Source organism: Arthrobacter glycogeni (assembly GCF_054510815.1).
The window spans coordinates 1-56,690 of record NZ_JBTNDV010000001.1 but is presented as its reverse complement, the minus strand read 5'-3'; the positions used below and the strand labels follow the sequence as shown (position 1 = coordinate 56,690).

Annotated in this window: 53 protein-coding genes (1 of these 53 running past the window's edge); 27 read left to right on the top strand and 26 right to left on the bottom strand. The window is 65.4% G+C overall.

The window, feature by feature from the left end:
• The 3 genes in view from ACX80G_RS00265 to ACX80G_RS00255 are tightly spaced (at most 2 nt apart) and all read left to right on the top strand, a layout consistent with a single transcriptional unit that may run on beyond the window.
• On the top strand, positions 1–175 hold the final stretch of the coding sequence (locus ACX80G_RS00265; protein ID WP_459304972.1) for an AI-2E family transporter. It extends 1,079 nt beyond the left edge of the window; the window shows 175 of its 1,254 coding nt (coding positions 1,080–1,254); its start codon lies off the left edge, out of view; its stop codon occupies positions 173–175.
• Positions 168–1,421: a threonine ammonia-lyase gene (ilvA, locus tag ACX80G_RS00260; RefSeq protein ID WP_459304971.1), complete on the top strand. Its 1,254-nt coding sequence runs from the start codon at positions 168–170 to the stop codon at positions 1,419–1,421. Before ACX80G_RS00265 ends, ilvA begins: the two co-directional genes overlap by 8 nt.
• A 2-nt stretch (positions 1,422–1,423) precedes the next feature.
• Positions 1,424–2,011: a rhomboid family intramembrane serine protease gene (locus ACX80G_RS00255; RefSeq protein WP_459304970.1), complete on the top strand. Its 588-nt coding sequence runs from the start codon at positions 1,424–1,426 to the stop codon at positions 2,009–2,011.
• Between the two features lie 26 nt (positions 2,012–2,037).
• Here the strand turns inward: ACX80G_RS00255 and greA are convergent, their stop codons facing one another.
• The gene (greA, locus tag ACX80G_RS00250; RefSeq protein ID WP_459260120.1) at positions 2,038–2,535 is read right to left on the bottom strand and encodes a transcription elongation factor GreA; all 498 of its coding nucleotides are present in this window, start codon (positions 2,533–2,535) and stop codon (positions 2,038–2,040) included.
• A gap of 255 nt (positions 2,536–2,790) precedes the next feature.
• On the bottom strand, positions 2,791–3,237 hold the full coding sequence (locus ACX80G_RS00245; protein WP_459304969.1) for a DUF4307 domain-containing protein: 447 nt from the start codon (positions 3,235–3,237) through the stop codon (positions 2,791–2,793).
• 67 nt (positions 3,238–3,304) lie between these two features.
• On the opposite strand from ACX80G_RS00245, the gene mca reads away from it, so the two are divergent.
• Entirely contained in the window at positions 3,305–4,234 is a 930-nt protein-coding gene (mca, locus tag ACX80G_RS00240) for a mycothiol conjugate amidase Mca (RefSeq protein ID WP_459304968.1), read from the top strand.
• A 47-nt stretch (positions 4,235–4,281) separates the two neighbouring features.
• Positions 4,282–4,629 carry a hypothetical protein gene (locus tag ACX80G_RS00235; RefSeq protein WP_459304967.1) on the top strand — a complete coding sequence of 116 codons (348 nt, stop codon included), beginning with the start codon at positions 4,282–4,284 and terminating at the stop codon, positions 4,627–4,629.
• A 33-nt stretch (positions 4,630–4,662) separates the two neighbouring features.
• Here ACX80G_RS00235 and ACX80G_RS00230 read toward each other — a convergent pair whose 3' ends face one another.
• The 3 genes from ACX80G_RS00230 to trhA form a co-directional block, all read right to left on the bottom strand.
• A complete protein-coding gene (locus ACX80G_RS00230) occupies positions 4,663–5,169 on the bottom strand; it encodes an SRPBCC family protein (protein WP_459304966.1) in 507 nt (168 codons plus the stop codon).
• Positions 5,166–5,540: an ArsR/SmtB family transcription factor gene (locus ACX80G_RS00225; protein WP_459304965.1), complete on the bottom strand. Its 375-nt coding sequence runs from the start codon at positions 5,538–5,540 to the stop codon at positions 5,166–5,168. The genes ACX80G_RS00230 and ACX80G_RS00225 overlap by 4 nt, the downstream gene beginning before the upstream one ends.
• A gap of 87 nt (positions 5,541–5,627) precedes the next feature.
• Entirely contained in the window at positions 5,628–6,284 is a 657-nt protein-coding gene (gene trhA / locus ACX80G_RS00220; protein ID WP_459304964.1) for a PAQR family membrane homeostasis protein TrhA, read from the bottom strand.
• A 190-nt stretch (positions 6,285–6,474) separates the two neighbouring features.
• Between trhA and ACX80G_RS00215 the strand changes: the two genes are divergently transcribed.
• The gene (locus ACX80G_RS00215; RefSeq protein ID WP_459305335.1) at positions 6,475–7,236 is read left to right on the top strand and encodes an isoprenyl transferase; all 762 of its coding nucleotides are present in this window, start codon (positions 6,475–6,477) and stop codon (positions 7,234–7,236) included.
• Positions 7,237–7,475: 239 nt separating this feature from the next.
• Positions 7,476–8,903 carry an RNA 5'-3' helicase PhoH2 gene (gene phoH2, locus ACX80G_RS00210; protein WP_459304963.1) on the top strand — a complete coding sequence of 476 codons (1,428 nt, stop codon included), beginning with the start codon at positions 7,476–7,478 and terminating at the stop codon, positions 8,901–8,903.
• A 32-nt stretch (positions 8,904–8,935) separates the two neighbouring features.
• Here phoH2 and ACX80G_RS00205 read toward each other — a convergent pair whose 3' ends face one another.
• The gene (locus ACX80G_RS00205; protein WP_459304962.1) at positions 8,936–9,679 is read right to left on the bottom strand and encodes a hypothetical protein; all 744 of its coding nucleotides are present in this window, start codon (positions 9,677–9,679) and stop codon (positions 8,936–8,938) included.
• 58 nt (positions 9,680–9,737) lie between these two features.
• Between ACX80G_RS00205 and ACX80G_RS00200 the strand changes: the two genes are divergently transcribed.
• Entirely contained in the window at positions 9,738–10,250 is a 513-nt protein-coding gene (locus ACX80G_RS00200; protein WP_459304961.1) for a prepilin peptidase, read from the top strand.
• Positions 10,251–10,254: 4 nt separating this feature from the next.
• On the top strand, positions 10,255–10,725 hold the full coding sequence (locus ACX80G_RS00195; RefSeq protein ID WP_459304960.1) for an NUDIX hydrolase: 471 nt from the start codon (positions 10,255–10,257) through the stop codon (positions 10,723–10,725).
• Positions 10,726–10,750: 25 nt separating this feature from the next.
• On the opposite strand, the gene ACX80G_RS00190 is transcribed toward ACX80G_RS00195, so the two are convergent.
• From ACX80G_RS00190 to ACX80G_RS00165, 6 genes are all read right to left on the bottom strand, one after another.
• A complete protein-coding gene (locus tag ACX80G_RS00190) occupies positions 10,751–10,954 on the bottom strand; it encodes a hypothetical protein (protein WP_459304959.1) in 204 nt (67 codons plus the stop codon).
• Between the two features lie 163 nt (positions 10,955–11,117).
• On the bottom strand, positions 11,118–11,825 hold the full coding sequence (locus ACX80G_RS00185; RefSeq protein ID WP_459305334.1) for a cation efflux transmembrane domain-containing protein: 708 nt from the start codon (positions 11,823–11,825) through the stop codon (positions 11,118–11,120).
• Positions 11,825–12,154 carry an ArsR/SmtB family transcription factor gene (locus ACX80G_RS00180; RefSeq protein ID WP_459304958.1) on the bottom strand — a complete coding sequence of 110 codons (330 nt, stop codon included), beginning with the start codon at positions 12,152–12,154 and terminating at the stop codon, positions 11,825–11,827. The genes ACX80G_RS00185 and ACX80G_RS00180 overlap by 1 nt, the downstream gene beginning before the upstream one ends.
• A 209-nt stretch (positions 12,155–12,363) precedes the next feature.
• Positions 12,364–13,791, bottom strand: a complete 1,428-nt coding sequence (locus tag ACX80G_RS00175) for a class II fumarate hydratase (protein ID WP_459304957.1) — start codon at positions 13,789–13,791, stop codon at positions 12,364–12,366.
• 22 nt (positions 13,792–13,813) lie between these two features.
• Positions 13,814–14,428, bottom strand: coding sequence for a carbonic anhydrase (locus tag ACX80G_RS00170; protein WP_459304956.1), 615 nt, complete (start codon positions 14,426–14,428; stop codon positions 13,814–13,816).
• A gap of 38 nt (positions 14,429–14,466) precedes the next feature.
• The gene (locus ACX80G_RS00165) at positions 14,467–15,132 is read right to left on the bottom strand and encodes a DUF4245 domain-containing protein (RefSeq protein WP_459304955.1); all 666 of its coding nucleotides are present in this window, start codon (positions 15,130–15,132) and stop codon (positions 14,467–14,469) included.
• A 144-nt stretch (positions 15,133–15,276) separates the two neighbouring features.
• On the opposite strand from ACX80G_RS00165, the gene glpX reads away from it, so the two are divergent.
• Both glpX and ACX80G_RS00155 read left to right on the top strand, forming a co-directional pair.
• Entirely contained in the window at positions 15,277–16,326 is a 1,050-nt protein-coding gene (glpX, locus tag ACX80G_RS00160; RefSeq protein ID WP_459304954.1) for a class II fructose-bisphosphatase, read from the top strand.
• A 79-nt stretch (positions 16,327–16,405) separates the two neighbouring features.
• Positions 16,406–17,437, top strand: coding sequence for a lipid II:glycine glycyltransferase FemX (locus tag ACX80G_RS00155; RefSeq protein WP_459304953.1), 1,032 nt, complete (start codon positions 16,406–16,408; stop codon positions 17,435–17,437).
• A gap of 1 nt (position 17,438) precedes the next feature.
• Here the strand turns inward: ACX80G_RS00155 and ACX80G_RS00150 are convergent, their stop codons facing one another.
• The 5 genes from ACX80G_RS00150 to ACX80G_RS00130 all read right to left on the bottom strand — a co-directional run bounded on the left by ACX80G_RS00150 (position 17,439) and on the right by ACX80G_RS00130 (position 23,876).
• The gene (locus ACX80G_RS00150) at positions 17,439–19,076 is read right to left on the bottom strand and encodes an ABC-F family ATP-binding cassette domain-containing protein (protein ID WP_459304952.1); all 1,638 of its coding nucleotides are present in this window, start codon (positions 19,074–19,076) and stop codon (positions 17,439–17,441) included.
• Between the two features lie 220 nt (positions 19,077–19,296).
• On the bottom strand, positions 19,297–20,562 hold the full coding sequence (gene manA / locus ACX80G_RS00145; protein ID WP_459304951.1) for a mannose-6-phosphate isomerase, class I: 1,266 nt from the start codon (positions 20,560–20,562) through the stop codon (positions 19,297–19,299).
• Between the two features lie 13 nt (positions 20,563–20,575).
• Positions 20,576–22,171 (bottom strand): LCP family protein, encoded by a 1,596-nt coding sequence (locus ACX80G_RS00140; protein ID WP_459304950.1) that lies wholly within the window; start codon positions 22,169–22,171, stop codon positions 20,576–20,578.
• Positions 22,168–22,671 (bottom strand): 5-(carboxyamino)imidazole ribonucleotide mutase, encoded by a 504-nt coding sequence (purE, locus tag ACX80G_RS00135; protein ID WP_459305333.1) that lies wholly within the window; start codon positions 22,669–22,671, stop codon positions 22,168–22,170. The genes ACX80G_RS00140 and purE overlap by 4 nt, the downstream gene beginning before the upstream one ends.
• 23 nt (positions 22,672–22,694) lie before the next feature.
• A complete protein-coding gene (locus ACX80G_RS00130; protein ID WP_459304949.1) occupies positions 22,695–23,876 on the bottom strand; it encodes a 5-(carboxyamino)imidazole ribonucleotide synthase in 1,182 nt (393 codons plus the stop codon).
• A gap of 193 nt (positions 23,877–24,069) precedes the next feature.
• Between ACX80G_RS00130 and ACX80G_RS00125 the strand changes: the two genes are divergently transcribed.
• Positions 24,070–24,675: a GtrA family protein gene (locus ACX80G_RS00125; RefSeq protein WP_459305332.1), complete on the top strand. Its 606-nt coding sequence runs from the start codon at positions 24,070–24,072 to the stop codon at positions 24,673–24,675.
• Here ACX80G_RS00125 and ACX80G_RS00120 read toward each other — a convergent pair.
• Complete coding sequence (locus ACX80G_RS00120; RefSeq protein ID WP_459304948.1) at positions 24,653–25,381, bottom strand: TIGR03089 family protein; 729 nt, start codon at positions 25,379–25,381, stop codon at positions 24,653–24,655. The two genes, ACX80G_RS00125 and ACX80G_RS00120, sit on opposite strands and share 23 nt — an antisense overlap.
• Positions 25,382–25,710: 329 nt before the next feature.
• Here ACX80G_RS00120 and ACX80G_RS00115 point away from each other — a divergent pair, with 329 nt between their 5' ends.
• Genes ACX80G_RS00115 through ACX80G_RS00105 form a run of 3 tightly spaced genes read left to right on the top strand, consistent with a single transcriptional unit; the run spans position 25,711 to position 31,618 of the window.
• Positions 25,711–26,277: a WhiB family transcriptional regulator gene (locus ACX80G_RS00115; protein ID WP_459304947.1), complete on the top strand. Its 567-nt coding sequence runs from the start codon at positions 25,711–25,713 to the stop codon at positions 26,275–26,277.
• Positions 26,278–26,306: 29 nt separating this feature from the next.
• Positions 26,307–29,963 (top strand): glycosyltransferase, encoded by a 3,657-nt coding sequence (locus ACX80G_RS00110; protein ID WP_459304946.1) that lies wholly within the window; start codon positions 26,307–26,309, stop codon positions 29,961–29,963.
• Entirely contained in the window at positions 29,960–31,618 is a 1,659-nt protein-coding gene (locus tag ACX80G_RS00105; protein ID WP_459304945.1) for a DUF5719 family protein, read from the top strand. The genes ACX80G_RS00110 and ACX80G_RS00105 overlap by 4 nt, the downstream gene beginning before the upstream one ends.
• Before the next feature lie 26 nt (positions 31,619–31,644).
• Here ACX80G_RS00105 and ACX80G_RS00100 read toward each other — a convergent pair whose 3' ends face one another.
• Complete coding sequence (locus ACX80G_RS00100; protein WP_459304944.1) at positions 31,645–31,959, bottom strand: metallopeptidase family protein; 315 nt, start codon at positions 31,957–31,959, stop codon at positions 31,645–31,647.
• Between the two features lie 352 nt (positions 31,960–32,311).
• Here ACX80G_RS00100 and ACX80G_RS00095 point away from each other — a divergent pair, with 352 nt between their 5' ends.
• From ACX80G_RS00095 to ACX80G_RS00080, 4 genes are all read left to right on the top strand, one after another.
• Entirely contained in the window at positions 32,312–32,695 is a 384-nt protein-coding gene (locus tag ACX80G_RS00095; RefSeq protein WP_459304943.1) for a DUF3499 domain-containing protein, read from the top strand.
• A gap of 68 nt (positions 32,696–32,763) precedes the next feature.
• Complete coding sequence (locus ACX80G_RS00090) at positions 32,764–32,988, top strand: Trm112 family protein (protein ID WP_459304942.1); 225 nt, start codon at positions 32,764–32,766, stop codon at positions 32,986–32,988.
• A 39-nt stretch (positions 32,989–33,027) separates the two neighbouring features.
• Positions 33,028–34,518 carry an adenosylhomocysteinase gene (gene ahcY, locus ACX80G_RS00085; RefSeq protein ID WP_459304941.1) on the top strand — a complete coding sequence of 497 codons (1,491 nt, stop codon included), beginning with the start codon at positions 33,028–33,030 and terminating at the stop codon, positions 34,516–34,518.
• Between the two features lie 104 nt (positions 34,519–34,622).
• Positions 34,623–35,891 (top strand): L,D-transpeptidase, encoded by a 1,269-nt coding sequence (locus ACX80G_RS00080; RefSeq protein WP_459304940.1) that lies wholly within the window; start codon positions 34,623–34,625, stop codon positions 35,889–35,891.
• A gap of 50 nt (positions 35,892–35,941) precedes the next feature.
• Here ACX80G_RS00080 and ACX80G_RS00075 read toward each other — a convergent pair whose 3' ends face one another.
• On the bottom strand, positions 35,942–36,745 hold the full coding sequence (locus ACX80G_RS00075) for an RDD family protein (RefSeq protein WP_459304939.1): 804 nt from the start codon (positions 36,743–36,745) through the stop codon (positions 35,942–35,944).
• A 96-nt stretch (positions 36,746–36,841) separates the two neighbouring features.
• On the opposite strand from ACX80G_RS00075, the gene ACX80G_RS00070 reads away from it, so the two are divergent.
• Together ACX80G_RS00070 and ACX80G_RS00065 are read left to right on the top strand one after the other, a co-directional pair.
• Positions 36,842–37,834 carry a stage II sporulation protein M gene (locus ACX80G_RS00070; protein ID WP_459304938.1) on the top strand — a complete coding sequence of 331 codons (993 nt, stop codon included), beginning with the start codon at positions 36,842–36,844 and terminating at the stop codon, positions 37,832–37,834.
• Between the two features lie 139 nt (positions 37,835–37,973).
• Positions 37,974–39,218 (top strand): TIGR01906 family membrane protein, encoded by a 1,245-nt coding sequence (locus tag ACX80G_RS00065; RefSeq protein WP_459304937.1) that lies wholly within the window; start codon positions 37,974–37,976, stop codon positions 39,216–39,218.
• 102 nt (positions 39,219–39,320) lie between these two features.
• Here the strand turns inward: ACX80G_RS00065 and ACX80G_RS00060 are convergent, their stop codons facing one another.
• Positions 39,321–41,150: an AMP-dependent synthetase/ligase gene (locus tag ACX80G_RS00060; protein ID WP_459304936.1), complete on the bottom strand. Its 1,830-nt coding sequence runs from the start codon at positions 41,148–41,150 to the stop codon at positions 39,321–39,323.
• Between the two features lie 47 nt (positions 41,151–41,197).
• Positions 41,198–42,856 carry a dolichyl-phosphate-mannose--protein mannosyltransferase gene (locus ACX80G_RS00055; RefSeq protein WP_459305331.1) on the bottom strand — a complete coding sequence of 553 codons (1,659 nt, stop codon included), beginning with the start codon at positions 42,854–42,856 and terminating at the stop codon, positions 41,198–41,200.
• Positions 42,857–42,982: 126 nt separating this feature from the next.
• Between ACX80G_RS00055 and rsmI the strand changes: the two genes are divergently transcribed.
• Positions 42,983–43,885 (top strand): 16S rRNA (cytidine(1402)-2'-O)-methyltransferase, encoded by a 903-nt coding sequence (gene rsmI, locus ACX80G_RS00050; protein WP_459305330.1) that lies wholly within the window; start codon positions 42,983–42,985, stop codon positions 43,883–43,885.
• A 168-nt stretch (positions 43,886–44,053) separates the two neighbouring features.
• Positions 44,054–45,535 carry an NAD-dependent succinate-semialdehyde dehydrogenase gene (locus ACX80G_RS00045; protein WP_459304935.1) on the top strand — a complete coding sequence of 494 codons (1,482 nt, stop codon included), beginning with the start codon at positions 44,054–44,056 and terminating at the stop codon, positions 45,533–45,535.
• Between the two features lie 12 nt (positions 45,536–45,547).
• Here the strand turns inward: ACX80G_RS00045 and ACX80G_RS00040 are convergent, their stop codons facing one another.
• The 3 genes from ACX80G_RS00040 to ACX80G_RS00030 form a co-directional block, all read right to left on the bottom strand.
• Entirely contained in the window at positions 45,548–47,812 is a 2,265-nt protein-coding gene (locus ACX80G_RS00040; RefSeq protein ID WP_459304934.1) for a transglutaminase TgpA family protein, read from the bottom strand.
• A gap of 104 nt (positions 47,813–47,916) precedes the next feature.
• Positions 47,917–49,362 (bottom strand): DUF58 domain-containing protein, encoded by a 1,446-nt coding sequence (locus ACX80G_RS00035; RefSeq protein ID WP_459304933.1) that lies wholly within the window; start codon positions 49,360–49,362, stop codon positions 47,917–47,919.
• Positions 49,363–49,371: 9 nt separating this feature from the next.
• A complete protein-coding gene (locus ACX80G_RS00030; protein WP_459304932.1) occupies positions 49,372–50,421 on the bottom strand; it encodes an AAA family ATPase in 1,050 nt (349 codons plus the stop codon).
• A 181-nt stretch (positions 50,422–50,602) separates the two neighbouring features.
• Here ACX80G_RS00030 and ACX80G_RS00025 point away from each other — a divergent pair, with 181 nt between their 5' ends.
• The 4 genes from ACX80G_RS00025 (at position 50,603) to ACX80G_RS00010 (ending at position 55,657) form a co-directional block, all read left to right on the top strand.
• Positions 50,603–51,553: a TatD family hydrolase gene (locus tag ACX80G_RS00025; RefSeq protein ID WP_459304931.1), complete on the top strand. Its 951-nt coding sequence runs from the start codon at positions 50,603–50,605 to the stop codon at positions 51,551–51,553.
• A 122-nt stretch (positions 51,554–51,675) separates the two neighbouring features.
• Positions 51,676–52,566, top strand: coding sequence for a 16S rRNA (adenine(1518)-N(6)/adenine(1519)-N(6))-dimethyltransferase RsmA (gene rsmA, locus ACX80G_RS00020; protein ID WP_459304930.1), 891 nt, complete (start codon positions 51,676–51,678; stop codon positions 52,564–52,566).
• A 242-nt stretch (positions 52,567–52,808) separates the two neighbouring features.
• Entirely contained in the window at positions 52,809–53,783 is a 975-nt protein-coding gene (locus ACX80G_RS00015) for a 4-(cytidine 5'-diphospho)-2-C-methyl-D-erythritol kinase (RefSeq protein WP_459304929.1), read from the top strand.
• A 65-nt stretch (positions 53,784–53,848) separates the two neighbouring features.
• Entirely contained in the window at positions 53,849–55,657 is a 1,809-nt protein-coding gene (locus ACX80G_RS00010; protein WP_459304928.1) for an ABC-F family ATP-binding cassette domain-containing protein, read from the top strand.
• 313 nt (positions 55,658–55,970) lie between these two features.
• On the opposite strand, the gene ACX80G_RS00005 is transcribed toward ACX80G_RS00010, so the two are convergent.
• A partial coding sequence (locus ACX80G_RS00005) for an HNH endonuclease signature motif containing protein (protein WP_459304927.1) occupies positions 55,971–56,690 on the bottom strand: 720 nt, incomplete at its 5' end.

Sequence of the window (56,690 nt, the reverse complement as noted above, 5' to 3'; positions counted from 1 at the left end):
CACTGTGGTGCGGTATATCGCCTCCCGCTCCTGGGAAACCGATCCCGCGGTGGGTGGTGTGCCGCCCCCGCCCGATGGAACCCCCGAACCGTCTACCGGCTCACCCCACACCGATCCGTATGACAGTGGGAAACCACTCACAGTAAAGAACCACGAAAGGCCAACCAGTGACTGATCTTCTTGATCTCGCGGTGACACTCGACGATGTCCAGGCTGCACAGAAACTGCTGGACGGCGTCATCGCCCGCACCCCCATCGAAGAGTCGAGGGCCCTGGGGCGGCTCATCGGCGCGAACGTGTCGTTGAAATGCGAAAACCTGCAACGGGCAGGATCATTCAAGATCCGCGGCGCCTATGTCCGCATGGCTCGGCTCTCCGACGCCGAACGAGCCCGGGGCGTGGTTGCCGCGTCCGCCGGTAACCACGCGCAGGGGGTCGCCGTCGCCGCGGCGCGTCTGGGCATCACGGCACGCATCTACATGCCGCTCGGTGTCGCCCTGCCCAAGCTGGCGGCGACCCGCGGCCACGGCGCCGAGGTGGTGCTGCACGGCCACAACGTGGATGAGGCGCTCGCCGAAGCCAAGCGGTACGCCGAGGAGACCGGCACCGTGTTTGTGCACCCCTTCGACAACGTGGACGTGGTGGCCGGACAGGGGACCATCGGCCTGGAAATCCTCGAGCAGGTGCCCGACGTCGACACCATCCTGATGGGGGTGGGCGGCGGTGGACTCCTGGCCGGCGTCGCCGTCGCCGTCAAGGCCAGGGCCCGCGAACTGGGCCGGGAAATCAGGATCATCGGCGTGCAGGCCGAGAACGCTGCGGCCTACCCGCCGTCGCTGGCGGCCGATGCGCTGGTGCCGCTGACCAAAGTGTCCACCATCGCCGATGGTATTGCCGTCGGACGGCCGGGCCAGCTCCCGTTTTCGATCATCAAGGAACTGGTCGACGACGTCGTCACCGTCACCGAGGATTCGCTGGCCCGGGCCTTGATCTTCCTGCTGGAACGCTCGAAGATGGTGGTTGAACCCGCTGGCGCGGTGGGCGTGGCAGCCCTGCTGGACGGCAAGCTGACCGAGAATGGTGCGTCGCCGGGTAACACAGCCGTCATCCTCTCGGGCGGCAACATTGATCCCATGCTGATGCTGAAGGTCATTCAGCGCGGCCTCGCCGCGGCTGGCAGATACCTGGTGGTGCGGATGCTCCTCGACGATCGCCCGGGCTCGCTGGCCACCATCTCCCGCATCATCGCAGAATCCGATGCCAACGTGACCGGCGTCGATCACACCCGGGTGGGTGGGTCGATCAGCATGGGGGATGTCGCCATCACCATCAATATGGAAACCAAAGGCGAGGAACACTGCCACCTCATCCTGAACAACCTGCGGGCCGAAGGCTTCCAGCCCATGGTCATCGAGGGTTGACAATGCTCGCGGCACGGGCCCGCAAAGGATTGTTGCTGGTCGGCGCGTTCACCGCACTGCTCTGGGCCATCCACCTGGTCAATCTGCTGACCGGTGCCCGGCTGATCGGCTGGTTGGGGATCGATCCGCGGGAGCTGTCGGGGCTCGACGGCGTGGTGTTCGCGCCGTTGCTGCACGCGGGATTCGGTCACCTGCTGAGCAACACGCTGCCGCTGCTGGTGCTCGGGTTCCTGACCTTCCTGGAGGGGACCAGACGCTTCGCTGTGGCGGTCGCCGCAAGCTGGCTTGCCTCGGGAATTGGGGTGTGGATCTTCGGCGGGGGACTCACCATCGGTGCCTCGGGCCTGGTCTTCGGCTTGTTCGCCTACCTGATTGTCAGAGGATTCTACAACCGTAGCCTCCGGCAGATCCTGCTGGCTGGCGTGCTGTTCCTGATGTATGGCTCAATTCTCTGGGGGATCCTGCCCAGCGTTGGCTCCAACGTGTCCTGGCAGGCGCACCTGTTCGGAGCGCTGGGGGGAGTCCTCGCCGCCCTGATACTCAGACGGCGGCCCGTCCCGGATGGGACGGACCGCCGTCGACAGTCATAGGCGCGGCAATCGCGCCACAGTGTGTGCTAACCGACGTACGGCGTGGCTGACAGTACCTCGACGTCGATCGACTTGCCGTTCGGGGCGGTATAGGTGACCTTGTCACCCGATTTCTTGCCCTGGATGGCTGCTCCCAGCGGAGACTTCTCGCTGTAGACGTCGATGTCGGTGTCGCCGGCGACCTCCCGGCTGCCGAGTAGGAACGTGGCGTCGTCGCCGGCAATCTTGGCGTGGACCAGCATGCCGGGCTCGACGATCCCGTTGTCTTCGGGGGCTTCACCGACATGGGCGCTTTCGAGAAGAGCTGTCAGTTGGCGGATGCGTGCCTCGGACTTGCCCTGTTCCTCTTTGGCTGCGTGGTAGCCGCCGTTTTCCTTAAGATCGCCCTCGGACCGGGCCTGCTCAATGCGGGCGACAACCTCGGTTCGGCCGGGACCGGACAACTGTTCCAGTTCGGCTTTGAGGCGGTCGTAGGACTCCTGGGTAAGCCATGCGACAGGTGCACTGTTGGTGGACACGGGCATCTCCTTAGCTCTGTCCGAAACCCGTCAACTCAGTGGTTCCGGCATGGTGGCAGCCTGCACAAGGTGCTGTAAGCAGGCTTAGTAACAAATAAAGGCTCCACCCTGGGATGACCACATACACCGCTGATCACCGGTTGGGGGAGCCGAACGTCTTACCCCCAGTGTAGTCGTGATGCCTGACATATCCCAAGGGAGCGCAGGGGGGTAGGGCCCTAAATGTAGTGAAACCGAGACGTTCCGGCCTTGGGGAGGGTCCTAGGACGAGGGGGTCTCCTCGAGCACCCAGCAGGCGTCGACCCCACCGGAGACACCTTGGGACTCGGTGCGAAGCTGCGCCCGGTGCGCGGTGGTCCGTCCGCCATCGGTCCCCTTATCGGTGCCGTTGGGGCCGATCTCCACCACATCCCACCCGACCACAGCGTAGGTCTCGCTGAGTACCTGGACGGCGCATTGCACAGTGCTCTCGGGCGCCTTGGTGACATCGAAGTCCACCGTGGCATTGCCGGGGTCCTGGATGCTGAACCCGACGTCCTTGGCGGTCACGTCGCGGACACCCGTTTGCAGGCTGAACACGGCGGTAGCAACCACAGCGAAGGCCAGGGCGGCCCAGATGATCCGCTTCCTTGTCCGCCCCGGAATTCCCGGCTTGGGGCTGCCGTAGCGATTGGCTACTCTTGATACTGGCGGCTGGTTGGTATCCATCGCACACCATTTTATCCCCGCCGGATTTTATTGCCTAAAGCGACAGCCGAAACCACAGGAGCAGTAGTTGCCCAGCCCGGAAAACACCTCATCATTTAGCGCGTCAACTCTTGGCCAGGGATTCCGGTTGCTGGCGGTCCACGCACACCCGGACGATGAGTCGAGCAAGGGCGCCGCCACCATGGCGCGGTACGCGGCCGACGGTGTCGATGTCCTGGTTGCCACCTGCACCGGCGGCGAACGTGGCGACATTCTCAACGAGAAGATCGCTGGCGAACCGCACGCGCTGCGGGACTTGGCCGGCCTTCGCCGGCGGGAGATGGCGGGCGCCGCGACGGCGCTGGGAGTCCGCCAGCGCTGGCTGGGCTTCACCGACTCCGGTTTGCCGGAGGGGGATCCGCTCCCGCCGCTACCCTTCGGGTGTTTCGCCCTGCAGCCCCTGGAGCGCGCGGCCGCCCCCCTGGTGAAACTGATTCGCGAGTTCCGCCCGCACGTGATCCTCAGCTACGACGAGAACGGCGGCTACCCCCACCCCGACCACATCATGGCGCACAAGGTGGCTGTCGAGGCCTACCACGCGGCGGGCGACGCCGAGCGATACCCGGGGACCGGGGAGCCCTGGGCCCCGGCCAAGCTGTACTACGACCGCGCCTTCAACCCTGAACGGTTCCACGCCCTGCACAACGCGCTGGAGGAAGCCGGGCTGCAATCGCCGTATGCCGCCCGGATTGCTGCCTGGCTGGAAGCCGACTCTGAAGGCCACCAGGCGCCAGCGCCAACCCACGAAACCACCACCCAAATCGAGTGCGGCGCGTTCTTCGAAGACCGCGATCGGGCCCTGCTGTCCCACCGCACCCAGGTGGACCCGGAGGGGTTCTTCTTCGCCGTGTCGGCGGACCTGCAGCGGAAGGTCTGGCCGTGGGAAGACTACTCACTTATTCACGCCCGGGTTGAGGCCACACTGCCCGAGACCGACTTCTTCGCTGGCATAGAATAGGGAGGGTGGGCCACGCTGCCCGCCGTTCCTTTTGAAAGTGGTGCATTGTGTCTTACCTGCTCAACCTGGTGTCCGCCGTGAGCCCCGCCCCCAATCAGGAGGACGGGCTCAGGCCGGGACTGGACCCCAGCCAGGTGACCCCTGGTCTGTGGGGGTTCATCTTCACGCTGGCGATGGTGGTGGCAGTGATCTTCCTGATCCGCGACATGTCGAAGCGGATCCGTCGGGTGCGCTACCAGGGAATGGTGGACGAGGCAGCCGCTGCGGACGCCGCCCAGGGCCAGGCGAACGACGGCGGCGCCCCCAGCCCGCGTCCCAACGCCGGTCGTGTCCCCGCCGATCGCGCGCCCAATGGTTCCGGCAGTGGCCCGGGGTCTCCTCCGGCCAACCACTGACCAGCTGCGGATAGCCCGACTGTAGCCGCAGCGTTACCAACCACTTAGGGCAATACAGCTAGGGGCAATCGAGGAAAGCAACTCTTCAAGCCGTTCGTAGCTCTCGGCCATCCCGCCCTCCATCCCTGAGGCCGCCATGCCGTCCCGTGCCTCCTGGGTGGGGTAGACCGCATGGCCGCTCAGCCTGCACCGGCCGTTGCCCAGGTCCTGGAAGGTGAGGAACTCGATGCTGACCACATCGGGGTACCCGCCGAATTCGAAGGTCTGGATGGCGAAGTCATTCTCCCTGACGGTGTGAAACACGCCGCTGAAGGTGTATGTGGCGCCGTCCGGACCTGTGTGCCTGTACTGGTAGCTTCCGCCGGTGCGGAAGTCGTAGTGATCAACCTCGATGGTGTTCCGGCGCGGTCCGAGCCACTGACCGATCAGGTGGGGCTGGGCGTGGGCCTGAAAAACGAGGTCGACGGGGAAGTCGAAGTCCCGCTCGAAGTCGATGAAGGGGGCGGCGTCCGGGACGGTGAGTGTCAATGCGTTACTCATGATGAATCCTTGGGGCTCTGGTGTTCCTGGTTGCCGCGCTCCGCGGCGGATAAGTGCAGCAGGGCATCGAGGCTGCGGAACTGACCCTCACGGACCAACCGGTACTGGTCAATCCAAGCGGTGAGCGCCTCAAGCCGAGCCGGGTTCAGGTGAACGGGCCGGCGCTGCGCATCGCGGGTACGCGTGACCAGCTGTGCCTGTTCAAGGACCTGGATATGCTTCGAGACCGCCTGCTTGGTGATTGCGAAGGGTTCAGCCAGTTCGTTGACCGTGGCAGGGCCCCGGCTGAGGTGGGCGATGATACGGCGCCGGACCGGGTCGGCGAGAGCCAGGAAGGCTCTGTCAAGAAGCGCATTGTCCGCGGCAGCCATCCTAATCAACTTTTCCTTTGATCAACCAACTGGTTGATTAACAATCTACTGCGTGCTGCGGCACGGGTCAAGGATTTTGAGGGTGGTTCAGGAGAGCGGGTTGAGCACGGCAATCATGATCGCGATGAAGTGAACGGTGAAGGCCGCGATGGTCAGGGTGTGAAAGAGTTCGTGGAAGCCGAACCAGTTCACGCTGAAGTTGGGGCGCTTCAGTGCGTAGAAGACCGCTCCGGCAATGTAAAGGGCGCCGCCAATACAGATCAGGACGGTCGCGGCGGCGCTTGCGGCGAAAAAGTCGGGGAGGTAGAACAGGGCACCCAGGCCAAGGGCCACGTAGACGGGTACATAGAGCCAGCGTGGAGCATTGACCCAAAGCACCCGAAAGAGCACTCCGGCAATCGCACCGGACCAAATCACCCAGAGCAGTACCGCGGCCTTATCGGGTTCCAGGAGTGCCCATGCCAGCGGGGTGTAGCTGCCGGCGATCACCAGCATGATGTTGGTGTGGTCAAGACGCTTCAGGACCACCCTGGTGCGGTCAGTCCAGGTGCCCGTGTGATACACGGCGCTGGTGCCAAAGAGCATCACCCCGGTGAGTGCGTAGATGGCCGAGGTGATTTTGCCGGCGGCGGTGGGCGCGACCGCAATCAGCACGATCCCGGCGGCCAGTGCCAACGGTGTCGCCCCTGCATGAAGCCAGCCGCGCAGCTTCGGTTTCAGGGCGCTTGGCGTGGTCGAGGTCATGCGCCAATTCTAGTCGGTTTTGGGCCCAAGTTACCGCCCGGTAGCGTGGCTCCGGCGGGGATACGGGAGAACCACCCAGACGCCGTCGGCGGAGCAACCGGTCCTTGGCGGTACCTTAGGAGTAGACCTATCCGGCGCCCCAGCTGGTGCAGCCGGAGTACCAGAGGAAGAAGGACAGGTGAATCACCCCGTGAAGTTCCCAGGATTCGCCTACAACTTCTATGAACGCCGGCTCCAGCGGTCCCTGAGCCCTGACCGGATTCCCCACCATATCGGCGTGATGGTCGACGGCAACCGGCGGTGGGCTAAGCTGGCCGGCGCGCCCACCCGGGACGGACATCAGGCTGGCGCCGACAAGATTCACGAATTTTTGGGTTGGTGCGAGGAGCTCGGCGTCGAGGTCGTTACCTTGTACATGCTGTCCACCGACAACATGGGCCGTTCCCCGGAGGAAATTGAGCAGCTCCTCGACATTATCGCCAATACTCTCGACCGGTTGGGGGAAAGCAACCGGGTAAGGGTACAGCCGGTGGGCGCCCTTGAATTGTTGCCCGACAACCTGGCCGACAAGCTGTGTTCCCTTGCCACCCACACCAAGGGGATCGACGGCCTCCACGTGAACGTCGCGGTCGGTTACGGCGGGCGCCGGGAAATCGTTGATGCGGTCAAGGAATTGATGCGCGCAGCGGCGTCGAAAGGCGGTTCCCTCGAGGGCGTCGCCGAAGGGCTCACCGACCAGCAGATCTCCTCCTTCCTGTACACCCGCGGGCAACCGGACCCGGACCTGGTCATTCGTACCTCGGGCGAGCAACGCCTGTCGGGGTTCCTCATGTGGCAGAGCGCGTACAGCGAGTTCTACTTTTGTGAGGCTCTCTGGCCCGATTTCCGCCGGGTGGATTTCCTGCGCGCGCTGCGCGATTACGGACGGCGGCAGCGGCGTTTCGGCGGCTAGAAGTTAACGGCGAATTCTTCTTCGACACGCCGCACCGGGTCCCCTCAACGCGGTCGTCGAGCGTATTCTCGACTCCATCAGGAGGCACCCATGCCGACTGATCGGGAGGCTACCGATGCAGCGAACAGTGCAGACCAGCACCGCGCGACGTCAGGGGAGGCCGTGCCAGGCCTCGCGGCCTCACTGTCTTACCCAACCATCACAAGTCGGGGACGGCACGCCCCGCCAGTGGAGTCCACATGGCCATATCTGACACACCACAGCGTTCATTCGACTCAGGCCACACCCTCCCCCCAACAGCCACCCACGAGGCCCGCACCAGCACGGATGACGACGTGATCCTTGCCGAGGCGGGCCTTTCGTCTGTCGAGAGCCTCGGTAGTCGAAGCTACGTCATCGACACGTCGGTTCTGCTTTCGGATCCGCTCGCCATCACCCGGTTCGCCGAGCATGAGGTGATCCTGCCGATCATCGTGATCAGCGAGTTGGAGGCCAAACGTGACGACCCCGAGTTGGGGTACTTCGCCCGCAAGGCGTTGCGTCTCCTCGACGACCTGCGGGTGCAACACGACGGGCTCAACCGGGCGGTCCCTCTCGGGGAAGAGGGCGGAACGCTGCGGGTCGAGCTGAACCACATTTCGCCGGCGGTGCTACCTCCCGGGTTCAGGGGCGGTGACAACGACTCCCGGATCCTCGCCGTCGCCAAGAATCTTTCGGACGAGGGCCGGAACGTCACGGTGGTCTCAAAGGACCTGCCGATGCGGGTCAAGGCGTCGGCGATGGGCCTGAAGGCTGACGAGTACCGCAACGAACTGGTCAAGGACTCGGGGTGGACCGGCGTCGCCGAACTCGACGTCGCCGAAGACGACGTCAATACGTTGTACGACCACCAACCGGTGTTCCTTCCTGAAGCCGCCGAAATGCCAGCCAACACCGGTCTGGTGATGCATTCCCTCCGGGGGTCGGCACTTGGCCGGGTAGGGGCCGACAAGCAGGTGCGGCTGGTGCGGGGTGACCGGGACGTCTTTGGACTCCATGGCAGGTCCGCCGAGCAGCGGCTGGCGATTGACCTGTTGATGGACCCCGAGGTGGGGATCGTGTCGCTGGGCGGCCGCGCGGGCACCGGGAAGTCGGCGCTGGCGCTGTGCGCCGGGCTGGAGGCCGTCCTGGAACGTCGCGAGCACCGGAAAGTGGTGGTCTTCAGGCCGCTCTACGCAGTCGGCGGCCAGGAACTCGGCTATCTCCCGGGCAGCGAGAGCGAGAAGATGAATCCGTGGGCCCAGGCCGTCTTTGACACACTGGGAGCGCTGGTGTCGCAGGAAGTGGTGGAGGAGGTAATGGATCGCGGGATGCTCGAGGTGATGCCCCTGACCCACATCAGGGGTCGTAGCCTGCACGATTCGTTTGTCATTGTCGACGAGGCCCAGTCGTTGGAGAAGAACGTGCTGCTCACGGTGATGAGCCGGATCGGCCTGAACTCGAAGATCGTGCTCACCCACGATGTTGCCCAGCGCGACAACCTGCGGGTGGGGCGCCACGATGGGATCGCCGCAGTGGTCGAGACACTGAAAGGCCACCCCCTGTTCGGTCACATCACCCTGACCAGGTCAGAGCGGTCTCCCATCGCCGCGCTCGTTACCGAACTTCTGGAGGGCGCCGAAATTTAGGTGCGTCGCGGTTGGGGGCGGTGCGCTGAGGGTCAGGACACATTCCACGGAATGTGGGAGCCGACGTTGGTCGGGTCCATCCCGGAGTCCACGAAATGGTCGTCGACCATATACTCGTCGACCCCCAGGATGCGCACCCAGTGCCCGCCCCCGGCGAACGGCCCGTCCAGGGCAAGGGTGGACACGCAGATGCCCGTACCCACATCCACGGTGACCTCGGTGCGGCCGCGTCCAATCAGGGGATGGCCGGGAGCGAACGGCTTGTAGGAGAGGTTGGGGGTGGCAACCGCGCGGAGGACCGGCCGGCCCTGGAAGGTCTCCTCGACAACATTTTCCAGCTCCACACGGTTGGCGAAAGGGGTCTCAAAGGCGACGGGTGACTCCCCGGCGAACTCGACCGGGTCCAGCATCGCCGCCCACCGCGGGTCCCCGAACGCTGGCTCACCATATGCGGCATCCGGTCGCCGGAGCACGAAGCCGACGTCGTTGTACACCGGGGTGATGAGCCGGGGCGCGAGCAGCCAGGACTTCCGGGTGGCGCTCACATAGAGGGCGTCCCGTGAGCCTGCCGTGCCGGTGGTGCTGTGGAGGAGCACACCGTCGTCGTCCTCAACCCGGAGGGCCGCCGGTCGACGCAGCCAGGCCTTGAGCGGCCGGGTATCTCCCTCGGGGCGGCGCCAGGCCACAGCGAAGCGCAGGGTCTCCCATTTCCAGGGCGAGGACCTGCAGAGCGACCGGAAGGTGGCTGCTGGTGTTCCGCTGTGTGTTGCCGACATATCCACAGTGTAACCGCCGCCATTGGAGCACCAGCGGGGGTCAACTACCGTTGATCCCATGACCGACATCCTCGTCAGGTATCTCGCGGACAGCCCGGTGGCCGCGGTGCTCGTTGTGCTGGCGCTGGCCGCCTTCGGGGTGGCCGGCGTGTGGCTGGGCGTCATTGACATCCGGAGTCACCTGCTGCCGAACCGGATCATCTTCCCGGCCTACCCGGTTGCCGGGCTGCTGCTCGGGGTGGCCGCCCTGCTGGCCGGGGACGGAGCCAGGGTGCTCACTATGATTGGGGGAGCAGTAGTGCTCTGGCTGGCGTACTTCCTGATGCGCGCGCTATATCCCGCGGGGATGGGATTCGGCGACGTGAAGCTCGCCGGCCTGCTGGGGCTCTACCTGGGGTTCGTCGGCTGGAGCCAGCTGCTGTGGGCGACGATTGCCGCGTTCGGGCTTGGTGCGCTCTGGGGGCTCATTCTGATCGGTTCTCGTCGTGGCACGCTCACGTCGGCGATTCCGTTCGGTCCGGTCATGATTGCGGGGGCCGCGCTCGGGATGGCCCTGCCCTCGCTAGGCTGAACCCATGCCCATCCCCGACTTCATTCTGTCCCTCCGCAGGAAAATTGGACACGAGCCGCTCTGGCTTCCCGGCGTCGGCGGTGTGGTGCTCGACGACGACGGCCGGGTGCTGCTGGGGAAGCGCACCGACAACGGGCAATGGACGGTCATCACCGGCATCCTGGAGCCGGGCGAGGAACCGGGGCCCGGCATTGTGCGCGAAATCTTCGAGGAGACCGGCGTGACGGCGCGGGTCGAGCACCTGATCCGGGTGGAGGTGGTGGGGCCGGTCACCTTCCCCAACGGGGACGTGTGCACCTTCCTCAACACCGACTTCAGCTGCCGGTATGTGGCGGGTGTTGCATGCGTGAACGACGACGAATCCACCGACGTCGGCTGGTTCACCCTGGACGAGCTCCCGGAGCTGAACGACAGACACCGGCAGCTCGTCGAGTCTGCGCTCGCCGCCGACGGCGTGCCGCACTTCGTTCGTTAGCTGGCGTGCACGCGTCCGCAATCGATCAGGACTGGACGCTGAGCCTTTGAATAAACTCGTCAGCCTGGGCCAGGTTACGGGCCATCTTGGCCCGTTGGTTCACGGCTCCCTCCAGGAACCCAGCCAACCTGCCACCCATACCTGAGGTGTCAGGTGTTGCCAGGAGGCTGAGTATGTCGGCCATTTCCTCAAGGGAGAATTCCAGAGGCTTCATCTGCTTGATGACCATGAGACGGTCAAAATCCTCTTCCGAGAACACGCCAAATCCACCCTCTGTGAACCCCGGGGCTGCGGGAAGCGCCTGGGTTCACCCCCTGTTTGGCGTGGTCATGCCACGACGCGGGCGAAGGCAGGTGAATTTTCGCAGATCCGCGAGCCGATTGAGGGAGTGATCAGGGGCAGCAGGAGCAGTCAGCTACTGTGACTGTTTCGGGCGTCTCGTCGGTATCGGCGCGGCCCAGTGGGTTAACGCAACAGGCATCACCCTTCCACGCTTCCCGGCCTTCCTTGACCGCCCAGAACGCGATGACCAATGCGGCGATCGGATCCGCCCACGACCAACCAAAAAGGGAATTCAGGAGGAGTCCGGCCAGCAACACCCCGGAAAGGTAGGAGCACAGCAGCGTTTGTCTGGAATCCGCGACCGCTGACTTTGACCCGAGCTCGCGGCCGGCACGGCGTTGAAGGTAGGACAGCAAAGGCATGATCCCCAGGCTCACCGCCGCAAGTGCGATCCCGACAGTTGAGTGGTCAGCTTCCGCCCCGACAGTGAGGGCGCGGACCGCGTCGAACCCAACGAAGAGGGCCATCGCGAAGAAGGAGAATGCGATCACCCGCAGCGCGGTTTTCTCGCGTCTTCCGGGATCCTTGGCGGAGAACTGCCAGGCCACCGCTACGGCGGATGCCACCTCGACAATTGAGTCGAGGCCGAACGCGATCAGGGCCCCGGAGGACGCTGCTGTTCCGGCAGTGATCGCCACCCCGGCTTCAATGACGTTGTAGGTGATCGTTGCGGCAACGAAGAGGCGGATGCGACGCGAAAGCTTTGCCCGACGGGCCGAATTGGGCCAGTTGGCAGCAGGGGGCTCCGGCAGACTAATCAGCAGCACCCTTCAGCGGGGTTGTTCATACAATGCTCCGGATCGGTAGTCAACACCACTGCCAGCAGGGCGGTGAGGGCACTGTCCAGTTTTGAATCCGCCAGCTCATAGCGTGCCCGGCGTCCCTCCGGAACGGCCACCACCAAACCACATCCCCGCAAACAGGCCAGGTGATTGGAGAGACCCTGTCGGCTCACCCCCAGCGTGTCTGCGAGGTCGCTCGGGTAAGCCGGAGCGTCCCGCAGCGCGAGTAGGATCCTGGACCGGGTCGGATCGGACAGCGCATGACCGAACCTGGACAGCACCAAAGAATGTACGGGTAGCTCCATCACCCCATAGTACAGCTTTCAGTGAATCCACAACGGGCTGTACTATACGGGAGCCTGAAAGGGACGTTTACCGGATACATCCGCGGGAGGTGGACCGACGAGCTGGCGACGCGTGGGAAACCAGTAACGCTCGCCGAGCCAGAGTTGGGCCGACCGTCTAACTCTGCACAAGCCTTTCCTGAACCACGGCGGCTACTGCGCCTGGGTACCTACTGTGGCGGGCGGGTCATGGACAGCACGTCGAGGGATTCATCGAGCTGCTGCTCAGTGAGTTCTCCGCGCTCAACGAACCCGAGGGCGACGACTGCTTCCCTGACCGTCAGCCCCTCGGCGACAGCCTTCTTGGCGATCTTCGCCGCATTCTCGTAGCCGATGTACTTGTTCAGCGGGGTGACGATCGAGGGGGAAGCCTCGGCCAGGAACCTCGCCCGCTCCTCGTTGGCGGTAATCCCGTCAATCATCTTGTCGGCCATCACCCGGGTGGAGGTGCTGAGCAGCCGCACTGATTCCAGCACGTTGCGGGCGATGACGGGGATGCCGACGTTCAGCTCGAAGGCACCGTTGGTTCCCGAGATGGCCACGGTGGCGTCATTGCCCATCACCTGGGCGCACACCATGATGACCGCTTCGCAGATGACCGGGTTGACCTTGCCCGGCATGATGGACGAACCCGGCTGCAGATCGGGCAGGGCAATCTCGCCGAGACCGGTGTTGGGGCCGGAACCGAGCCAGCGCAGGTCATTGTTGATTTTGGTCAGGGACACGGCGATGGTGCGCAGCATCCCCGACACCTCGACCAGGCCGTCGCGGTTCGCCTGGGCCTCAAAATGGTCGCGGGCCTCGGTCAGGGGCAGTCCGGTGTCGCTGGCCAGCAACTCGATGACCCGAGCCGGGAACCCTGCCGGCGTGTTGATGCCGGTGCCGACGGCGGTGCCGCCTAACGGCACCTCGGCGACCCGGGGGAGGGAGGCTGTGATGCGTTCGACGCCGTATCGAATCTGGGCGGCGTATCCGCCGAATTCCTGGCCCAGGGTGACCGGTGTGGCATCCATCAGGTGGGTGCGACCTGATTTCACTACACTCTTGAACTCGTCGGCTTTGCGCTCAAGGGACGCCGCCAAATGTTCGAGGGCTGGGATGAGGTCCTTGGTCAGCGCGGACGCCGCAGCGACGTGGACCGACGTCGGGAAGACGTCGTTGGAGGATTGGGAGGCGTTGACGTGATCGTTCGGGTGGACCGAGGTTTCGCTGCCGGCGGCGGTCAGGGCCCGGCTGGCCAGCGTAGCGATGACCTCGTTGATGTTCATGTTCGACGACGTGCCGGAGCCCGTCTGGTAGATGTCGACCGGGAAATCGCCGTCGTACAGTCCCTGCGCCACCTCTTCGGCCGCAGCCTCAATCGCGCGGGCCCGCTCACCGTCGAGCACCCCCAGTTCGGCGTTGGCCGTGGCGGCGGCCTTCTTGATCCGGGCCAGCGCCTCGATGTGCGCCCGCTCCAGACGGGTGCCGGAGATCGGGAAGTTCTCCACTGCGCGCTGCGTCTGCGCCCGGTACAGGGCGTTGACCGGAACCCGGACCTCACCCATCGTGTCGTGTTCGATACGGAAGTCGGCGTCGGATCCAGGCGTGTGAGTCATGCGCCAATTCTTGCTGGTGGGGCTACGAGGCGCCAAATCCGGAGACGATTTCGGCTGTGCCGTCCTGCAGCCGGTAGGTGACGCCTATCACAGCAGTTGAACCCTGCTCGACGGCGTCGGCGATGACCCGCGAGGAATCAACCATGCGCTTGGAGGTCTGCTTGATGTGCTCAACGACGGTGGCGTTGAGGTCGGTGACTCCGTTGCGCCGGGAGGTGAGGACCGACGGAGTGATCCGCTCCACCAGTTCACGCAGGAAGCCTACGGGCATCACTCCGGAGTCGAGCGCGTTGATCGTTGCGGAGACAGCCCCGCAGCGGTCATGTCCAAGCACCACGATCAGCGGGACGTTCAACACGCTGACACTGAATTCAAGGGATCCCAGGACGGCGTCATCGATCACCTGACCCGCGGTGCGCACCACGAACACATCCCCGAGGCCGAGGTCGAAAATGATCTCCGCTGCCAGCCGGGAATCCGAACAACCGAAGATGACGGCGAAGGGGTGCTGGGTGTCGACCAGCGAGGCGCGGTGCAGGGCGTCCTGATTGGGGTGCGACGATTCCCCGGAAACGAACCGCAGGTTTCCTTCGCGGAGTCGCTGCCAGGCCTGGGCAGGAGTCGATTGGTTGTCCACGGGCCCACCTTACGCCGGTTTAGTCCCGTTGCCGGAGCCTATGACGCAGCGAGTTCCTCGAGGATCGCGGTGCCCAGCACATCGAACTCGGCGAGATCGGCTGTCCCGTTGAGGATCAGGGTGAAGTCATCGACCTCAGTGGTCAGGAATGAGTCTCCCGATGAACTATCCAATAACTCCCAGTCAACGGTTTTGATGGTGCGTTGCCCGGAGACCTGGGCGTCGTCGAGCCGCAGGGCCGTCCACGTGGGGTTGGCGCTGTCGGTCTGGGTGAGCTGGATGAACTGCCGTTCAGGGGTGAGGTAGCCTACCTCCCAGAACGGTACGCCGTCGCTGCCCCCAGCGTTCCAGCGAGCGAAGTTTGAGGTCCAGCCCGCCGGAACCTCCGGCGCCAACGGAGTGTACCCGGCAATTTCAGCAGCCTCGGCCGAGACGTTCTGCACGTCGATGTCCCGAGCGTAGGTCTCCGCAGTGTGGGTGGGATTCAGGAGTAGGACCGGCAGGACCAGCCCAAACGTGGCGGCAATCGCGATCAGCATGCCGATGACTGTCGAATTGGCCCGCTTTGCCTGCTTCGGGGTCAGGACCGGCGTCACCTGCGGCTCGGAGCCGGGCTGTTGGCCGGTGTCGCTCTGCTCGCCGGTCGCCGGACGCGGCTCGCCGTCGACGGGTCTTTCTGATGATCCGGGCTGGAGGTTGCTCACCCCTCCATTTTCCACCACACCCGGGGCGCCCACCTAAACGGGCCCCGCCCGCCCACATCGTTCCGTGCATGAGGGCCACTATGATGGGGCGCAGGGGATTAGTCCCACAGCTTTCGCCAGCAATGGCACAGCACCGCTTCGACGATGAGGATTGACGTGTCCAATACCGCCAAATCAGCCCAGTATGCAACGCTCTCCCGCTCACTGGCGGTCGGCGACGACGAGCCGGACCGCAATCTGGCGCTGGAGCTGGTCCGCGTCACCGAGGCCGCAGCCATCGCCGGCGGGCACTGGGTCGGATACGGCGACAAGAACAAGGCCGACGGCGCGGCAGTCGACGCCATGCGCTCGCTGCTGTCGACGGTCCACTTCAACGGCGTCGTGGTCATCGGTGAGGGCGAGAAGGACGAGGCTCCAATGCTGTACAACGGCGAACGGGTCGGTGACGGCAGCGGACCTGAATGCGACGTCGCCGTGGACCCCATTGATGGCACCCGCCTGGCGGCCCTGGGCATCAACAACGCCATCGCAGTCCTCGCCGTCGCCGAGCGCGGAACCATGTTTGATCCGTCGGCTGTCTTTTACATGGAGAAACTCGTGACCGGTCCCGAGGCAGCCGACATGGTTGACCTGCGCCTCCCGGTCAAGCAGAACCTGCACCTGATCGCCAAGGCCAAGGGCAAGTCGGTCAACCAGGTCACGGTGATGATCCTCGACCGCGACCGCCACCGTCCCCTGGTCGACGAGATCCGTGCCGCCGGTGCGCGCACCAAGTTCATCATGGACGGCGACGTCGCCGGGGCCATCGCTGCCGCCCGCGAGGGCACCGACGTAGACGCCCTGATGGGGATCGGTGGCACCCCGGAGGGAATCGTCGCGGCCTGCGCCATCAAATCCCTGGGCGGTGTCATCCAGGGCAGGCTGTGGCCCACCAGCGACGAGGAAAAGCAGAAAGCGATCGACGCCGGCCACGATCTCGACCGGGTGATGTCCACCTCCGACCTGGTCACTAGCGACAACTGCTACTTCGCGGCGACCGGCATCACCGACGGCGACCTGGTCCGCGGGGTGCGTTACAACAAGGGCACCGTGCGCACCCAGTCCATCGTGATGAGGTCCAAGTCCGGGACCATCCGCGTGGTTGACGGCGAGCACCAGGCCCACAAATGGGAAAGCTATGCCCGCCTGAAGTAGCCCGCCTGACATAGCGGTGCACGAAGCGCTGCACAGAGGTCGCCGAAGGTGGCCCGCGATCAACGCTAGGGTTGGGTGCATGACCCTTACTGTTGTGCAGTGCACCGACGAGTCCCGCTGGGACGCCGCCGTCAACGCCTTGCGGGGGCACCCCCAGCAGCTCTGGGGCTGGGGCAAAACCAAGGCCTCCCACGGCTGGAGCGTCGACCGGGTCCTGGTCCAGGACGATGGCGTCCTCGTGGGCTGCGCGCAGGTGCTACTCCGGAAGCTGCCCTTGCCGTTCCGTGCGTTGGCCTACTGTCCGCGCGGTCCCCACACCGCATCCGGGCGCGAGGCCGAGGTGCTGCGGGCGCTTGAGGTTTACGTCCGCCAGGCACACCGCGCGGTGGCGTTGAGCATTGAACCGGACTGGGAAACAACCACCGCCGCGGTGTCGGCGCTCGCCCCCGCCGGGTGGCGCAGCACCGGGAACACCATCCTGATTGGCCGGACCCTCATCCTCGACCTCACCCACACCGAGGACGAGCTGCTGGCCGAGATGAGCAAAAAGCACCGCCAGTACATCAGGAAATCCGGTCGGGAGGACCTCGACTACCGCGAGGTGACCCGTTCCGAGCTGACCCAATGTCTTGGAGTGTACCGGCAGACGGCTGAGCGGGCCGGGTTCGGCATCCACGAGGACCGCTACTACCTGGACATCTTCGACAATCTCGGCGCTGCGTCGCCGGTGTTCGCCGCGTTCAAGGGCGACGACGTCGTCGCGTTCCTGTGGCTGTCGACCAGTGCTCACACGGTCTTCGAGCTCTATGGCGGAATGACCGCCGAGGGCGAACAGCTACGGGCCAACTACGCCTTGAAGTGGCTGGCCGTCCAAGCGATGAAGGAACGCGGCGCAGTGCGCTACGACTTCAATGGGCTACTGAACGACGGCGTCTCGAAGTTCAAGATGGGCTGGGCAAAACACGAAAACCAGTTGGCTGGCACCTGGGATAAACCCCTCTCGCCGCTGTACCCGCTGTATTCCCGCGCCATGCCCCTGGCCCGCGACGGGCTGAGGTTCGCCCAGAACACTGTCGCGAAGCTGAGGTCGAAGGTGCCCGGGCGGTCCTAGGTCAGCTGGCGCTGACCCGTCCACCCTCAACGCTCCAACGCATGTCCAGCCGCACATTTTCGAGCAGACGGCGGTCATGCGAGACCAGGAGCAGGGCGCCGTCGTAGTTCTCCAGCGCCTCTTCCAGCTGCTCAATCGCGGGCAGGTCGAGGTGGTTGGTCGGCTCGTCAAGCACCAGCAGGTTCACTCCCCGGACCTGCAAAAGTGCCAGCGCGGCGCGGGTGCGCTCGCCGGGGGAGAGGCTGCCCACCGGCCCGCTGACCTGATCGGCTTTGAGCCCAAACTTGGCGAGCAATGTGCGGACCTCGGCCCGGTTCAGGCTGGGCACCAGCGCCTCGAATGAATCACCGAGCGGTTCGGTCTCCGCAAACACGCCGCGGGCCTGATCGATTTCCCCGACGGCGACACTTGCGCCGAGCCCCGCCCCGCCGTCGTCGGGCACCAACTGGCCCAGCAGCAGGGCGAGCAGGGTGGACTTCCCCGCGCCGTTAGGTCCGGTAATCCCGATCCGGTCACCTGCGTTGATCTGCAGGGACACCGGGCCGAGCGTGAAAGCGCCCCGCCTGACCGTCGCCCCGTTCAGGGTAGCGACCACCGAACTGGACCTCGGGGCGGCGCCGATGCTGAACTGGAGTTGCCATTCCTTGCGCGGTTCGGCAACCTCATCGAGGCGTGAAATCCGCGACTCCATCTGTCTGACCTTCTGCGCCTGCTTCTCGGAGGATTCCATGCTGGCCCGGCGCCGGATCTTGTCATTGTCGGGAGCCTTTTTCATCGCATTCCTGACACCCTGGGAGCTCCACTCCCGCTGGGTCCGGGCACGGCCGACCAGATCCGCTTTCTTGTCGGCAAACTCCTCGTACGCCTCCCGGGCATGGCGCTTCGCCACAGCCCGCTCCTCGAGGAACGCGTCATACCCGCCGTCGTACACGGCAACGCTGCGCTGCGCCAGATCGAGTTCCACCACCGTAGTGATGCAGCGGGCCAGGAACTCGCGGTCGTGCGACACCAGGACGACGCCGCCGCGCAGGCTCCGCACAAACTCCTCAAGACGGTTCAGACCGGCCAGATCTAGGTCATTGGTGGGCTCATCCAGCAGGACGATCTCGAACCGGCTCAGCAGCAGCGCGGCGAGGGCAACCCTGGCCGCCTGGCCGCCCGACAGCCCGGTCATCGCGGTGTCCAGGCCCAGCGTCAGCCCGAGTTCAGCCAGGACGGGCGGGATACGGTCGACAAGATCGGCTGCCCCGCACGCCATCCAGTGGTCCAGCGCCGTCCCATAGGCGTCGTTGGCGGCGCTGGTGCCTGAGGCCAGCGCTTCGGCTGCGGCCTCCATCGCCGCGGTGGCCGCGGTCGTCCCCGTGTGGCGGCCGAGGTAGCCCTCGATCGTCTCGTCGGGCAGCCGGTCCTGTTCCTGCGGTAGCCAGCCGACAAACGCGTCGGCGGGGGTGGTGGTCACGGAGCCGCCCAGCGGAGTATCGGCGCCGGCGAGGAGCCTGAGCAGGGTCGACTTGCCAGCACCGTTGGCGCCAACGACGCCGACGACGTCGCCCGGCGCCACGGTCAGGTTCAAGCCGGAGAAGAGGGTGCGGTGGGCGTGACCTCCAGAGAGGTCCTTCGCCACGAGGGAAGCAGTCACCCGTCTATCTTAGGGAAACCCGGCGGAGGCACGGACCACCGGTGTGACCCGCCGGTGTGAGGCAAAGCAGTGGCGGGGGTGAGTGTCGGCCGCAGAGTAGTGGCCAAGGTGGAAACACTTGGTTGGGCAACCACTCATTTGCGGGCCAGCTACTTTTCTGGGCCGGGACGCCGGAGGGCCGGGACGCCGGAACGCCGGGCCGGGGCGTGCCGCCGGGGGGTCAGCCGGCGAGGGTTACCGCGAACGCGAGGGCGCCGTCGTCGTCCTGGTCGGACTCGGGGCCGGTACCGGCGGCAAGCTTGACCATGACTGGAGCCTCATTGGCTGGAACGAAGGCGCTGCAGCCGCGCGGCACCAGGAGGTCGCCGCGGGGAGAGTCGAGGACGATGCTGCCGGCGACGGCAAGGACTAGGACCGGCCCGTTCTGGGCCAACGGTACGTCGGACGACGCCATCGACCCCGATCCGGAGCGCAGCTCGAGGCGCTGCAGGGCGAACTCGTCGAAGGGCGGGCAGTACAGTTCCTGGCCTAGCCCGGTGTGGCGTGCCGCGACCGCCGGCACTGTCACCGCCTCGAAAGTCACCGTATTCACCAGTTCCGGCACGTCGATGTGCTTGGGTGTGAGCCCGCCACGCAGCACATTGTCCGACGACGCCATCACCTCAATCCCCAGACCACTCAGATAGGCGTGGATGATCCCGGCGGGCAGGTAGATGGCCTGGCCCGGACTCAACGACACCCGGTTCAACAACAGGGACACCAGCACCCCGGGATCGGCGGGGTAATGCTCGGTCAACTCGCGGACCGTCGCCGCCTCTGGACCGGGTGCGGTCGCGAGGGTTGCGGCAACCAGCTCCGCCGCCTGCGCCGCAGCTTCCCCACCGGTCAGCAGGCGGGTGAAGGCGCCACGCAGTGCCGCGCGCGGGTCTGAATCACGGAGGTCAGCCACGACGTCGGTCAGCAGTTGGGGGACACTGGCTCCCGAGGCCTGGACAGCCGCTACCAGCTGCTCAAACACCGCCGCCGCTTCGGGTGCCGGCCGGAACCCGCACAACGCTTCGAACGTGGTGAGCGCGAAGATCATTTCCGGCTTGTGGGACCCGTCACGGTAATTCCGGTGGGGAGCATCAGCGGGAAGCCCGGCAGCGTTTTCGGCGTCGAACCCTGCCCTTGCCTGGGAGCTGCTCGGATGCACCTGCAGGGACAGCGGCGCTGCGGCAGCGAGTACCTTCAGCAGGAACGGCAGCCGTGCACCGAAGTGCTGTACCGCTGAGGCACCGAGCGTCCGCACCGGATCGGAGGCGATCAGGTGGTCGAGGTTTACGCGGGTGCCGTCGTCGAGCACGGCCCGCGACGGGGAGTCCGGGTGGGCGCCCATCCACAGTTCTGCTTCGGGGCCGCCGGACGGAACCCGGCCGAGAAGTTCGGCAATCGCGGTTTCGGATCCCCAGGCGTAGGGCCGCAGGGTGTTCTCCAGCAGATACATGGGACTCGTTTCCTTAGGCGGGACTGCATTCACCGTTGTTATCCAACACGGTGCTCAACGTTGCGATGTCTCCGATGGTAGCCAACTGCTGAAGGTACTCTTCGGTGATCTCAGGCTCGGTCACCTGCCCTGGGACGGTGCCGGGTAGCGGCGTCGGCTGGAAAACCTGCACCATGGCTGGCTCGTCCAAAACAGCGGAAGCTGGCGCTGCAGCGGCGGATTCAGGGCCGGTGGTTTCGGCGAGCGTCTGCCGCACCTTGGCGTGGATCTCCTCGAACACCGGATAGGTGACGAAGTTGTCGGCGGGAGTGCCGAAATCGGGTGGACCGATGGTCAGGCGACGGGTTTCGTGATCCTTGGCTTTCAACGCAAGATCCACGAAACTTCCCAGCTGGTCCAGCGGAATATCAGTTTCGACGATATCGGCGCCAGCGCTGGCCAGGTCCTGGAACCGGGTCAGCACGGTGGCGGGGTCCAGCTGGGCGATCATTGCCTGCTGCACGCACTGCTGTCGGGCAATCCGGTGGTAGTCGGTAACGAACTCGCGGGACCGTGCGTACCAGAGCGCCTGGTAGCCGTCGAGTGTCTGGACCCCGGGGGCGATCCATCCGGACGGTGGATAGTGTCGGATGGGGTCGGTCCCAGGAATCTCTGCGGCGGTGATGGGAACCCACCCACCGGCGTCGATAGTGATCCCACCCATGGCGTCGATCACCTGGGAAAAGCCTTCCATGTCCACGAGGATGTAGGCCTGAACTTCAAGACCCAGGATGCCGCCCGCGGCGTCCATCATGGCCTCCGCCCCCGGGTCATCCGAGTCCGGGTAGAGGTCGGGATGGTCCTGGGCGACGACCGGGTAGAGACTGTTCACGATGCATTCGTCGCCGCAGTTGTACCCCTCAGGGTAGACCTCCCATAGGGGTGAATCTTCGGTGAACGGTGCGTTCTGGAAGTTCCGCGGAATGCTGAACGTCACAGCCGCGCCGGTTGCCGCGTCGACGCTGATCACCGAGATGCTGTCGGGTCGTCGCCCGGTGCGGTCTTCCCCGGCGTCGCCGCCCATGAGCAGGAAGTTGTACCGCCCATCCACGGGTTCAAACGCTGGGCCGGTCTGGAAGATCGAGCCGAAGGTGCCGCGGCTGACGTTGAGCAGATAGGCGCCGTAGGCGAGGGACCCGCTGGTGACCACCATGAGGGTGACCAGCGCCCCGGCGACCACCGGGCGCATTGACCGCTCCAGCAGGGGCGGTTTGATGATGCGCAGGGTGTTAAGGAACAGAAGGGCCCAGGACGCGGCGAGCACCAACAGCACAATAATGAGCACCAGCGACCACCACTGGTGGGTCACCAGACCCACCAGCACGCTGCGGTTGGTGAAGGCGACGACGGCGGCTACCGCAATGGCCAGCCAGGCGCTGAACGTCACGAGCAGAGCGCGGCGGCCCAGGCGGCGATCGCCGGCAACAATCTGCGCCGAGCCGGGCAGCACTAGGGTCAGCAGCAGGAGGACGAAGGCGCGCTTGGTGCGGATCTTTGGGGTAGCCGACTGCGGGTAACGAACCGGGTCAGTCAACAACCACTGCCCCTCTGGGCGGGGGATATGGCTCATACGCTGCTCCCCCCGGGGGTGGCCGCTTGGGCACGAAGAGAGGCGCCCTTCTGCACAGCGCTTTCCCGCAGACTCACAGCGAAGTCGAGGAGGTCACCGTGAAGGCGTTCGGCGAGGGTGCCCTCGCCGGCAGCGAGCATCCGCACCGCGAGGAGCCCCGCGTTGCGTGCGCCTCCAATGGAGACTGCGGCGACCGGAACGCCGGCGGGCATCTGGACGATGGACAGCAGGGAGTCCATGCCATCGAGGTAATTTAGCGGCACCGGTACGCCGATGACGGGCAGGGTAGTGACGGAGGCCAGCATTCCGGGGAGGTGCGCGGCTCCGCCGGCACCCGCGATGATGACGCGTAGCCCCCGCGCCTGGGCCTGCTGGCCATATTCGATCATCTCGGTGGGCATCCGGTGCGCTGAGACGACGTCGGCTTCGAAGGGGACCCCAAACTCCGTCAGCGCCTGGGCCGCTGCTTCCATGACGGGCCAGTCCGAGTCGGACCCCATCACTAGTCCTACCAGTGGGTGGTTCACGCGTTGTCCTTCCGGAGCTCTGTGCCGTTGTGCCCATCACGAAGGATGGCAGCAGTTCGTTCCGCCCGGTCACGGACGGTGTCAAGATTTTCGCCGGTCAGGGCTACGGCGGTGACGTGCCCAATTTTGCGGCCCGGACGCACATCCTTGCCGTAGGCGTGGATCTTCGCTTCGGGTTCGGCGGCCAGCGCCGTCGGATAGGCACTAAAAAGGTCGGCGTTGGCGCCGCCAAGATAGTTCTTCATCACTGTCACTGTCCCGAGCATGGCGGTGCTGCCTAGCGGCAGGTCGAGGATTGCGCGCAGGTGCTGCTCGAACTGGCCCGTCACCGAGCCGTCCATGGTCCAGTGACCTGAATTGTGGGGCCGCATGGCCAACTCGTTGATCAGGTAGCCTGGCTCGGTGTCGGGCGTCTGGAACAGTTCGACGGCCATCACGCCGGTGACCCCGAGCTGGTCGGCGATCCTGAGTGCGGCGTTGCCAATCGACGCCGCAAGCTCCGTGGGGAGGTCAGCGGCGGGCGCGATCACCTCGTCGCACACCCCGTCAACTTGGATGGAGTGCACCACCGGCCAGGCGCGGGTGGCGCCTGACGGGGTGCGAGCCACCAGGGCTGAAAGTTCGCGGCTAAATCGAACTTTAGCCTCGGCGAGCAGGGGGCTGCCCTGGAACCAGGGGGCGGCGCGTGCCGCGTCGGCTTGAGTCTCGAGCATCATCACTCCCTTACCGTCGTATCCGCCGCGGGGGGTCTTCAACACGATCGGCCAGCCGATCCTGTTGCCAAACGCGCGCAGTTCCCCGATCGTCGAGACCTCAGCCCATTCCGGGTTCGGCAGGCCCAGCCGATCAATGGCGCGGCGCATGACAATCTTGTCCTGCGCGTGTGCCAGTGCCTCTGGAGGTGGCTGCACATTGACGCCGTCCGCCTGCAGCGCCCTGAGGAGGTCGCCGGGCACGTGCTCGTGGTCGAAGGTCAGCACATCAACGCCTCGGGCAAACGCGCGCAGGTCGTCCAGGTTGCGGTAGTCGCCCACCGTTGACGAGGCAACAGCCGCCACCGCCGACACCTTGGGGCCTTCGGCGAGGACGCGGAGGGTGAAGCCGAGCTGGACAGCGGGGGAGGCCATCATGCGAGCCAGTTGGCCGCCGCCAATCACACCGATTACAGGAAAAGTCACGTACTCAGGGTACCTACTGCCCGGCGGTGCGCTGGCATGCTGTGCCTGCGCCGGGCGGTTTCTAGGAAACTCCCATGCTGGGCAGCTAAAATGTCTCACTGGTCGTTATGCACGGAGCATGGTGGCACTACATTCGGCGTCGCACGTCCGCAATCACGGTGAATTCGGACAGGCAACCGGACCGCGGAGGGTCATGTTTTCCACGATGGCAGAGCGCATCAGAGGCCTGGCCTCCCTGTTTTGGCGCGAGGTCGCCAAGTTCGGTGCCGTCGGCGGTGTCGCCTTCGTCATCGACAACGGGTTGTTCTGGTATCTGATCCACGGGCCCATGTCTGACAGCGAGGTGAAGGCGAGATTCGTCTCGGCGTCGGTAGCGACGGTTTTCGCCTGGATAGCCAACCGCTACTGGACTTTCAGGCGCCGTCGGCAGCCGAACCCGGTCCGCGAACTTGGCATGTTCGTGCTCATCAACCTCATCGGAATGGGGATCGCCGCAGGGTGCGTGTGGATCGCCAAATATCCAATGGACATCACTGACCGGCCCACACTGTTTTTCGCTGGAATCGTCGGCACGGTGCTCGCGACGGTCCTACGTTTCGTCGCCTACCGGTTCTGGGTGTTCAATGCCGAGCTGGACGAGGATCCGGCGTTCAGCCACGACCGGGAACTGTTCGGCCACCCCGACTCCCGAGCCGACGAGGGCCCAGTCACCGCGTCAACTGGAGCGCAGGCAGGACCCAGGCTGGCCGGCTCGCTGGACCCCGCTACGACCGAACCTACGCTCCCACGCGATCAGTAACCCGTTCGCTGGCCACCAGCTGCGCTGATAAGGCAACACTCGGGTGGGCGACAATCAGGGTCCCCCCGGTGTTCCAGGCATGCACTGCCGCCGCGAGGGTGGTCTCAAGCGCCAGCTCCGCAGAAACCAGCAGCACGCCGCCCGCAGTCCACCCGCAGGCGGCGGCGCGGTCAAAAAGCACCGCCATGCTGAGGTCTCCACTTTCTTGCTCCACCGCCGGACGGGAAGCATCGGCTGGCGGTAGGTCGAAGAACTCATCCCCATAGCTACGCACCTCCGCGGCGTAATCAACTGCACCGGCGGGGAGGATGCCCGACCATTTGAGGTCGAGCGCGCCCAGAGCCACCAACACCATAAGTTGGGACGGGTCAGCAGCGGTCGCGGTAGCCGCTGAGCTGACCACAATGTCCGCTGTCCGGCCGGATCCCGACGCACCATCAACCGGGACTGCCCCAACCTGCCAGCAAGCCAACGCCCACACCAGGGTCTTCCAATGACCGGGCAGTTCCAGCGCAACCCGGGTGCCCGGTCTCGCATCCAGTTCCTCGACCAGCAGGTTGGAGGTCTTGGCAACCCAGTTGTCGAGGACGCGGCCGGACAGTTCAATCCGCTCGCTCTCCGGCCCGTACCAGATCAGGCGGGGTTCCGATGGGCTCAGGGTGCGGAGCTGATTCATGAGTTGAGGGACTGCGGTTAATGGATCCATGACCGGTTGATGCCTTCCAGATGACTTTAATTTGCTGCCGATTTTGGTGAAGAATCCCGATGCAGGGGATTCGCCCGCGTCACAGGGGACACGCCGCCGCCGTGGTGAGAAACTCTCAGCGTGGCGTGAACGGGTTCCCTGGAAATTACTCTATAAGATTCCCCCCAGCGCTTGACTGAACACGTATTACACGCGTGTAATTAGGTATCGGAAAGTTCCAGCACACCGGATACTTAGGCCGCATTGCCTCTCGCAAACATCTTTTGCTCAGCAGTCGTGCCTGAATCCACCACAGCAGCTGCTGGAGCGGCAACACCGGGAGGGCTGACATGGGACAGGTAAAGAAGGTCCACGACCGCACAACCATCGAGGCACAGGCGTCTGCCCGCTACGGATCACGCGGCGTTCCGAGCGACTGGTTCGTTGATCCGGCTGACCCGGACGCCGCCGAACGGTACCGGCAGAGCACCGAAAGCTCGTTAGAGGAACAAGCCACCGCTTTCCTCACTACCCATGAGGCACTGGCCGACCTCCCCGCGGAGGCAGTCGAGTCGACTCCTTCCGCACTATTGACGCCCGAGCGCGTTTCGTCGCCGGCCAGGCAAGCGCCCGGGCGCAGCGATCAGACGGTGTGGATTGGTCTGCCTGGTATCGGCCAGGACTTCGACGACGAAGGTGAGCTCGGCTGGCAGGCCGATTCGCTCTGCGCGCAGACCGACCCCGAAGCGTTCTTCCCTGAGAAGGGCGGTTCAACCCGCGACGCCAAGAAGGTCTGCGGCGCCTGCAATGTGCGCTCGCAGTGCCTTGAGTATGCCCTCGCCAACGACGAGCGTTTCGGCATCTGGGGCGGGCTGTCCGAGCGCGAGCGGCGCCGGCTACGAAAGCGAGCGGTCTAATTCTCCAGCACCCCCGGGTCACGGCCGTTGTGGTAGCCCACAACGGCTCTGCTTTTCTTTCAGCAACTCTCGCCGCGCTCCGCGCCCAGCAGCACCAGCCCAACCTGATGATTGGTGTCGACGCCGGGTCCACTGACGACTCAGCGTCGATCCTGCAGTTGGAGCTACCCGTCGGCAGTCCAGTGGTCGGGTCTGCCTCACGCGCCGGGTTCGGCGCAGCAGCGCGTGTGGGCCTCGCCGAAATTCCCGCACGAAACCGGCCCACCGGGGAGGACACCGCCCACGAGTGGATCTGGTTGCTCCACGATGATTCGGCGCCCGAACCCAACGCCCTCGACGAACTCCTCCTCGCCGTCGAACGCGCTCCCTCCGTCACCGTCGCCGGGTCAAAGCAGGTGGAGTGGGATAACCGCCGAAAGGTGGTCGACGTCGGCCTGTCCATCAGCCGATGGGCCGAACGGCTAACGCTCATCGACGTCGACGAACTCGATCAGGGCCAGTACGACTCGCGCAGCGACGTCTTCGCCGTCAACTCCGCGGGCATGCTGATCCGCCGCGACGTGTGGGACGCCCTCGAGGGATTCGATCCTGCGCTTCCCGGCACCGGTGACGACGTCGACTTCTGCTGGCGCAACCGGCTGGCCGGGCACCGCGTCGTGGTGGTGCCGAGTGCCGTCGTGCGGCACGCTGGCCCACGCACACGCCCCACGGCTGCCCAGCGCGCCGCCCGGAAGGCCGAGGTTTACCTTCGGCTGAAACACGCGACGCTGTGGAAGGTGCCCTTCCTGGCCGTGGGCGCAGTGATCGGCGGCTTTGGCCGACTCGTGCTGGGGCTGCTCGCCAAGGACCCCGGCTACGGCTTTAGCCAGCTCGTTGCCAGCATCGACGCAGTACTGCGTCCGGTGGACCTGTTCAAGTCCCGGCGCCGGGCCGTCGCCACCAGGAAACGTCCACGCAGCGTAGTCCGCGCGCTGCGGACGCCGCGCCGCGAGGTCTGGTCCCACCGGCGGTCGGTGCTTGACGCGTTCTCCGCTGAGGGCCACCTCAGCGACTCGGCGATTGCCGATGAGCAGAGCGCCTATATCCCATCCGGCGACGCCGCCGAAGATTTCAGTTCCCTCGCCGCGCCATCGCGCACCTGGGTGGGACTCGGTGCTGTGGCGGGGGGTCTGGCCCTCACCGCAGTCTCACTGATCGGGCTTTACCGGTTTGTTGGAGCGCCAGCCCTGGCCGGTGGGTCGCTGCTACCGGTGTCCGCGAGCATGGTGGACATCTGGGCCAACGCGTCAACCTGGTGGATCACCCTCGGGTCGGGGATGCCCGGCCACGGTGATCCGTTCGGGTACGTACTCTGGCTACTGGCCGCGCTCGGGCTGGGCAACGGCAACGCGGTACTGGTTACCCTTACCATCCTCGCGCTGCCCCTGGCCGGACTGTCCGCGTGGTTCGCCGCCGGGGCGCTGACCCGGAGCCGGGGACTACGGTTCTGGAGTGCCTTCTTCTGGGCCGCAGTGCCGACCCTTCAGGTAGCCCTGGGCAGCGGCCGACTCGGCGCCCTCCTTGCCCACGTGCTACTACCGCTGGCAGGCCTGGCCCTGCTGCGTGCGGTTGGCGCGGCGAGGGCGCCCCAGCTGGGACCCCAGCGTCAGGCCGGCGCCAGCGCATTCCCGGCGGACGTGTCCATGCCTTCCGGCGAGCACCACCACGACGAGGCGCATCACCGCCGTCGACCTGTCGACCTGATGCTCAAGCCAGGAATCAACGGTGTACCGAGCTGGACCGCCGCCGCAACGGCGGGTCTTCTGCTCGCAGTGATTACTGCTGGAGCGCCGTCTCTGCTTCCCCTGCTTGTGGTGGCAGTGCTCGGCGCGATGTTGCTCCTCCGCCGCCGGGCCAAAACGTTGTGGTGGTCACTCCTTCCCCCGCTGGCCCTGTTTATTCCCTTTATCGGCTCGACTGCCGATCGGCTACGCGCCGTCCTTGCGGACCCTGGCGTCCCGGTCCCCTTCGTGGGCGCCGAACTGTGGCAGCAGATGCTGGGCTATCCGGTAGCCTTCGATCCGATGGCGCCCCTCGCTGCCCTCCCGTTCCTTCCCGACGGTCCGTGGGCCTTGGCTGCCGCGGTGCTGGTGGGTGGGCCCGCCATTCTTCTGGCCGCCGCTGCCCTGTTCATCCCGGGCCGAGGCACCGCGATGGCCCGAGGACTGTGGCTACTGGGCCTCACCGCGCTGCTGCTTGCCACAGCGTTGTCCTTCGTAACGGTTGCGGTGGGATCCTCAGCGCTGATCACACCGTTCACCGGACCCCTGGTGTCAGTGCTCATGCTGGCGATCGCCGGCGCAGCAGTCATTGGTGGCGACAAGGCCCTTGCCGTCCACCGTGCACGCGCCGCAGATCAGGCCCGCACCGCTACCCGCGCACTGACTGACGGCTCCGCTTCTCGACGGCGGAGCCGCCCCGCCCTGGTGGCTGCCGCCGTCGTCCTGGGGATCGGTCCGGCCGTCAGCCTTGGTCTGTGGGCGGTACCCTCTCCCGCCGATATCGCGGGCCCGCCGGCCGCAACCGCCGCAGCAACGGATCCGGCCGCAGCGCAGATTCCCGGCACCCGGTTCGGCACCGACCTCCTCCTCGCGCCGAGCGCCGAACGCACCCTCCCCGCCACCGCCGCCGACCGCGGAAACAGCCCGGAACGCACCAAATCGCTGGTCATGAACGTCGACGGTGACAACAATGTCAGTGCTGCCCTGATGCGCAACGGCGGAACGACGCTCGACCAGCTGTCGCAGATCTACTCAGCCAGTGGCCTTTACGGTCCGCTGGGTTCGGCTGAGGTGCGTAACGATGACGAAGCTACCGCAGCTATCCGCAGCACCGTCGCAGTGATCGTCGCCGGCACGGGTTACGACCCGCGGGAGGAACTGGGACAGCTGGGCGTCGGATTCGTTGTACTGCAGCAATCCGACTCTGCCGCCGAGGTCCTCGCGGCACAGATCGACGCGGTGCCAGGGCTCGTGGCGGTAGGCAACACCACGTCAGGATGGCTGTGGCGAGTCGTCCCGACCACCACCACGGAGGGCGCTGCCAACGCCGACGACGACGCGGGTACTGTCGACGCTGCCGCCGAAGGTATTGCGGCGGGCGCCCGCGCTCGGATTGTCGATCCTGACGGGACCACTGCCACGGTGCTCGAATCCGAGTCGATCAATGTTGGCGCAGACCTTCCGGCCGGGACTGCCGAACGCAGCCTCGTTCTCGCCGAACGGGCCGACGCCGGCTGGCAGGCTACGCTTGACGGGCGTGCCCTGGAGCCCGCGCCATCCGGCTGGTCCCAGGCCTTCGTCCTGCCACCCGATGGCGGTAGCCTCGAGGTCCGTTACATGACGGCCTGGGAGCCCTGGGCGGCGATTGGTTCGGCCATCATCATTGGACTCACTGTCATGCTGGCCATCCCCATGCCATCGCGGGCCCGTTTCGTGAGGGCCTATCCCGGTCGCCGCGGTCAGCCAGCAGTGCTGATTCCACCGCCCACTGTCGAAACAGTCGGAACAAACGAGACGGACAGCCCGGCGGACATCGTCAGCGACCGTCCACCTCACCCATCTCCGGCTGACCCCTCTCCGGTGAACCCACCAACCGACCTGACACCACCCAACGAATCGATCCTCGGTGGAAGGGGCAGATCATGACTGAACCACAAGTTGAAGAAACGCCCACCGCGCGGCCCAGAACCAAACGACGGCCGGCCTCAGCGCTCCGTCGGGTAGTGGGCATCGGAGCCGGGGTTTTCCTGATTGGTGCCAGCGGCACCGTCGTGACGGGCACCGCCCTTCTGAAGCCGACGGAAGCGTCAGCGCAGTTCCCCATTCCGGTGGCCGGGGTGCCAGCGGGCGACTACACCGCCGTGTGTCCGGCCGCGCCACGCCTGCTGGAGAGCGACGCAGCCCTCGCCGACCCAGAATTCAGTCCAGTGTCCGAGACCGCGAGCACCACGGTCAGTGCCATGGTGCTCGGTAGCCTTGGTGGCACGTTGCCTGGCAGTGCGTTGACCCCCCTCGGTGGCGCCGAGCCGCTGGCCACCATCGCCACAGATGAAGCGACAGACGAAGCCGGCGACGACCCGGCTCCCGAATCGGTGAGCAACGAGGATGGCCTGACCACCCGGGCTGCCGGGGTGCTTGAGGACCAGTCAATCGATGGGTCAAGCGTCTTTTCAGCCCAGCCCGTGGGTGGCCTGCCTGCCACCTCCGGCGCGGTTTTCAGCTACAGCGCCACCGACGGCGATCTGGGCGGTCTTGCTGTCGGCCACTGCACCGCGCCGGGCAGCGACTTCTGGATCCTCGGGGCGTCCACCACGGTGGGAGCGACAGCGGTCCTCAACCTCTCCAACCCGTCAGGAACGCCAGCCACCGTAGACCTTGAGCTGCACGGGACCAACGGACCCATCGAAGCCGGCGGAACCAGAGGATTGCTGATCGCGCCCGGCGGCACGGAGTCGATTGTGCTGGCAGGTCTCGCCACCGATCAGGACCAGCTGGCCGTTCGGGTGTTGAGCGACGGCGGGCGGGTCACCGGGAGTATCCAGCAGAGTGTGCTGCGCGAACTCACACCCGGGGGTGTGGAGCTCCTCCAACCAGCCGCACCCGCATCGAGCACCCAGGTCATTCCCGGAGTGCGGGTCCAGGACAAGGACATTGCCGACGAGGTCAGCGCCCAGGATGGCTACGAGACGGCCGTTCCAGCCGTCCAGGTAGTGGTGCCGGGCAGCACTGACGCAGTGCTCAATGTCAGGGTGTACGGTTCGGGTGGCGAGGTGGACCTTCCCGACGGGGGAGTGCTCACCGCCGCCGCTGGCACAGTAACAGGCGTGTCACTGGATACCCTTCCCGCCGGTGACTACACGGTCGAAATCGCCTCCGATGTTCTCATCTCGGCGTCGGCACGGGTGAACCGTGGCACCGAAGCCGGGGAGTCGGTCGATTTCGGTTTCGCGCCCTCCGGTGTCCGGTTGGGCAATACCCAGGTGGCGGTGTTCCCGGGCGGGTCACGAGGCGCCCTCACGTTCGGGGCACCCTCAGGCCGGTCCGAGGTTCAGCTGACCCCGGTGGCAGGGGACGGGACACTGCAGAGCGAACAGGCGGTCAGCGTGGCAGGCGGAACCACTGTCACAGTGGCCGCCGCGGACCTTGGTGACGACGTGGTGGCGGTCCTGATTGGGGCCTCGGGGGACCCTGTCTACGGGGCGCAGGTGCACCAGATTGACAGCAACCCTGGCATTTCGGTGACCTCACTGCCTCCCGGCAGCGCCGGACAATCGAGCGTAGCGGTCAACCTGGGGTACTGATCGTCCCCCCGAGCCCCTGAGCCCGGTCAGGCCCGGGACCGACCGTAGGCAGGATCAACAGCCTCAGGGGCCATCCCCAGCAGCTCGGCAGTCTGTTCCACCACGACATCGTGAACCAGTTCATTGGGTGGAATGAAACCGCCGGCAGCAAGCTCCACCAGATGCCGGTAGATGATAATGGTGGGCGGCCGGTTCGGCGCCCCCGGGATTGATGTGCCAAGCACTCCACGCAGCGACTCGGCGGTCATGGTCTCAAGGTTGGCGGGGATATCCTGCACCACCATTTGAAGATCGAGAATGCGCTCACCCCACAGGCGTTCCAGCCGCTGAGCCGATTCCATTACCCAATCGTCGAACCGCTCAGCCCTGCTGCGCGAGCCGGGAAGATGAGAAGGTATTATTGGGCCGCGAAGACCGCGGCCGTGCCTGTTCCTCCGGCGGCGGCTGTAGCGTGGGCCAGGAGGGGCGCTCCCCGCGCCAGCAGCCGGGTCGGTCAGCCGCACCGAAAATGTTGAACTGTCCCGCATGTATTGACTCTAAACCCATTGGCACCTGTTGGTACCCATTGCAAGGTCTCCACGCCCGACGGCGCACGGCTGCACGCCCGACGGTGCACGGCTGCACGCCCGACGGCGCGCGGGCCCGGCTCGTGATCCCCGCTCTCCAGCGCCCGAGCCGGTAGGGTGATCAGTCGTGGGATCCCTTCGAACTTGTTCGCGCTCAGCCTGTCAGCGCGCCGCCGTCGCGACGCTCACCTTCGTGTACTCCGATTCCACCGCAGTGCTCGGTCCGCTGGCCACTTACGCGGAACCCCATTGTTACGATCTGTGTACCACCCATGCGGAGCGGCTCACCGTGCCGAGAGGGTGGGAGGTGGTGCGACTGGCGCTGCCGTCAACGCCGCCCGCACCGCATCCCGACGACCTCGACGCCCTGGTCAACGCGGTCCGGGAGGCAGCCACCGATCGCGGCCAGGACACTGGCCCAGCGGTGCGGGGCAGCAAAGGATCACTCGAACCGCCTGCCAACGCCGGCGGTGCGCGCCGAGGGCACCTGCGCATCCTCCGCGAACAATAGGCCACCCGGACCGCCGCCGGAACAAACCGCAGTTCTGTCAGCACCCGCGCCCGCGATAGTCTTGGTTCATGAGCCCTTTATCACCCGATCTGCTCGCCGTGCTCCGCTGCCCCGTGACCGGCTCAAGGCTGGCCCAGGAGGGAGAATTCCTGGTCTCCGCGGTGACCGATAGCACAGGAAATCCGGTGCACTACAGCATCGACGAAGGCATCCCCGTGCTCCTCCGCCCCGAACTACTTGTAGCAGCCACAGAGGCCGGCTCCGACGAGCACGATGGGCCGGCCGCTAACTAGTCCTCAGTGCAGCACCAACGAACAGGAATGCGCCACACCATGACCTTTGACTATAAAGTTGCCGATCTCTCCCTCGCCGAAGCGGGACGCCACCAGATTCGCCTGGCCGAACATGAAATGCCCGGCCTGATGAAGCTGCGCCAGGAATTCGGTGCGAGCCAGCCCCTCAAGGGCGCTCGTATCGCCGGATCACTGCACATGACGGTCCAGACTGCCGTGCTGATCGAAACCCTCACCGCCCTCGGCGCCGAGGTGCGGTGGGCCTCCTGCAACATCTTCTCCACCCAAGACGAAGCGGCAGCTGCCATCGTCGTTGGCTCTGGCACGGCGGACCAGCCCGCCGGCGTCCCCGTCTTCGCGTGGAAGAACGAAACCCTCGAGGAATACTGGTGGACCACCACCCAGATCCTCAGCTGGCCCGGTGAACAGGGCCCAAACATGATCCTTGACGACGGCGGCGACGCCACCCTCCTGGTGCACAAAGGAGTGGAATTCGAAGCCGCCGGCGACGTGCCGGCCGGACCAGCCGAAGACGACATCGACTACTCCCACGAATTCTCGGTGGTCCTCGACGTCCTGCGCGGCACACTCGCCGAGGATCCCCAGAAGTGGACCCGGATCGCCAAAGACATCAAGGGGGTCACCGAAGAGACGACCACCGGCGTCATGCGGCTCTACCAGCTGGCGCAGCAGGGCAAGCTCCTGTTCCCGGCCATCAACGTGAACGACTCCGTCACCAAATCGAAGTTCGACAATAAGTACGGCATCCGCCACTCCCTGCCCGACGGTCTCAACCGGGCAACCGACGTCCTCATCGGCGGCAAAGTGGTTGTGGTGTGCGGCTACGGGGACGTCGGAAAGGGTGCGGCCGAGGCGCTTCGCGGCCAGGGCGGCCGCGTCATCGTCACCGAGATCGATCCGATCTGTGCACTTCAGGCGGCCATGGACGGGTACCAGGTCGCTCGCCTCGAAACGGTTCTGGCGCAGGGTGATATTTTCATCACCACCACCGGCAACAAGGACGTCATCATGGCGCACCACATGGCCGGGATGAAGCACCAGGCCATCGTGGGCAACATCGGCCACTTCGACAACGAAATCGACATTGCCGGCCTTGCGAAGACCCAGGGGATCCGCAAGGTGGAAATCAAGCCTCAGGTTCACGAATGGGTCTTCGCCGCCGACGAGTCAACCGGCGCGGCCGAGCACTCGATCATCATGCTGTCCGAGGGCCGCCTGCTGAACCTGGGCAACGCTACCGGGCACCCGTCCTTCGTGATGAGCAATTCGTTCGCCAACCAGACCATCGCCCAGATTGAACTGTTCACCAAGTGGATGCAGAACGACCTCGACGGAAATCGTGAGTACGCCAACCAGGTGTACGTCCTGCCGAAGATCCTCGACGAAAAGGTGGCCCGGCTGCACCTCGACGCGATCGGTGTGGAGCTCACCGAGCTCACCAAGAATCAGGCCGAGTACCTGGACATCGAGGCGTCGGGTCCCTACAAGTCCGATCACTACCGGTACTAGACACCCCTGTCGACGTGCCTGCCACGTCGACATGAGCAACAACGGCCACCCCACACCGTAATATCGGTTGTGGGGTGGTTATTTTTTCGGCAGGATGTGGGCAGATGGAACGTCAGCAGGGGATGGGCAAGAGCCGAAAAGGCTGGGTTGTCGGCGGGGTCGCGGTTGCCGGTGCCCTGATAGCGGCCGGGACGGCAGTCGCCGTCGCGCCGAATTGGGCTGGCACCACGGGCGCACCCACAGCAACATCATCGCCCTCCAGTGGTGCAACGGCGGAGTCGGCGACCCCGCCAGCACCATCCTCACCCACCACTGCGGCCACCTTTGATTTTGGAGCAAGTCCCGCGGACAACACCGAAAGTGTCAATCCCGTGACAGTGCCCGAGGTCCGGGCCAACGATGCAGTGATCGAGAGCGTCACACTGCGCGCCGCGGACGGCGGTGAGCCGATGGAAGGGGCGCTCAGCGAGGGTGATTCCGTCTGGACGGCCACCGAACGGCTTGACTTCGCCACCGCCTACGATTTTGAGTTCGTCCTGGCCGACGCTAACGGGAACACCGCGACCGAGTCTCAGAGTTTCACCACAGTGATGCCGGCCAACGAGGCCGACGCGGCCATGTATCCGTTGGCTGGGTCGACGGTGGGGACCGGCCAACCTATCGAGATCAACTTCAGCGAACCGGTCATCAACCGCGATGACGTGGAATCAGCCATCACCATCACCAGCTCCAGCGGCCAGGTCGGCGCCTTCCACTGGCTCAGCGACACAAAGGTGCGGTACCGCGCCGAAGATTTCTGGGCGCCGAACAGCACTATCACCGTCGATCTGCAGTTGTTTGGGGTGGACTTCGGCAACCAGATGATCGGTAACTTCGACGACGAAAGGGTGGTTAAAACCCACGGCACCCGGCTCGCCGTCGTCGACAATGACACCAAAATGATGGATGTTTACATCGATGGTGCCCTGACCCGAAGCTTCCCGATCACGCTGGGAACGGAGGAATGGCCCTCGACCACCGGCTATCACGTGGTGATGGAGCAGTACAAATCCACTAAGTTCACCGCCGAGTCGATTGGTCTCCAGCCCGGCGACGAGGCCTACTACGAGCCCACCGTGGTGAAGAACGCGAGCCGCATCTCCAATGGCGGCGCGTTTGTCCACGAGGCGTTGCCTGCTGCGCAGGTGGCATTGGGCAACATCAACGTCTCCCACGGCTGCATCGGCATGTCTCCCGAGGGTGCCAAGTACTTCTACGACACCTTCGGTCCCGGCGACGTCGTCGAAATCAAGAACACCGGATACGGTCCCATGTTCATCTGGGATGGCTTCGGCGACTGGAACACTCCTTGGAACGAGTACAGCAACCAGTAGCCGCAGCCCTGGTTACAGCCGGGGCGGCAGGTTGTTTTTGGCTGGGGTCGTCACTGGCTGAAGGGGAGTCGGTGCAACCGTTCGGCACTTCTGGCGGTGCGCTCCCGCTGGCGCGTGAGCCGGCCCAGGTCCCGTTCGCGCCGCCGGGCCAGGACAGCATTGAGGAAGTCCTCGGGATGGGTGCCAGGTGGTGGGGCCGGAGCGACAAAGGCCGACACCTCGGTTGCCAGCTCGGTTGCCAATGTCGCGCGGGCCACCGTGGTCAGGCGGGGTGCCTGGCCGATGAAGGCGGCCACCCGCCGGGCCAGAGAATCGGGGAGTTGCAGCAGGTCGGCTGTCTCCAGCCAGGGCGCAAGATGCGGGGGAGCGACGGCCAGGGTGCGGGGCTTTTCGACCACCCGCTCATGCATTGAGTAGGTTCCCGCCAACAGGTCGCCCAACCGCTTGGACCGTTCGTTGAAGACGGCCACCAGGAAGGCCAGCGACCCCACCAACAAATAGATTTCGAGGACTCCCAGCATCCCGCGAATAAAGGCATGCCGGAAGCGGATGGCACCGCCGTCGTCGCGCACAATCCGCAGTCCCATCACCAGCCGCCCCAGGGACTTGCCGCGGGTGAGCGTCTCCACGGTCACCGGGACCACCAGCACCACCAGAATGAGAAGGATCAGCACCAGCGCCTGGCTCAACGCCGGGTCCAGGGGTCCAGCGAGGGTGCCGCTGACCGCGAGGATGATCGCCAGAACCAGGATTGCCTGGGCGACGATATCGATGAGCAGGCTGATACTGCGGGCGCCGAACGATGCAGGCCGTAGTTCAAGGACGACCGCCTCACCTGTCACAACCGAACTCATTGCACATCTCCCTGATCGAACGACCCCGGTGTCGGGCAGGCCTCGTGGCCCCCGTCCTCTGAAGTTTATCGGCCACCGCCCGGCTAAGCTGAAAGGGTGGACGTCGATGCATTCGTTGAGGTGAACCGCCCGGACTGGGAGCGGCTTGATGGGCTAGTGCGGCTGCGGAAGCTTTCGGGCGCCGAAGCCGACGAACTGCTGGTCCTTTATCAGCGTACGTCCACCCACCTGTCGATGATCCGGTCGATTGCCCCGGAGAGCGCGCTGTCCGGGGTCCTGTCGATGCGGTTGTCCCGGGCCCGGACCCGGTTTACCGGCGCGCGCTCCAACTTTATGGAGGATGTGGCGGGGTTCTTCGTCATTTCCCTCCCTGCGGCTTTCTACCGGGTGCGGTGGCTGACCGTCGTCGTCGGCGTCCTATTCGTCGGTCTCGCCTGGCTGTACGGGGCCTGGGTGGCGGGGACCCCCGGTGTCATCGCGGCGATGGGCGGCGATGAGTTCGCTGAGCAGTATGTGCAGGAGGACTTCGTCAACTACTACTTTGAGAATCCTGCAGCGTCCTTCGCGGGGCTGGTCTGGACGAACAACGCGTGGATTGCCCTACAGGCCGTCGCCTTTGGCGTCACCGGGATCTGGGCGCCGTGGATCCTGTACCAGAATGCGCAGGGCATCGGCATGGCCGGCGGGACGATGGCCGCCTATGGCGAACTCGACACCTTCTTCATCTACATCCTGCCGCACGGGTTCATGGAGCTCACCGCCATCTTCATTTCGGCCGCAGCGGGGTTGAGGCTCTTTTGGGCCTGGGTTTCCCCTGGTGCGCGGACTCGCGCGAACGCGCTGGCCGAGGAAGGGCGTTCGCTGATCACCGTCGCGCTCGGACTGGTACTTGTGCTCTTCATTTCCGGGTTGGTGGAAGGGTTCGTCACTCCTAGCCCGCTACCGGCCTGGTTGCGGATCAGTATCGGGTTTCTCGTGTTCGCCGCGTACTGGGCCTACACCTTGCTGCTGGGCCGCCGGGCGGTCAACGCCGGGTACACAGGGGATCTCTCAAGCGTTGACCGGGGCGAAACAGCGCGCACTGCGTGATTCGTTGTGTGGTGTATCCGGCTGTCGTGTGAAGCGCTCGAGTTCGCTGGTCCGACGTCGGACCGGCCTCCGGCGGTTACCTGGCGTGCGGCGGTACGCTCGAGGGTAAGTACTTGAGCAATTTCTAGGAGAAAACCCAGTGGCTGAAAACGACGAGACCGAGCAGCGTACGGGCGCTGCGCCAGCCGAGGAGACGCCCTCCGGTGCCTCTCGCCTGCAGACCGAATCCGCCGGCGGAGCGGTTACCCAACCCGCCGGCGGTGCTGCAGAGCCCGCTATCGCTCAGCGGAGTTCCCTGCCGATGCGCAAGGCCAGCACGATGCCGGACCTCAGTCGCTTTGACGCAACCCGCCGGAGCGATCCTTCCAGCGGGACGGTTCCCGCTGGAACTGCCGGGAGCGCGACCGCTGAACCGGGAGTGTCTGGTGCACCAGCAGCAGAGGCCTTTGTAGCTGAACCGGCAGCGTCAGCTGCCCCCTCCGCCGCGACTTCCGGGTCCGGCGCTGCTGCCGGCTTCGGCTCCGGCCGCCGCGCGGCCGGCGAGCCACCGGCATCCCCTTCGCCGCACGATCCTGCTCCCGACACGGCTGCACTATCGGCCCGGCCCTCCGAGGAGGAGGCAAGGCGCCGGGCCGTCGAACGGGATGAAGCGTTCACGGGAAAGCCCGTTCTGGCGCGGGTCTTCCAGGTGCTCATCGCGGTGTTCTTCCCCATCATGCTGCTCGCGGCCGCAATCCGGGCGGTCACCTCGCCGCTTTTCCTCTGGGTCGAGTATCACCGCCCGGGGTTCCCGGCCGACAGCTTCGGGTTCAGTACGGATGACAGGATGACCTACGGGTCCTACACGGTCGATTACATCCTCAACTGGGCGTCGCCCCGCTATCTCGGCGACCTTGTCAACGCTGATGGCGACCAGCTTTTCCTGGACAGCGAAGTGGGGCACATGCTCGACGTGAAGCTGGTCCTGGTGATCAGCTTCGCCGTCGCGCTTGCGATGCTGGTCTTCACCCTTGCTGCCTGCTGGCATCTCGCCCGCACCTATCCCGGTGGGGTCCGTAGGGCGCTGTTTGCCGGAGCCCTGACGACGCTGGTGCTGATGGTTGCCCTGACGGTGACGGCAATCTTCGGGTGGCAGACCTTCTTCACCCAGGTGCACGCAGTCTTCTTCGCCGATGGCACCTGGACTTTCCGTACCGACGACACCTTGATCCGTCTCTTCCCCGAGCAGTTCTGGACTGATGCCGCGATTACTGTTGCGGTGCTCGTCGTCGTCGTGACAGTGCTGACCCTGGTACTGACCTGGCCGACAAAGCGCCGTCGGGAGAAGTCCCGGCTCGCCGATGACGCGGCGCGGCAGCGTCGCCTGGATTCGCTGGCGCTTTAGCCTGCATCACCTCCGCGATATCACCGGCGCAACCCCATTCGCCGATCCGCGAGGTATGGCGGGTTAGCGACTGGCTAGGTCAATACAGCTAGGTCACCAGATCTAGCCTCTCGGGGAGGCGTAGAGGTCCGCGAGTTCCTGGCGCAGTTCAGCCAGCACCGCCGAGCGCTTGAGCTTGAGAGTGGGGGTGAGGTAGCCGGAGTCGGGGCCGAAGTCCTGGTCGAGCACAGCGAACTTGCGGATCTGCTCCGCGGCGGACACGTGCGAGTTGACCTCGTCCACGGCGGCCTGCAGTTCCGTCCAGATGCCAGCATGGCCTGCGGCCTCGGCGATAGTCAGCCTACCCAGCCCGGTTTCGGTTCCCCAGGATGTAACGGCTTCGGGATCGAGGGTCAGGAAGGCGCCAATAAACGGCTTACCGTCCCCGACCACCACCGCGTGGGCCACCAGCCGATGTTCGCGGAGTTTTTCCTCAAGGGGTCCCGGTGCAACGTTTTTCCCTGCCGCAGTTACCAGCAGATCCTTCTTGCGGCCGGTAATAGTCAGGAAGCCGTCCTCATCCAGCGATCCGAGGTCGCCGGTGCGGAAATACCCGTCAGCGGTAAAGGCCTCTCTGTTGGCTTGAGTGTTGTTGTGGTATCCCTTGAACACGCCGACGCCCTTGATCTGCACTTCGCCGTCGGCGTCTACCCTGATGCGGGTTCCCGGCATCGGGATGCCCACGCTGCCGACCCGGGTCAAGGCAACGGTGTTGGCTGTGCACGGCGCGGTGCTCTCGGTCAGACCGTAACCTTCCTGGACCTGGATCCCCGCCCCCCGGAAAAAGTGCGCAAGATGTGCACTCAGGGGGCTCGCGCCCGACACTGTGTATGTCACTTCGCCGCCGAAAACAGCCCGCAGTTTGGGATAGAGCACCTTGTTGAAGAGGGCATGCCGCGCTTTCAACAGCATTCCGGCCCCGTGGCCTCCGTGGGCAGCCGCGTCCAGCGCCTGGGAGTAGGCAACAGCCGTCGTTGAACCTAGTTCAAAGATCCGTCCCTTGTTTGCATCTCTGGCCTTCTGCTCAGCGGTCGCATAGATCTTCTCGAAGATGCGGGGCACCACCAGTAAGAAGGTCGGCCGATAGGTGCCCAGATCCGCCAGCAGGTCGGCGGCGTTGGACGTGTGCCCAAGTTTGACGCCACCGGCCAGGCACACCACTTGGACTGCGCGTGCCAGGACGTGCGCGAGCGGAAGGAACATGAGCGTCCGGGCGTCCTTCTCGCGGAGCAGTTCCGGCAGGAACTCAAGGGTGTTGACGGCGAAGAGGGCGAAGTTTCCGTGGGTGATTTCGCACCCCTTGGGCGGCCCCGTGGTGCCCGAGGTGTAGACGAGGGATGCGACGTCGTCGAGTGATCGGCTGGCACGCGCTGCCTCAAGTGCATGATCCTCAATAGCTGAACCCTCGGACACGAGGGCGGCGAAGGTGTCTCCGCCGTCGTCGTAATTCATCAGGTACAACCGGTTGTCAGTATCGGCGCCACCCAAAGCACGCTCGACCACCTCAGCTTTGGCTGCGTCCTCGACAAAGATGAGGCCCGCCGCCGAATCCTCGAGAATCCAGGCCACCTGCGTTGCAGACGAGGTCTCGTAAATGGGCACCGTCACCGCACCGGCAAACCAGATAGCCAGGTCGGTCAGGGTCCATTCGTACCGGGTCTTGGACATGACGGCGACGGCGTCGCCGGGCTGGACGCCGCGCGCGATCAAGCCCTTGGCCAGGGCCTGCACCTGCGTGAGGAACTCGGCAGCGGTGATGTCGTGCCACTCGCCCACCCGTTTCACAGCGTAGAGCGCTCCACCCGGCGATCTCTGGTGCTGCTCCAGCAGCAGGTCAGTGACGTTGGTGTCCGACGGCAGATTCACAAGGAGTTCGGTGGTTGATTCGCGCATAGAGACAGGGTCTCACCTCTTGGTATGGTGCGTCACGTGACGCGGCATCAGATCCAGCTGGGCATCCACATGCGGAGCCGCCACTGGTCGTAGGGGATCAGCTCAGCCGTCCAGACCGGGAGGAAAAAGGCGGAGAGCAGCACTGCCGCAGCGACAAACAAGCCCACCAGGACCAGGCCCAGGCGCCGCCGTCGCGGTCGGTCCTGGGGGCGGCCCAGCACCAAGCCCAGGCAGTAGGTCAGGGCAAGGATCAGGAACGGCTGGAACGCGATGGCGTAGAAGAAAAATGTGGTGCGTTCGGGGTACAGAAACCATGGCAGATACCCGGCGGCAACACCGCCGAGGATAGCCCCGGCACGCCAGTCCCGGCGCCCCACCCAGAAGAACACCAGCACGATGAGCGCGATCGCGGCCGACCACCAGATCAGTGGGTTGCCAACCGAGGTGATGGCCCGGGAGCAGGCGTCCACAGCACAACCCTGGTCGGCCCCGAGCTCGCCCTTGTAGTAGAAGGACACCGGGCGCCCCATGACCAGCCACGACCAGGGCGTGGATTCGTAAGGATGCTCGGAGCCGAGGCCTTCGTGGAAGGTGTAGGCGGCGCGGTGATAGTCGGCCAGCGACCTGATCGACGCCGGTAGCCACTCCCACGCTGGCGCTGGATGGTCGGCCGCCCACTGCCGGTTGTAGGCGTCGGAGGACAGGAACCAGCCGGTCCACGTCGCCAGGTAGGTCAATGCTGCGAGCGGAACCACGGTCACGAAGGCCTGGAGGCCATCCCGCAGGACAGCCCCGGTGATCCAGTGTTGCACTCCGACAACCCGCCGGGCATTCATGTCCCAGAGCACGGTCATCAGGCCAAACAAGGCGACATACGGGATGGCTGACCACTTGGTCCCCACGGCAAGACCGAGACTGATCCCTGCGACGATCCGCCACGGCCGGTACCCGAGCCACGGCCCGTACAGCAGGTCTGCGGCCGACGGCTTGACCCCATCTGGGGCCAGCGCTGCCAGGGCAGGGAGCTTCGCCGAAAGGTTCAGCCTTGCCCGGTCCCGATCCAGCAGCAGCGCACCGAACGCGACCACGAGCCAGAACATCAGGAACACGTCAAGCAACGAGGTGCGCGAATGCACCAGATGGTGACCGTCGACGGCGGTTAGTAGACCCGCCGCGGCGCCGAGGATCGGGGATCCAAACAGCCGCTGCGCGATTAATGCAATCAGCAGGATCGACAGTGTGCCGACCAATGCCGCCGAAAAACGCCAGCCGAAGGCGTTGTCGGAGCCGAAGGCGAGCATTCCCAGGGCAATCATCCACTTGCCCACCGGCGGGTGGACCACATAGTCGGGGGTGCCCAGGATGACGCCGGTGTTGCCGCTGTTGAAGTTGGCGTCGGGTTCTTCCGGCCACTCCCGCTCGTACCCGGACAGCAGGTACGAGTAGGCGTCCTTGACATAGTAGGTCTCATCGAAGACCAGGGTGTCCGGTTCGCCCAGCCGGACAAATCGCAGCACTCCACCGATTAGCATCATGGCGACCGGCAGCAGCCAGGCGAGGATTCCCAGCGGCAGGCATTCTCCGAGCAGGCGACGCCGCAACACGACGGCGTCGTACGCGGTGCGCGGGGTGTAGACCCAGCCACGCGCCGCCGGGGCCCCGGCGGCCGGCGGGGGGGAAACGGCGGTATGACTCACCCTGCTTATGTTACTGCCAGTGCATGATCGCGCCGGGGCGGGGCAGGTGTCTGGCGGGGCTACGCTGGGATAGTGATCAACACCGGGAATGAAGCGGACTCCGACGATGCGACCCACGACGACGGCGACGCCCATCTGGAGTTAGACGACGGCGGCCCGGAGCAGGAGTTCGAGACAGCCGCCGACCGTGCCGCGGGGAGTCCCGACGGCGGACGGATCATCCTTGCCGCAACTCCGATCGGCAATGCAGCAGACGCGTCGGCGCGTCTGGTGTCGCTGCTGCAGACCGCTGATCTGGTGGCGGCCGAGGACACCCGTCGGTTGCAGTGGCTCCTCAGGGCACTGGAGATCAGGGTGCAGGGACAAATTGTCAGCTATCACGAGCACAACGAGGCCATCAGGACGGCCGACCTGCTGAAGGAGGTGAAGAGTGGGAAGACCTTGCTGATGGTCACCGACGCCGGGATGCCGTCCGTATCCGACCCGGGGTACCGACTGGTGGAGGCGGCGATCGCCGGCGGTGTTGACGTGACCATGGCGCCCGGACCATCGGCGGTGCTGACCGCGCTGGCCCTGTCAGGGCTTCCGACCGACAGGTTCTGCTTCGAAGGCTTCCTGCCGCGCAAAACGGGCGAGCGGAACTCGCGCCTCGGTGAGCTGGCCGTCGAACGGCGCACCATGGTGTTCTTCGAGGCCCCCCACCGGCTTGAGGTGATGTTGCGGTCGTTGCACCAGGTCTTTGGACCGGACCGCCCGGCGGCCGTGGCCCGGGAGCTGACCAAACGGTACGAGCAGGTACTCAGGGGTCCACTCGCTGACCTCCTGGAATGGGCTGAAACTACCGAGGTCAGGGGCGAGATCGCCGTCGTCGTCGGCGGTGCACCGCTCGCTGCGCCAGCTAAACCAGAGGACCGGGTGGCGGCCGTTGCCGCCCTCGTCGACCAGGGCATCCGGCTGAAGGACGCGGTGGCGGCTGTTGCTGAGGAGTCGCGGATCAGCAAGCGGGAACTGTACTCCGCGGTGATCGCCGCCCGCTGACACACCGCCCGAACTGCGGGCGGCTATTGTGCACCAGGACAGCGGTCAGCGGGTGGTGCCGTGCAGGCTGGCATGGACAGGCCTCCAGCTGCGGGTCTAGCGTGGTGCTGGGCGGCTAGTGCCGCAGTGATACATTCCATCCCGAAGAACCTCTTGGAGGCACCGACTATGGCAGTTACCACCCAGCGTGAGCAGGAACTTTTGGCTCAGGTTCCCACCGGGTTGCTGATCGGCGGAAGCTGGCGGGACGCCTCAACCGGCAAGACCTTCGATATCGAGGATCCGGCGACCGGGAAAACCCTGCTGACGATCGCCGATGCCAGCCCAGCCGACGGGATGGCTGCGCTCGACGCCGCCGCAGCCGCACAGGACAGCTGGGCGCGCACCCCGCCCCGCGAGCGGGGCGAGATCCTGCGGCGTGCCTTCGACCTGGTGACTGCCCGGGCCGAGGATTTCGCGCTGCTGATGACCATGGAAATGGGCAAGCCGCTCGCCGAGGCTCGGGGTGAGGTGACCTACGGTGCCGAATTTTTGCGCTGGTTCTCCGAGGAAGCGGTCCGCGCTACGGGCCGGTACTCCACCTCACCCGATGGCAAGACCCGCATCCTGGTCAACAAGAAGCCTGTCGGCCCCTGCCTGTTGATCACGCCGTGGAACTTCCCGCTGGCCATGGCGACGCGCAAGATCGCCCCAGCCATCGCCGCCGGTTGCACAATGGTTCTCAAACCGGCCAACCTGACGCCGCTGACGTCGTCGTTGTTCGCCTCCGTCCTGGAAGAGGCCGGTCTCCCCGCCGGCGTGCTGAACGTCGTCCACACCTCCGACGCACAGGGGGTCACCGGGCCACTGATCGAGGACCCGCGTCTGCGCAAGCTGTCTTTCACCGGATCGACGCCGGTGGGACGGAACCTCCTGGCGGCGGCGGCCCAGAACGTGCTGCGGACGTCAATGGAATTGGGCGGCAACGCGCCGTTCGTCGTCTTCGCGGACGCCGACATCGACGCCGCGGTGGCGGGAGCCATGCTCGCGAAGCTCCGCAACATGGGTGAGGCCTGCACCGCGGCCAACCGGTTCATCATCCACGAATCGGTCGCTGCAGAGTTCGCCGAAAAGTTCGCAGCGAAAATGATGAAACTCGAGACGACCCGCGGCACCGAGAACGGGTCCACGCTTGGCCCGCTGATTGATGAGAAGAGCCGCACCAAGGTTCACGAGCTGGTCACGTCAGCGGTCGACGACGGCGCGACGGTGGTGGTGGGCGGGGAGCCGGTGGCTGGCCCCGGCTACTTCTACCAGGCGACGGTGCTGACCGACGTCGCCCCCGGATCGCGGATCCTGCAGGAGGAGATCTTCGGCCCTGTCGCGCCAATCACCACCTTCGATACTGAGGACGAGGCAGTCCGGCTCGCCAACGACACCGAGTACGGGCTGGTCGCCTACGTCTTTACCCGCGACCTCAACCGGGGCCTGCGCATCGGTGAACGCCTCGATGTCGGGATGCTGGGTCTTAACGCTGGCGTGGTATCGAACGCCGCAGCTCCGTTTGGCGGGGTCAAGCAGTCGGGGCTCGGCCGTGAAGGCGGTTCGGAGGGAATCGACGAGTACCTTTACACCCAGTATGTCGGGATCGCCGACCCTACTGCTTCCTGACGGATAGCAGGATCACAGCCAGGGCCAGACCCGCTTCCTGCCCGCTAGTGAACGGGGCAGGAAGCGGGCCCTGATCCTGGCTGACCGGCTACTGGTGTGGCGGAGCGACTGGGAAACCATGCCGACATCCTCCCAGCGGCCTGCAGCACGCCCGCCCGCTCCGCCTGGCACGCGCAGTTCGGGGTCTGAATATTCTGCCGCCTCATACGCGGAGCGAAGCCGCGCCAGTGCCGCCGCCGAGGCAGTATCGAACCCCGTCGCCGCAGCAAGGCGGGTGGCGAAGGTCCGGGGGGTGTCGGTAGGCAGTGCCGACTGGTCGTAGTCGGCAGCGAGATCGGTGGTCTCTGACCAGGCGATCGTCGCAGCACCCGGCGCCCCTTGCGCCGCAGCGAACCTGCGACGGCGGCTCCGGCTCCGCAGCGTGCGCAGCAGCAGCGGCACGAAGAGCAGGAGCACAGCCCCGGCCAGCACCCCGGTGATCAGGGCCGAGGTTTCCCTGGCCTGTTCGGGGTCCGCCCCGCCCTGCGGTTCCTCGGCACCCGTCCCGGGAACCGGTGCGCCAGGGTCGGCAAGTGGGTTGCCACCGGGCGTCAGGTCGTCGGGGTTCTGCTCCGGCGCGCCCGGCGCAAAGGCGGTCTGAGCGTAGTCGGGCACTACCCCACGCGAGGGGGTAGGTTCGAACTTCACCCAGCCGACGCCGTCGAAATAGAGTTCAGGCCAGGCGTGGGCATCCTGGGACGTGACAGAGAACTCGGTGAGCTCCTGGCCCTCGGGGCCCTCCTCCGAATCGCCGGTTGGGTCGCCGGGCGCGTAGCCAACGGCGACCCGGCTGGGGATCCCCGCCACCCGGGCCATCACAGCCATGGCGCCGGCATAGTGGACGCAGTAGCCGGACCGTGATTCGAGGAAGCGGGCGACGACGTCGAGGCTGCTGCCGTCATAGCCGCCCTCCACGGGGGCGTCGACCGAGTACGTGAAGTCGGGTCCCCGAAGATGATCCTGGATCGCCAGGGCCTGCTCATAGGGGTTGGCAATATTGGCCGTGAGCGCCTCGGCAGTGTCCCTGATTATCCCGGGGGTGGTGTCCGGCAATTCCAGGAACTGGGCGTCGACGGCGCCGTCGGGAACCGGCCCAATAGCCTGGAGCCGCTCACGGGTCAGCTCGGGGCCGGCGCTGATCACCTCATACCGTTGCTGGGCGGTTGACCCGTTGTCGGTGGCAATAACGCTGTGATTGAGCGGATCCCAGGACCAGCGGCCGGAGAGGTTGGTGAAACCCACCGGGGCGTAGGGAGCCAGGAGCCAGGGGCTGGTGAACGAGTCAGTGGTGATCCGGGTCGTCGTCACTACACCGGATACGATCGAGGCGCGCACTTCCTGGGTTCCCATGTCCTGAACGCCGGGCTCCCTGAGATTGTACCGCTGGTCCGGTTCCCACCGCTGCCCGCCGAAGTCCTCAAGGGTGACGGCCCGCAGGTACAAAGCCTCGGGAGAATCGGTGGCGTAGGTGATCCTGCCGAAACCGTTCGGGTTCCGGAGGTCGTTTCCCAGGGTCACCACAGGGTTCAACCCGGTGGCGGTGCCCCACAGGTTTATCCTCGCACCCTGCGGGAAGGCGCCAACGTTGAATCCCGGGACGGCCAGGGGAATCACCACGGTCACCACCAGCGCCGCAGCGCCGATGGACACTGCGCGGACCAGCCTGCCACCCGAGGCGTCCCGAGTCCCGCTGGTCGCCTGGCTGTCCCGCCATTGGCCGCACCCGAGGATCACAAGGTATCCGAGGACCGTTGCAACGAAACCTGGGACACCAACACTCTGCGGGAGCACGACGGCAGGAATTACCAGCACGGCGAACAGTGCCAGCCCGCTGGTCGCGGGCAGCCGAAGGGTGGTGGCAAGGGTATCGGCGAGGATGGCGATCAGACCGATTCCGGCGCAGACCACCATGAAAATGCCGGTTCCGGGCAGCACCGGCGCCACCTGCGACACGACAGTGTTCTCCGCATGATCCAACAGGATGGTCAGCCGGCCAGCCGATCCCTCTCCGGGGAACACCCCGAGCACGCTGTGAGCCGGGAAGAACTGCCACACCACCGACCCCACCAGGGCGACGAACCCTGCCGCCGGAACCAGCAGGCCGGGGAGGCGAACACTGCGCGCAGCACCCATCACCACTAGCACGCACCCAACAGTGAATGCGACGGGGTTCAGCCAGGTCCAGCCCAGCACCACCGAGTTCAGGTTCAGCGACGTTAATATCACGGCTGCGAACACTGCCGCAGTCGACACCCAGTGCCGCTGGTCTGTGCGCAGCCGTGTAGGGGGTGGCGGCTCACGGTGTTGGGTCGACGATGGGCTGGGACGGGGCAGGGTGGAGGTCACAGCCGTCCTCCAGCGGCGACCGGAGGTGAATTGACAGTGGTTTTGGTCGTGGACGTACTGGCGCCGCCGGGGGAGTCGAAGTAGGTCCATGCTGCCCTCAGGTCAGCGGAGGGGGAGACCGCCACAGCGTGCCAGCCAGCTGCGCGCAATATTTCCATCACCGAGTGCAGGTCCTGGGGGCGGTCGGCGACGAGGATCGCGAACGAGGTGGACCCATACTCGGCGGCTCCGGCCAGATCCCTGGCCTCGCTCGCAGTAATGGCCCCCAGAACCGCGAGGAGGGGGCCCCGGAATTTGTACGTGGCGAGTTTGTCCATCATTGGGTCACCGAAGGGCGCGTTTCGTGTGGGCGGGGGAGCAGCCGCCGTTCCGGGTCGCGGCAGGCGCCGGGATGGTGTCCGTTTCGTGGGATCCGGGCGGAGTTCCAGCGCAGCCAACCCTTCGCCAACATTGTGGATCCCTGTCATCCCGGTGTGTTCCTCATCCTCCGGCCATGGAGCAGAAACCGAGGACTGTAGCGCCGGCGCTCCGGTTTCATCGACAAATCGCAGGGCATAGTTGCGCTCCAGCAGGTGGGCCGTCATGGACATCGCGGCGATTACCGCCCACTCAAAGCCGGGGGAGGACAGCAGCGACGTTCCCTCCTCGTCCCGGTCGGCCCCGAAAGCTCCGGAGAGCGCCGAGCTGTACCTGGCCTGCCGTCGGTCGAGGATCAGGGTTGCCTCGGGGGTGGTCACCGACTCTTCCTGGCGGACCATCAGCTCGTTATGGCGGGCGGTAGCAGCCCAGTGCACCCTGCGCATCGGATCGCCCGGCCGGTACTCACGGGTCATCACATCGTCGTCGCTCGGGTTGGCGTTGCGGCGGGTGACCGCGAATCCGTCCGCGCCACGGGCCCCGGTCAGGGGCGAAGGCGGCAGGTCAAGGGGCGCGGGGGTGACCACCAGCCGGTCCGTACCGCCCAGCGTGTGACGGGAAGTACCCAGCCCGAAGGGGTCAGTGAAGGCCGCGGTGACCGGGCCGACGTCGTATACGCCACGGCTGGAGGACCGCAGCCGGTACTCGTAGTGGCTGGTGCCGCGGGTGGGATGCCGGGACGGGAAGTGGAACTCGGGTGAATCCCCGAACCGGGAGGGAAGCAGTTCGCGCATCACCACGCTGCCGCTCACCGGCCCGCTGGCGGCGACCGACAGGGTGACAGTGGAGGTGAAGCCGGTCTCCAGAGTTTGCGGCGCGAATTTTCTTCCCACGGTGAACCGCGGTTTGATCAGCCGTAACATCAGCACGGACAGCAGCGGCAGGCACAGCAGGAGCACCCCGACATACAGCAGGTCCCGGCGGCCGAGGAACTGGGCAAACAGGAGCGCCACGACGCCGGTGATCACCAGTCCCCACCCGCGTGGGGTGAGGATCCGGGACGGTAACCTGGCCAGCAGCCGCATGAGGTGGGCCTAGGCGCGCAGGTAGGAGTTGGTCGCAGCGCGTTCCACTGGAACCTTCGACAGGATACCCGCGACCACCGACTGGGGGGTTTCCCCCGAGCTCTGGGCCTTGCGGTCCAGGATCAGCCGGTGGGACAGGACCGCTTCGGCGACCGAGGCGACGTCGTCGGGCAGGACGAAGTCCCTGCTCTCCAACGCGGCGCCAGCCTTGGCGGCCCGCAGCAGCTGCAGTAACGCCCGGGGGCTGGCACCGAGTCGCAGCTGGTGGTGCCCGCGGGTCGCGTGGCCGATGGCGACCGTATATTCGCGCACCGCTGGCGACACGTAGACCCGCTGCACCTGTTCCATCATCGCCGCAACGTCGGTGACGTTCGCGACCGGGCGGACAGCGTCCAGCGGCGAGACGGACTGGTGGGTCTGCAGCATCTCCAGTTCGGCGGTGCGGTCCGGGTATCCCATGGAGATCCGGGCCATGAACCGGTCTCGTTGCGCCTCGGGCAGGGGGTAGGTTCCCTCCATCTCGATCGGGTTCTGGGTGGCCACCACCATGAAGGGTTCCGCCAGCCGGTGGGTGCCGCCGTCGACGGTGACCTGATGCTCCTCCATGCATTCCAGGAGAGCTGACTGGGTCTTCGCGGAGGCGCGGTTGATCTCATCACCGATCACGATGTTGGCGAAGACGGGTCCGCGTCGGAACTCAAACCGGTGGGTGTCCTGGTTGTAGATCGACACCCCCGACACATCCGAGGGCAGCAGATCCGGGGTGAACTGGATGCGGTTCACAGTGCAGTCAATGGTGCGGGCAAGGGTTTTCGCGAGCAGGGTCTTCCCCACCCCCGGTACATCCTCCACCAACAGGTGGCCCTGGGCCAGGAGAACGGTCAAGGCCAGCCGGGCGGCTTCGGGTTTGCCGTCGATGACCGTGTTGATGGATCCCAGAATCCGTCGGGCCGTCTCATCGAACCGCTCACCGGACATCGCCGACCTTCCGCCCTCGGTGGGGGAGTCCTCGGGCTCGGTCCTGCTGTTGGGTGAGGCGTACTGGTTGGTGGAATCCATGCGAACCTTCCGCGAACACTGCACGCCGGTGTGCAGCTGAGTCGGTCAGCCCTGGTCGGATACGTCCACGGCTGGTTTGTCCGTGGGGCACGCAGCAACTGCTTTCCTACAGATTACTAGGACAACTTGCTGTCGTGGGGATAAGTTCCGCTGCCGATGTGCAGGTGGCTAGGGTTGAGTCATGCCTGATACAGCCACCCCCGCGGCGTACCGTCCAGCCCCGCGCACTACCTTTCCCGATACCGTTCCCACCGATACCGTTCCTGACGGCGATGCCCAGGCTGCGGGCGGACGCCAGGATAAGCGGCACTACCCTCCTGCCCCCGAGCCGCTGCCCGTTCCGGTGATCGATAACCACACCCACCTCGACTTCCGGAGCGGTTTGCCGCTGGTCAGTGTGGCCGCAGCCCTCGATGCGGCTGAAGCTGTGGGGGTCTGCGGCGCGGTCCAGGTGGGGTGTGACCTTGAGTCGTCGCGGTTCACCGTCGAGGCTGTTACCCGGGAGCCCCGGCTGCTGGGGGCGGTGGCGATTCATCCCAATGACGCTCCGCTGCTTGCCGAGCATGGGGGCCTTGAGGCTGCGCTCGCCGAGATTGAACGGTTGGCCGCGCATCCGCGGGTCCGCGCGATCGGGGAAACCGGGCTCGACTACTATCGGACGCCCGCCGAGGGGATCGACAGCCAGCACTACTCCTTCCGACGGCACCTCGATATCGCCAAACGGTTGGGGCTGGCCCTCCAAATTCATGACCGGGACGCGCACGACGACGTCGTCTCCACCCTCCGTAGCGAGGGTGCACCGGAGCGGGTGGTGTTTCACTGTTTCTCCGGCGACGCCGCCCTGGCGCGGATCTGCAACGACGCCGGGTGGTATATGTCCTTTGCCGGAACGGTGACGTTCAAGAACGCCGACAATCTCAGGGAGGCCTTGCGCATTGCGGATCCGGCGTTGGTGCTGACCGAAACCGACGCTCCGTTCCTGACCCCGCATCCCTTCCGGGGGCGGCCCAACGCGCCCTACCTGGTTCCCTACACGGTCAGGAGTATGGCTGAGGTGCTTGGCGCCGACCTTGCCACCCTATGCCAGTCGATAGCCGAGAACACGCGAAGGGTCTACGGGGAGTGGGATTAACCCTGGCGTCGTCGTCGTCAGCGGCCCTCTCGATGACGTCCCTGCTCTACAGATTGGTCACGACCCGCAGGTTCCCGATGTGGGGGCCCGCTTCTGCGGGGCGCGCGACTACCATGGCTTAGGTGACTCAGCCCCCTAACCCCCAGCAGATCCGGCCCCTGCTCGGCGCCAGCGACGTCCGCCGACTGGCAGCCGAACTGGACCTTCGGCCTACGAAGACCCTCGGCCAGAACTTCGTCATCGATGGCAACACCATTCGACGGATTGTTGCTGCGGCTCGGCTCAATCCTGAGGAGACGGTCCTTGAGGTCGGCCCGGGTCTCGGCTCGCTGACGCTGGGCCTGCTCGACGCGGCGCAACGGGTGGTGGCAGTGGAGATCGACCCGCTGCTGGCTGAGCGTCTTCCCCATACCGTCGCTCACTGGCGGCCGGAGACTGCTGCGAATCTCGAGGTGGTCCTCGCTGACGCGATGCGGGTCACTGAGCTACCGCATCTGCCGACCGCTCTGGTCGCGAATCTGCCCTACAACGTTGCAGTCCCGGTTGTCCTGAACCTGCTGGAGAACTTTCCCTCCCTGCGCCACGGCCTGGTCATGGTGCAGGACGAGGTTGCCGACCGGCTGGCCGCCGGTCCCGGCTCGAAGACCTACGGAGTGCCCTCAGCGAAGGCCGCCTGGTATGCCACGATGCGCAAGTCAGGCGTGATCGGGATGAACGTGTTCTGGCCGGCGCCCAAGATCGCGTCGGGACTGGTGGGGTTCGTCCGGCACGACCCGCCGGAAACGTCAGCCAGCCGGCGCGAGGTGTTCGCCGTCATCGACGCCGCCTTCGCCCAGCGGAGGAAGACGCTGCGCGCAGCGCTGTCGGGGTGGGCGGGTAGCCCGGTGCTGGCGGGGGAGGCCCTGGCCGCGGCCGATGTCGACCCTAGCCTTCGCGGGGAAATGCTGGACATCGCCGCGTTTGCCCGCATTGCCGAGGCGAAACCCGGTCAGCAGGCCACACAGGCAACCTAGCTCGGGGTGTCCTTCGGTAGCTCCCTGCCTCTGTCTGCGCCCCCCTGCTTTGAGCTCGAGTCGACACAAATGACCGGTTTCGTGCCGGATTTCGGTTATTTATGTTGACTCGATGAGGGAACCATGTGCGGTGTGACGACGACTACTACGTGTTCACAACGGTTAGGTATCGGCGGGATTTTCTGGGCAGAGGATGCCCGCAGGTTTCCTGGTTCAGCGCCATGTGGCCTAGGTTGGTGGGTATGGAGGTAGGTAAAACGGCGGGACTGTTGGGTGGCGCACCAGCCAGCGTTCGGGTCCGTGCGCCAGGAAAAATCAACGTTTCGTTTCGCGTTGGCCCCTTGAGGGAAGACGGCTATCACAGTGTTGCGAGTGTGTATCTGGCGGTCTCTCTCTACGAGGAAGTCACGGCAACGGTCAATTCCGAGCCCGGCACTGTGGTCACGATCAACGGTCAGGGGTCCCTCAACCTACCGGTGGAGAGTATTCCGCTGGATGCCAGCAATTTGGCTGCTCGGGCCGCGGCGGTCCTCGCCGACCTCAGCGAGGACTCAACCGGGGTGCTGCTGGACATCACCAAACGCGTACCAGTAGCCGGTGGAATGGGCGGAGGCTCAGCGGATGCTGCCGCCACCCTCCTGGCGTGCGATGCCCTCTGGAACAGCGGGTTTTCCCGTGACGAGTTGGCCAAGATGGCGGCGGAGCTGGGCGCGGATGTGCCGTTCGCGCTGGTGGGCGGCACGGCAGTCGGGGTCGGGGTGGGGGAGCAGCTAACTCCTGCCATCTCCAAGACGCCTCTCTACTGGGTGCTCGTGACCTCGGCCTATGGACTCTCAACCCCGGTGGTCTACCGGACCCTGGACGAGCTCCGGCTGCGGGACGGCACCGAACCCGCGGCACCACCGGAGATCGATGCCCGGATTCTCACTGCGATGCGTTCCGGGGATGCGACCGCCCTCGCTGAACTTTTGCACAACGACCTGCAGCCGGCGGCACTTGAGCTTGCCCCGGAGCTCGCCGACATCCTGAATGCCGGGAAGGTAGCCGGGGCGCTGGCCGGTCTGGTGTCAGGATCGGGTCCAACTGTCGCGTTCCTCGCGGCCAGCGAAGATCACGCCTCTGAACTCGCGGCACGGCTCACCGCCGATGGCCTGACCGCCACCGCCGTGCATGGCCCGGTCCACGGTGCCAGAATTGTTACCGACTACATCGCCTGACCTGCCACCGAAGCTGGGCCAGTTCAAGCCATCTTTACCCTCAACAACCAGGAAGCAGTACACCCTTGGCACATCTTTTGGGCGCCGAAAGCGTCAGCATCACCTTTGCTACCCGCACCGTTCTCGACGGCGTTTCCCTCGGCATCGAGGACGGCGACCGCATCGGCATGGTGGGTCGCAACGGCGACGGCAAGTCGACCCTCATGCGGCTCCTCGCTCAGCGAGCCACCCCTGATGAAGGGCGGGTAACCCGGCGTCGGGATGTTCACGTCGGATACCTCGATCAGACCGACGTTCTCGACGGCGACCTGGGCGTGGGCGAGGCGATCGTCGGCGATCAGGCCGACCATGAGTGGGCCTCCAACCCGAAGATTCGCGACGTCATGGGAGGGCTCGTCGCCGAGGTTGACTGGCATGCGAAGGTGTCATCGCTCTCGGGTGGACAGAAACGCCGTGTTGCGCTGGCGAAGCTCCTGATTGGCGACGACGACGTCATCATGCTCGATGAGCCCACCAACCACCTCGACGTGGAAGGTGTGGCCTGGCTTGCTCACCACCTCGCCGAGCGGTGGCGTCCCACCGACGGTGGCCTGCTGGTGGTCACTCACGACCGCTGGTTCCTTGACGAAATCTGCACCCGCACCTGGGAGGTGCACGACGGCGTCGTCGACGGATTCGACGGCGGTTACGCTGCTTACGTGCTCGCGCGGGCCGAGCGCGACCGGATGGATTCAGTCGTCGAAGGGAAACGTCAGCAACTGGTCAAAAAAGAACTGGCGTGGCTGCGCCGCGGTGCGCCCGCACGGACCGCTAAACCGAAGTTCCGCATCGAGGCGGCGAATGCTTTGATCGCCGATGTGCCTGAACCCCGCGATTCATTGGCATTGAGCAAGATGGCGATGGCACGCCAAGGTAAGGACGTCCTGGATCTCGAGAACGTGTCCCTGTCTCTCGGAGACAAGGAACTTTTTGACGGGATCACCCTGCGGCTCGCGCCCGGTCAGCGACTGGGGTTGGTTGGGGTCAATGGATCTGGCAAAACCACCCTGTTACGGATGCTGAACGGCGACGTTACCCCAGATGCTGGCCGGTTGAAGAAGGGCAAGACGGTTCAGACGGCAGTGCTTTCCCAGGAGGTCAAGGAGCTCGACGAGCTTGAGCACCTCCGGGTCACCGAAGTGATCGAACAGGAGAAGCGTGTTTTCAGCGTCGGCGGGCGTGAGGTGTCCGCAAGTCAGCTGGTGGAGCAACTCGGATTTACAAACCAGCGGCAGTGGACCATGGTGAAGGATCTGTCGGGTGGCGAGCGACGTCGACTGCAGCTGTTACGCCTCCTGGTAGGCGAGCCCAATGTGCTGATGCTTGACGAACCAACCAACGACCTCGACACCGACACCCTTGCTGCGATCGAGGACGTACTGGATGGCTGGCCCGGCACCCTGGTGGTCGTCTCGCACGACAGGTATCTGCTTGAGCGAGTGACCGATTCACAGATGGCGCTGTTGGGCGATGGGAAACTGCGTGACCTTCCCCGCGGAGTCGACCAGTATCTCGAACTGCGCCGGGACGCGGGTGCGGGGTCCGGCGCTTCCCCCCTGAATTCCGATGATGGGCAGGGCAGCACAGGATCGTCCTCGGGTTACAGCTCTGAGGAAACTCGTCAGGCAAAGAAGGATCTGACCCGCATCGAACGGCAGCTCGGGAAAGCTTCAGCGCAGGTGGAGCGGATTCAGCACCAAATGAATGACGGTGCTGCGGGGGATGTCGACTTTGAGAAGATGGCTACCCTCAACAAGAAACTTCAAATAGTTCAGGCTGAACAGCACGACCTTGAACTCCAATGGCTCGTCGCCGCCGAGGTGCTGGGCAAGTAGGTGCTGGGCAAGTTAGGCCCCGCTGCGGAGTAGGTCCCGCTTCGTGGTGGACGGCCTGGCGCGGAGCAGCCCGCACCTGCCGAGCAGCGGGCTGTCGCGGGCTGGCGGCCGTTAGAATCGCCACATCTGACTCTGGGCGGTGGGCATCCTTCCGGATGGCCACCGTCTCTTCCTTGGTCGGCCTTCGGTCGGCCAGGCGGCATGCCACGATTACCCTCTTCGCCGAGGCGTGGGATCTGGCGGGTTGACGGCGTTTTGACGGCGTTCTGAGACGCCGGATGTCCCGCTTCGGCGATTGGGGAGGGGCTTCATCCTAGAAGGGTGGTGGGGTTTCTGGTCGCGGTGGTGGTGGGTTGGGTTTGGTGGTGTAGGTTTCCCCGGCGGGGGAGATCGCGATGATCGTCCCTGGTTCGGGTTGGGTGTACTGCCAGAAACCCTCCGTTTTGAACATGTGGTGACGTTTACAGAGCGCTGCCAGATTTGAGTAACTGGTCGTCCCGCCCCGGGACCAGGGGATCGTGTGGTCGAGTTCGCAGAACACCGCCAACCGGTTACACCCCGGATGACGGCACGTCCCATCCCGCACCCTGACCGCGTCCTGTAAATCTTGGGGGACCCGGTACGTGGTCGCATCAGCACCCAACCTGGCCCCCGTGAAGGGGTGGCAAAGGATCCTGGTGAACGACGGCGCGTGCCCGGCGAGCCTCCGGGCAGTGTCCGGGTCGATTGGCCCGTACCCTTCCAACTCACCCGGCGCATCCCCACCCATGAGGGTCTGCACCGGGACCGTCACGAAGACCTTCGCCTGCACACCCCAAAACTGGTTGCCCTCCCGCGACTGGTTGCCCTCACCGGACTGGTTGCCTTCACCGGGTGCTTCGGCCTGTGACCCGGCCCGTGATCGGGTAAGAGAATCACCGGTAGCCCTCTCAGGGTTGGTCTCACCAACGGATTCCGGGCCGGCGCTGGTGAGGGCGTCGATGAGGACGTCAGCCCTGAGTTGGGTGAGGGTGCGGGGTTCGTCGGGGCCCTG

Excerpts from the sequence above, each read along its gene's own strand:
- ACX80G_RS00255 (WP_459304970.1), top strand. The coding sequence starts at position 1,424 with ATGCTCGCGGCACGGGCCCGCAAAGGATTGTTGCTGGTCGGCGCGTTC.
- greA (WP_459260120.1), bottom strand. The coding sequence starts at position 2,535 with ATGCCCGTGTCCACCAACAGTGCACCTGTCGCATGGCTTACCCAGGAG.
- ACX80G_RS00245 (WP_459304969.1), bottom strand. The coding sequence starts at position 3,237 with ATGGATACCAACCAGCCGCCAGTATCAAGAGTAGCCAATCGCTACGGC.
- ACX80G_RS00230 (WP_459304966.1), bottom strand. The coding sequence starts at position 5,169 with ATGAGTAACGCATTGACACTCACCGTCCCGGACGCCGCCCCCTTCATC.
- ACX80G_RS00225 (WP_459304965.1), bottom strand. The coding sequence starts at position 5,540 with ATGGCTGCCGCGGACAATGCGCTTCTTGACAGAGCCTTCCTGGCTCTC.
- trhA (WP_459304964.1), bottom strand. The coding sequence starts at position 6,284 with ATGACCTCGACCACGCCAAGCGCCCTGAAACCGAAGCTGCGCGGCTGG.
- phoH2 (WP_459304963.1), top strand. The coding sequence starts at position 7,476 with ATGGCCATATCTGACACACCACAGCGTTCATTCGACTCAGGCCACACC.
- ACX80G_RS00205 (WP_459304962.1), bottom strand. The coding sequence starts at position 9,679 with ATGTCGGCAACACACAGCGGAACACCAGCAGCCACCTTCCGGTCGCTC.
- ACX80G_RS00200 (WP_459304961.1), top strand. The coding sequence starts at position 9,738 with ATGACCGACATCCTCGTCAGGTATCTCGCGGACAGCCCGGTGGCCGCG.
- ACX80G_RS00195 (WP_459304960.1), top strand. The coding sequence starts at position 10,255 with ATGCCCATCCCCGACTTCATTCTGTCCCTCCGCAGGAAAATTGGACAC.
- ACX80G_RS00190 (WP_459304959.1), bottom strand. The coding sequence starts at position 10,954 with ATGGTCATCAAGCAGATGAAGCCTCTGGAATTCTCCCTTGAGGAAATG.
- ACX80G_RS00180 (WP_459304958.1), bottom strand. The coding sequence starts at position 12,154 with ATGGAGCTACCCGTACATTCTTTGGTGCTGTCCAGGTTCGGTCATGCG.
- ACX80G_RS00175 (WP_459304957.1), bottom strand. The coding sequence starts at position 13,791 with ATGACTCACACGCCTGGATCCGACGCCGACTTCCGTATCGAACACGAC.
- glpX (WP_459304954.1), top strand. The coding sequence starts at position 15,277 with ATGAGGATTGACGTGTCCAATACCGCCAAATCAGCCCAGTATGCAACG.
- ACX80G_RS00155 (WP_459304953.1), top strand. The coding sequence starts at position 16,406 with ATGACCCTTACTGTTGTGCAGTGCACCGACGAGTCCCGCTGGGACGCC.
- manA (WP_459304951.1), bottom strand. The coding sequence starts at position 20,562 with ATGTATCTGCTGGAGAACACCCTGCGGCCCTACGCCTGGGGATCCGAA.
- ACX80G_RS00140 (WP_459304950.1), bottom strand. The coding sequence starts at position 22,171 with ATGAGCCATATCCCCCGCCCAGAGGGGCAGTGGTTGTTGACTGACCCG.
- purE (WP_459305333.1), bottom strand. The coding sequence starts at position 22,671 with ATGGGGTCCGACTCGGACTGGCCCGTCATGGAAGCAGCGGCCCAGGCG.
- ACX80G_RS00125 (WP_459305332.1), top strand. The coding sequence starts at position 24,070 with ATGTTTTCCACGATGGCAGAGCGCATCAGAGGCCTGGCCTCCCTGTTT.
- ACX80G_RS00120 (WP_459304948.1), bottom strand. The coding sequence starts at position 25,381 with ATGGATCCATTAACCGCAGTCCCTCAACTCATGAATCAGCTCCGCACC.
- ACX80G_RS00115 (WP_459304947.1), top strand. The coding sequence starts at position 25,711 with ATGGGACAGGTAAAGAAGGTCCACGACCGCACAACCATCGAGGCACAG.
- ACX80G_RS00105 (WP_459304945.1), top strand. The coding sequence starts at position 29,960 with ATGACTGAACCACAAGTTGAAGAAACGCCCACCGCGCGGCCCAGAACC.
- ACX80G_RS00100 (WP_459304944.1), bottom strand. The coding sequence starts at position 31,959 with ATGGAATCGGCTCAGCGGCTGGAACGCCTGTGGGGTGAGCGCATTCTC.
- ACX80G_RS00090 (WP_459304942.1), top strand. The coding sequence starts at position 32,764 with ATGAGCCCTTTATCACCCGATCTGCTCGCCGTGCTCCGCTGCCCCGTG.
- ahcY (WP_459304941.1), top strand. The coding sequence starts at position 33,028 with ATGACCTTTGACTATAAAGTTGCCGATCTCTCCCTCGCCGAAGCGGGA.
- ACX80G_RS00080 (WP_459304940.1), top strand. The coding sequence starts at position 34,623 with ATGGAACGTCAGCAGGGGATGGGCAAGAGCCGAAAAGGCTGGGTTGTC.
- ACX80G_RS00075 (WP_459304939.1), bottom strand. The coding sequence starts at position 36,745 with ATGAGTTCGGTTGTGACAGGTGAGGCGGTCGTCCTTGAACTACGGCCT.
- ACX80G_RS00060 (WP_459304936.1), bottom strand. The coding sequence starts at position 41,150 with ATGCGCGAATCAACCACCGAACTCCTTGTGAATCTGCCGTCGGACACC.
- ACX80G_RS00045 (WP_459304935.1), top strand. The coding sequence starts at position 44,054 with ATGGCAGTTACCACCCAGCGTGAGCAGGAACTTTTGGCTCAGGTTCCC.
- ACX80G_RS00035 (WP_459304933.1), bottom strand. The coding sequence starts at position 49,362 with ATGCGGCTGCTGGCCAGGTTACCGTCCCGGATCCTCACCCCACGCGGG.
- ACX80G_RS00030 (WP_459304932.1), bottom strand. The coding sequence starts at position 50,421 with ATGGATTCCACCAACCAGTACGCCTCACCCAACAGCAGGACCGAGCCC.
- ACX80G_RS00025 (WP_459304931.1), top strand. The coding sequence starts at position 50,603 with ATGCCTGATACAGCCACCCCCGCGGCGTACCGTCCAGCCCCGCGCACT.
- ACX80G_RS00015 (WP_459304929.1), top strand. The coding sequence starts at position 52,809 with ATGGAGGTAGGTAAAACGGCGGGACTGTTGGGTGGCGCACCAGCCAGC.